The following is a 56,594-nucleotide window of genomic DNA, read 5'->3' on the forward strand; positions in this document are numbered from 1 at the left end:
TCCTTCTACCGCATCTTCAGTTCAACGTTCACATAGAGGCACTGGAAACGATGGAAGCTAACAATTCATTCCTTCCTTCTACCGCATCTTCAGTTCAACTGCGTAACTCCTGACTTCCTGAACAATTCTTAAGGGGATAAGCGCATCGCTCATTTGGGTCAGGGCTGAACGTCGGAAACTATGAGATGAGACACCTTCTAAGCCAACTCGTTTGCAGGCTTTTCTCAATGCCTTGTCTGCTGAATCTGGTTGGAAAGGTTCCCCGAACCGACCGGGAGACAAATAGGGCTGGCCCGTTGCTGGCTGGTAGTTGGTGAGAAGGATTCGTAGATCATCAATGACGGGGATGGTGCGAGTTGCCAGCTTTCCTTTGGTATTCCCCTTTCTAATGATTAGTTTGGGGCGCACTCTTCCTGATGCGTCGTAGACATCCACAGTTCTCAGGGTGCAAGCTTCCTGAATACGGCAGGCACAAAATAAGTAGATGCCGAATAAAGCGCGATCTCGTTCGGTTTGCAAACCCGAATTGAACAGCAACTGGACTTCTTCTACAGATAAAATTTTGGCTTTTCCGTGTCGGTCTATTTTCATGGGCATTACTGGGAAATGTCCATGATCTAAGGTTTAAGTTTGCCAAATACCACTGAGATAAATTAATTCCTAAACAAGGTGATTAAACTTTTATCAAAACCGCATAATTCTCCATTAATAGGGATTCATAATTTTGCAATAACTCACTTGTACAATAAACTTTTTCTTGTTGGGCAACATCAGTGATTTCAACAATTTCATATCCTTCGATAGAACTAATAAATTCAGCGTCGAACAAGTTATAAGTACGAGCTTCAAACCCAAATCGCTCGGCAAAATATTTCTCTAGCTTGAGAAATACGGGAGAGTTTACAATGTCGGGCTTCCAAAAATCGAAGGCAACTAAAGAACCTTTGACTTGAGAATCTCTAAATATTTCTAAAAGGTTTTTCAGGATCGGAATGTCTAGATAGTAAGTGATGCCCTCCATCAGGATATATGATGGCTGTTCGTAAATCCGATCGCCAACTGCTTTTCTCAAATCGCTTAGGTTAGAGGCGTTTTTTAGGTCAGTGGGGAAAAACTCTATTTCACGTTTAGGTAAAATACCTTCTTCCTGCCATTTTTTGAGTTGGCTGCTTTTAAAGTCAATAACGTGTGGATAATCTACTTCAATAGAAGGACATGGCGGTTCTATGAGGAAGGGATAAGAAGTAAATCCGGCAGCAATGTTAATAAAAATGGAATTGGCATTCTCTTTAACGAATGACTGAAGTTTCTCTAAAAAAAACCTACAGCGAAGAGCCAGTTCCAAATCATCGTGAGGATAAACATTTTCAGCGAAATCATCCCATAAGTGAATCGTTTCTGGACTAACCCACAATCCGGAATAACTATCTTTACTGACCTCAGCAGCTCTTGCGCGGGACTGGCTTGAAAGAAAAGCTGTGGCGGAGATATTATTTGGCACTTCCATTCGTTTACTCCTTACCAAGATGCGCTCACGTTTTAGTCTTTAGCCATATTAGGTTAGTTCAAGCCGTCTTACCATGCAATTAGTGTTTAGGGTTCGGTGCAGAAACTGAAAACTATTTCTGAAAATAGGGTCATTCAGAGTAATGACCCTATCTAAAAGGTTGCCCCCAGCGTTCCCAGTTCTCCATATATCTTTTTTAGCCTTTGACAAATAGCCTGAACTCTGCTTAGTTGATTAATTTCTCATAGTGCAACAATCTTTTCTCATACATTCGTTTTCAAACAACCGAGGAATAACTAGAATGACTCCTGCTACCGCTGAGAATGGGTGGATCAACACGCTTGATTCTGATAATCCAGAGGTTATTGCTAAAGCACATCGTATTATTTCCAGCATCCACTACTGCACCCTTTCCACCTGCTCTCCTGATGGCTTTCCCTGGGTATCCCCGATCTTCTTCGCCTATGACGACCATTGGAACATCTTCTGGTCTTCTGCGATCGCAGCCAAGCATTCGCAAAACTTATACTGCAATCAGGGGCGAGCGCTTATCGCCATCTATGATTCCACGAAAGCAGAGGGCAAAGGTGAAGGGCTGTATTTGGCTGGCTCTGCCACCCAAGTAGATCGCGATTCAGTCGCAGATGTCATGCAACGGCTGTTCAAGCGAGCTGGCAGTTCCCCGGATCGAACTCCTCAGGATTATCTCGATGCTTCCCCCCGCAGGATTTATTGCTTTCAACCGCAGGAAGTCTGGGTTACTGGAGAGCGTGTGGTCATCGGGAACCAATTGGTTGATACCAAAATCCCACTAAGTTTGAGCGCGATTCTCGCTCAAAAATAATGGTGGAAAGGTGCGAGCATAAGGGACAGAAACTTTTGGCCTTATTGGGGACTAAATCACTTGAAAGGTATGTCCCAAACCTTGATTCAACCGTAGGAGCAGATCCTTGTAGCCCTTCAAAAAGGTAGCGCTATGAAAGCGCTATGCGCCACAGCCACAACGAGTTTTGTAGTGTGCTTTTTAAACTCTGCCTAAATTAATTGTCTCTACCAGAGCCTTCGATTGGAGTTGAAAGAGGATTTTCTTTCAATCCGGAATACATACATTTCTCAACTGGTGATCGCACTGATGTCCGATCCGTTTCTACATCGTCATACATCCTTTTCCCGACTGTAACCTACTTTTGCCATCCCTCCTGCGGCTTTTCCATGAGGTCTATTGCTTCAAAGGCATAAGTCATCCCGCAGACCGCGCAGATTGCACCCTTTAAGCTTCGCTTCTACCTTGCGGCGTTGCTCTTGAAGCGAAGCGATCGCACTCCTCATCGCTGCCGGATCAGCCTTGAAAAGATAAGCTGCGATCGCTGCCAGCTCAATCTTTGTAATCCTTGTATAGTGTGTGCCGTGTATTCCACAGGATTAGATAGCGATCGCCCTCTCGACTTCCGGCTCCCTACCGGGTGAAGCTTGACTTCGGAGCGCTGAAGTCAAGAGGGCACGTTAGACCGTTGAACGCACTTACGCTTGGCTGCATTGGTGTCGTCGCTTCAATGTGGATTATGAGCGAATCCTTGCTTCTGAGGAAGCAAGGATTCGCTCATAATCCGACTGATGCTACGCAGGCTTGCTGAGACTTTTTGTACTCTCTGTGTATTTCCAAACATCCTCTAGCGTTGCAGAACCTTGATTTATCCCCCTAAATCCTCCTTAAAAAGGGGGACTATGAATTCCATTTCCCCGTTTTTTAAGAGGGTTGGGGAGATCGCACCCCGCTGGAGAGCTGGTGACAACGAAGTTGTGCAAGTAAGTTAATTGGATTTAAAGCTTCCCAAGCACATAGCGATCGCATTCAATCTCACCGACCAGGGTACTTACTTCTATTGCAGCTACGCCCAACAATAGCCAAGAAAAGTCGGAGCTGGAACAACGATCCAAACCCTCAAGCCTGGACCCTAGAATACTCACCATCGGTCAAGATAGCAGCCCCATTACTTATCCAGCATATCCAGCATCGCCATGAGCTGTTCTCGTTCCAGAGGACTTAACTTCTGCAACTGGGCAAGCAAACTTTCGGGCTGGGTGTTCGCTTCCTGCTTCAACTCAGGTGATGGCGGCTGCTTAAACAACAGCTCCTCAATCACCTCCTCAATCGGTCGGCGCTTCTCTTCCGGAGTACAGCGCTCATACAATTTCCGTAATGTCTCCACCTTATGTCCCATCGCATAAGCTAACGACCGAGTTTGGGCGTCATCAAGTCCGACTTGATACGCCCAAGTCGCCCAGAAATACCGCATCATATGGGGTGAAATCCGCTTACCAATAAAACGATGAGAGGTACTTTCAAACGAGCAACCAAACTCTGAAGCTGATGCTCCGATGCCAAGTCTGGGGAGGACAAACACATAGCCCCAAAGCCACTTGGGTGAATTGGCATCCGTTGACAGATAGAAGGTATCCAACGGATTGAATTCAGTTCGCCCACTTGTCACCCAGCGTCCCCGTTGCCCCTTTAACTCCGGCTGCCACCAATCGTAAACCTGTCGATTTTTATAACCATCACAGATCCAACTGCCGTACAAATAGCCTTCTAAGTAATCATAGAAGCAACTGCCGTCAGCTAACTGGCGGTTGGGAACTACTATGGATTGACCGCCGTGAGTCGAGCGGGTTTTGTACTGCTGAATGTCCAGCACCCAGACCCCTTGAGGATAAGGCTTTTTCTCGTGGACATAGGTAAAGTAAAGATAATTGTCCTTAATTGTGCCATCCCAATGTTTTTCACGCACTTGTGCAGGCGGCAGGGGCTGATACAAGCCGTCAGGTGGTACGGATTCTGGACGCTTAACAGGACAAATCAGCGCAATTCTTAAAGTACGGTATTCTTGTTGCCGCCTTGCAGGGATGTCAGCAAGCAGCGACCACTTTAAGTAATCTTGATAGCTTTTAGCAATGGCAAAGCCAGACCGAAATCGACCTCGGCTGTTTCTGGGTCGGCACTCCAGACGCAACGGTTCTACAATTTTGGTTCTAACAACTTCCAGCGCTGTCTCGCCTTCTGCCGTATCCGGCCACTTCTTCTCAAAATCTGAAACAGACTGCCGATTTTTCACCCACTCGCTGATGTCCTTTCTCACTGAACTTAAGTGGTTGTTGAGCGCTTTGAACAGAGGAATCTGCTTATAATCCGCCTCTTCCTCCACCTCACTGGTGTAGAGAAACTTAGCCAGTTCTAAAAGCGCCCCTAACTTATTGCGTTTGGTAGAAGGACTTTTCGAGTGGAGGACTTCTCTCAAGAAACGGAAATAACTGCACAGCCAAATTTCAAGGGTTTGCCTATGCTGTTTCCATAGTTTTGCCTGTTCTTTGCTATTGAGATGTTCTAAGTCTTCTTGCCTAAGCACAGAAATCAAATGTGACAAACGCAGTTGCTCTAACGCAATTGGCGGTGTGCGGTGGTAACAAAACCAGCCAAGCATTAGACGTATATTCTTGGTGTATTCTAATGCGGATAATTCGCTAATTGGGTCAATCACACGGAACGGGCACTCTGGGTCAGTTAAATATTGATAAAAGTCATCCAATTCTTTTTGTAAAGGAGCCGGCGTGTCTTGAGGCTTAAGCGTGTATTTCTGATGCACTGTCCTCCGCTCGGTCAAGGGAGTGTTGGAGGTATGGCCATAGGGATTTTTCATGGATGGACAGGATTGCTGTTTCACTCTCGCCCGCCGCGAACCTCTAGCTGGCCACCACTGTTGTTGTTCGCTCCAACTCAAAAATTGGTTAAATCGATTTCCGTAAGTGTTTTGGCTAGCAATAGACGCTTTTTGGCTCTGGAAAGCCTGCTGTATTGTTTGACGGGCGCTGAGCAGTACTTCAACTCTTAAGCTTTTTAAAAACTCCTTAGCTGCCTCGCTCTCGGCTTTTGTCATCTTTCGACCTGATGTTGCTCTAGTAAAGCCTAATTGTGATAACCAAAACCGTAGGGTAGCGCAACGAAATTCATTAATAACTCGTTTAGCTTTCGACTCTGGATATATCGCTCGAACTTGTTCTTCATACATCTCGAATACTGACCAGCAAGTGAGAGATTCCTGCATAATAAATGCCTCTGATGGTACACAAAAAAATTAAATTGCCATTGAGCTATTATTTAAAAGCTCTCGAATTACGGTGCCAATGATTTAGGTTTTGCTCATTTTTTCATTTCCAGCCTCCTTTACTCTCTTGTTTATTATAGATAGCACTACTCGCTATCGAAGGGAACGAATTCATCGGTGCCTGCGGCAATTAGCTAGATAAATGCTCAACCCTTTTGGAGGATTATTTCTAGCTTCAAAACCCTAGGATTTATTAATAAATAATTAGTGAATACCTAATAAATTTTAGGTATTAAATAAATCCTAATCCTCCGCCTTTCTAGGTTTATTAAAGGCTAAGGATTGAAGCAACCTTTTACTCATCTGGGGAGGGCGAGTCATTTAGCTCTTACTTAGTAGCTCCAGACCTGTAGTCCAAGTAGAAACGTAAGTTTCACTCGGTCTTCGTTGTCAGTTCGGAGATCGTCAGCAGACCCTGACCGATTCGCTCAACCAATTCACTGCGAGAAATATTTAAACAAGCACTGAATTCATTTAATCCTGTCAAAGCGGTTGGGGTAAGACTTAAAGAAACAATTTTTTTGAGTTCGTCATAGGTTTCAGGCTGACCTCGCATTGATTTCCTTCCTTTACAACTCGCCTTTTTCTCGTGTTTTAAGCGGGGTCTACCTTTTCTTTTGATTTTTTTTTGCTTGGACATGATTATCTGTAGACTTCAACAAGGTTTTAAAGAGCCAAAGAGCCAAAGTTTTCTACCCTATACCCAAATCAAGTGAGCTAGGAGCGAAAATCAATGAGTATCCCTGCAACTAGGTATTAAACTCTGCCGAACTTTGCCAGTCCAGTTGCGTTGAATTCCTAGTAGCGAGGCTTATTCGTGTGGCTTAAAAGCTAGGTATTGGCTCTTCTTTTTAGTTACTGGATCAGACTATCAGAGTATTTTTGGCTCGTGTTAGAAGCGTACAATTTTCGAGTTTTGTGTAAATTTACCGTTACAATATGAAGTTTAATGACAGAACCAGCATTCATTAAATTATTGGGTTCTTCATTACTTGGTCTGCCAAACTATTAGTTTAAAGGGCTGAAAAGTCTGGAATAGAAACCTTTGGGGCTTCTTAGCGCCTCTACCGCTAAAAATAATTGAAAATAATGCCCAAACTCTTGCTGTGCAGGAGTTTGGGGCATCGCCGGAGGCGGATTAGCATATCAGGTACGGAAGAGCCAATTATTTTGACGTCCCAAACCCTTTGTTTGAACGCTTGCCTTTTTCGCCTTTACGTGCGGCATTAGCTTGTGCTGTTCTGACCTTCAAATAGTCTTGGCATTGGGCTAGCCCGACTCCAGATTTCAGTAATTGGATGAGGGTAACGGAGAAGGCTTCGTCAAGAAATAAAAAATTTTCGTCTTCGTTGTTGGAGTAGCGCAAACTAGCTTTAATCCCTTCGGGTTCTCTAAGCTGCTTCAGGGTAGTCTGCTCCGCTTGATATAGCTGCAACCCATTTTTGGGGGTATGTTCGTTCCATTGGTTGAGTAGTAAGATAGCTTCCAAAGTCAACCAGGCTTGAGATGGGCAGTCGAAAGCCAATATCCATTTGCATAGTGAATTTTGGTTAATTTTTGCCTCTGCCCACATATCCTTGATAAGCTCATGAAGCTTCGCAGATATCTTGCCGGGTCTATACTGCCTTTCAGTTGGAGGTTTGAACCCTGAGTCGGTTACAATTCCTGAGCTTTCTAGGAGGTAATACTCAATCCATAGAGCTTGGGTTCTGTATATTTTCTTGAATTTGGCAAATCTCTCTTGTTGATCGGGACTAACCAGAATGTCGCCGTTCTTTCGTAGTAGGTCTGGTAGGTACTTGGCTGCTGTTATGTAGTTTTCCTCTTTCCTATCTTTGGGATTACCGTTGGAATTTTTCTCTTTGCATCCGACGCGATCTACGTTCTTGTTTGCGCTAGCGCGATCGCTATTCTTACTGTCGGAATTTCCCCTTTTGCACCATAGGCGATCAACACCGTTAACCTTCCTGTAACGAATAGGCAGGTGCCTCAGTTGATTTATTGACGCGAAAGCCTTCCTTGCTGACTCTGGGCAGGAAAAATGTTCGCGAACGCTGGTTTCAATCGTAATTCCGTTTTCATCAACTCTCATCCTTGAGTTGAGAAATTGAATCGCATCAAAGTGAGCTGGTTTCAGAAGCTTGTGAATGTCCTCTCCAAACTTCAACTCTTGCACCTTAATCTGTTTACCCTGCAAAGCTGTTAACCAGTCTAATGTTTCTTCAGGAACCGGAGTGCAGTCATCGATTAGGGTCTTGGAATCGTTAAAGTCTTTCTTCATGGTTAAGGTGGGGAATTGTTCTGGTTGGCAAGGTGATGAGTTAATTTCTGGTTCCCAATAAAGTTGGGTTCTTATTTCGAGTTTCTGGTTTCTTACGCTGGTCATGCTCTAGAGAAGCGTGGGATAGGTTGCTGCGGGAGCTGGGTCACTCGTTGTGCAATCCTAGCAACTCTCGCAGTTCTTCCTCGGATGCGATCTCTCTCCACCCCCCAGCGGCCTCGACATGTTGCAACATCGCTTCTATTGCTAGCGATACCAAGACTTCCTTGCGAATCTTACGCCCCATAGAACGGCGGGTCTGTTTCACGGCATCATCCAAGGCGTCGTTCAATGGCTCTGGTATCCTCACCGATAAGGGATACAGGGGAGGTGTCTTGGTATCTTCTGATTCTTGCTTCGATGTACCAGAATCCTGATTCCTGATTACTGATTCTTGATTATTTTTTCCAGATTCATGAATCTTGATTACTGAATCAGCTTTCTTGAATCCTGAATCTTCTTGAGGAGCTTCGTTGGATGGTTCAGTAGCAACGGCTTCTTTTTGGGAGTCGTTGAACAGTTGCAGTGGGTTACGCTGTCCCATGCGTTTTTTACTTCCTGCCACGTTTGTTTAACCCCCATTCCTTTATCACTTCACCAGCTAATGCTTTGAAGGCACTGGCACCTTTACTTTTGGAAGCATACTCAAATATAGATTGCCCGTGTCCAGCACTTTCTGCGATCGCCACGTTTTCTGGAATGGAGATTCGCAGTAGATTGAATCGGTTGTCGCTGACTAGCACGGAGTCCGCTTCCGCTGTCATGTTCAACGCTGGTTTATATCGGCTACGCAAAACATCAACGGGAACATCTGGATTAACATCTTTTAAAGTGTCCAGCACTTGAGCCAACCCTACCAGCACTAGGGGGTCTGCCAGTACCGGCACGAGAACTCTATCGGCTACTACGAGTGCGGCAACTGTAGCAGGGACGAGGGAAGGGGGACAATCTAGTAGCACTAAGTCGCAATCCAGTTTGCTAATGGCTTTACGTAAAATCTCTGGGGAATCCCATTCCACGTAAGCCGTATCCGTTCCGCCGGGAATTAAGGGCACAGCGGTATCGGTTCGGATAACATCTTCCCCCTCTAACCAGCGGTCAAACCCCGGTTGTTTTCCTGGCACTAATCCCAAAGCATAGGTAGCGGAGCCTTGGGCATCCATGTCTACCAGCACTACTTTGATTTTCTGCTGTTGTAATCCTGAACCTAAGTTGACACAGGTACAGGTTTTTCCCACGCCCCCTTTCTGGGACGCGATCGCGATTGTCAGCATTTTTAAATTCACCCTTCACAGGTTTAGCATAACTGACATTCAGGAATCTTAGAATAAAGAATCATGATTCTTTATTCTAGGATAAGAGCTAATATTTAAGAATTACTGAATCATGATTCGTAAAAATGTTAACCCATCTGTTGAATAACAGATTATTTGTCGTCATTAACACATCAGTGTCGCTCTATGGTAAAACTTCCGCAGCTCAGGCTATTTCAATGATTGCAAGCTCGTAGACACACAGCATAAGTATAGTCTTCCTATCGTTGTCCCAAGAGAACCTTTATCGCCACGACATAGGTAAGATGAGAATTACATCGATTTAAAAGTTTAACGATATTAATTTGATAACACGACAAATAATTTGTTATCCGACAGCAGTTTAGTAAATACTAAATGAAAATGTTAAGAAGCAGGCGCACTCAGATTAAAAACTCTGCTAAACAACTCCAGCAAGAAAGCGAGTTGCAATCTCCAGCTTTATTAGAACTAGCTAGAATTCTTTATGCTCGTTTAAACGAGCAAGGATTTGAATTTCCCAATGAAATCAAAAAAAGCTATCCAGAATTAGAAAAGTTTTTAACCACTAAGCTAGCAACATTCGCCGCCGAAGCCTTGCTGGAGCAGATTAATTTTAAAGACCTACCTGTAGAGGATATAACTGCTCTACTAGGAATTCAAAAACAACCGATACCCGTAACCGAACCCAAGCTGTCAACCTTAGAAGAGATTCCTTCCTCATCTCCCTTCAGAGTAGGAGTAGAATCTTGCTACCGAACTGATAAATGGAAAAATAGCCCTGACAACTGGGGAGTTTTTGAATCTCCTTGCAAAAATAAACCTAGCAATAGTGTAGAAGTTTATATATCAGGGGGGAATGATGGCGAAATATTAGCGCTTGAAGCCGCCTTGCAAATCATCGATCTAATTGGCATAGATGCAGCAAAACTTCAGTTAGTTTTTGCTTCGCATCTACTTAATCAGCCTAACCCTTGTCTTGCTAAGTTTTCTTTGAAAGGAAGCGAAGTCATCAAACAAATAGGCTGGGATAAAAAACATCGGTTAACCGTTTCTGAAAAGCTAGCTCAACTTGCCAGCATTTCCTTCCATTTAGGAAGAATGCTGATGAGCTGTACGTGGGTTGAAGGAAAGCCCAAAGGCAATAAAGTTAATGCCAGTGTTAGCGTCTCTCCTCTGTGGGTTGTTAAGACAGATGTGATAGGGCAAAAGAACTTACTCACAGGGAAAGTAGAGCAGCCTGATGAGATTTATATCACTGTCAGCCCTGGTCCTTGGGTTGATAGCTGGTTAAACCGTGTTGGAGCAAGAGCTGGTACGGCATTATGTCAGTTTGGCTGGCTAGCTACGAACATCTTAAAAATTGACCCCTACCACGATGAACTTGCTCTCAAGCTGGCAATTCACCTGACCATGTTAAGCCGGATCAAGGCTAGGGATATAAAACCCTACGAACATAAAGTAGGGGAGCTTTTAGAGGCGGTAGAACTGGAATCCCGAATTAATGCAGCTCGTCTTGACAAATACAAAGCCCGCGATTTAAAGAATGACTGGAATAATGCCCTGAGCCTGCTGAAGAGTTTGGGTTGGCGGGTCATGTTTGATGATGCCACCTACCCAGAATGGTTGAGACCTAATAGGGAAGCTGAAAAACCCTCGGGCTGGAAAGAGAAGAAAATCATTGATTGGTTGTGGAAAGCCAAGTTGACGATTAAACCACCAGAACCAATTCCAGCCCTGCTAGCAACCAAGAGTGAACCATTACAACTGAAGCCAGTTACATCCAAGTCAGAGCCTATCTTGACAGGGGCTGATATCCGCAAGCAAAGGGAAGCCAAAGGAGTAAGCCAAACAGCTCTGGCTGAGTGGGCGGGTAAAACCAAAGCTTGGCTGTGTATGGTGGAGAAGGGCAAACGAAAGATAGGCCCGAAAGAAGCAAAAGAGCTTTGGGCAGGTATTGACTTTTTGGCAAATAAGTTAGCCCAACCATGAATTTACTTTCACCCAATAGAATTTTGGATTTGGGATTGTAAAACCCAAACCCCAAAAGGATTTCGGATTTTAAATCAGGTAGGTCACGCCCCAAAAGGGTGTTAACACCCTTTTGGGTAAATGGTTAACAGCTTTGTTAACTAAAAAAACTTGCTAAAAACAGCGTAAAACCTTTGTATAGCAAGAGTTTCAGCGGTTAACAGAAAATGCCCCATCTCATCACCAAAACGCCCCATCTCATCACCAAAACGCCCCATCTCATCACCAAACTTTTTTGAAACTTTGGCGGTGTAAAGCTTTCAGCCTTTGTTAACATCCCGATCAGTCTGATAAGACTGATGGGAGTGCTAAGTGGTTTTAGCGGAAGGTGCGATAAAGGGTTATTCCACCATGCCGGAATGGCCATCGTGAAGATTTCTCTGTTACGCACAAGTGCATCCTTGGTACTCAGTCAGTCCCAACAAAGAATAAGAGCGCGATCGCTCCCCCTTTTTCTTTTTCCTCTCTTGCCTGCCATACCCGCACACAAGGGTGTGCCAGCAGTAAAGGGGTGAAGGTTGATGGCTGGAAAATACACCCCTACAAAGCGCAGCAATCCTTGTGAGATTTGTGGTAACACTTCAGGGAAGTGCCGCACATCAGAGATTGACTTTGGCGGGAAACCAGCGACTCTGCATCTGTGCATGGAGTACCCTGATGATGCTGGTTCTCCCAACTTCAAGTACCTGAATCAAACCAAGGACGGTCTGTGGGGCAAGTATGTCTCCGTAAATGACTGCGACCAGAAACCTAGTTCAGAGGAAGAGAGGGAACGCTGGCGACGGGAGAGGGAAATTCGCTCCCAACAACGCCTTGAACAGGAGAAGCGTAAGTGCGCTCAGTTACTTAGTGAGGTAGAGCGCGACAAGGAAATTCGTAAGATTTTAGGACAATTGTCGCTTAGTGATGCCCATAGAGCGCATCTCAAGAGCGATCGCAGTTTCACCGACTCTCAAATTCGCGCCGGAATGTACCGGAGCGTCGATAAATTTCAAAAATTACAGCAAGAGATTAATTACAGGCTAGCCGGGGTAAATGTTTCTGGCTGGTCACTAAACAACCCCGACTCAGGCATTATCTGCCCAATCTTCAACTCAATGGGGTTGATTGTAGGTTGGCAGCTCCGCTTAGATGGAGAGCATGAGGGGGGACGGTATCGCTGGCCTACAAGCGCCAGCAAGAAGCGTCCTCATGGTTCAACAGCCCATTTAGTCATCGAGGACAAATTAGAGCTGCCCATCGCCTTCTGGCGGCCTCTAGATGGCATGAAACGTGCCGACTCCATTGGGATTGCAGAAGGAACAGGATTTAAGCCTTTCCTAACTTCCCAACGGTTCGGTCAAATCGTCCTCGGCGCTGCTGGGGGTAATTTTGCCTCAAGCCCTGAACTATTCAAACGCGAGCTGGATGCCGCCTCAAAGGAGCTAGGAGGGGCCAATAAGGTCAGTTTGTATGTCGATGCTGGCGCGGTCGGTAAAGACCAGGTAATGAACCAGTATCGACGCACCTATGAGCTAGTTCAAAGCTGGGGGTATACATTGCAAGTGGCATGGTGGGGTCAGATTTCCTCAACCGCGCCAGATAGTGACGAACTTGAACCCACCCAAATCGAGGCTGTTAGGTACATTAGCTGGGAAGAGCTAAGAGCGATCGCCTCTAAATCCCAAACAGGCTCCAAACGAGAAAAACAACGCAGCAAGCACCAAAAAAGCTTTTTCAACTGGGTGGAATCGGGTGACGTTCTAACTGATACTCAACCAGATTCAGAACCAAATTCAGAACCAGATTCAGAACCAGATTCAGAACCAGATTCAGAACTATATGAAGCCTACAAAGAACAACAAGCAGAACAAAAATTAATCGCTGATGCCCAAGAAAAGGAACGAGAACGACAAAGTAAGGAAGATTACGAACGCCGAGTTGCAGATGCACAGCAAAGCTTAAATAATCTCACTTATCCTGTCAACATCTCGCTGCATACACAATACCTACCTGAAAACCTCATAGACCAAATCCCTGACTCCGGCATTATTAACCTAAAAGCCCGGAAAGGTGGGGGAAAGAGTACGTTAATTAAACGTCTCATTACCCTCTGGAAAAGCCAATCTCGCCCCGTGATTAGCATTACACCACGCATTGCTTTAGGACGAGAACAAGCTTTCAAATGGGACATCACATGGATTGATGAGTGTGGTGTTGTGGGACAATCTTCCTTAACCAATTCTATGCTGGGTGAAGAACCAGCTCTAGGTTTATGTTGGGATTCTTTCTGGAAGATTACTCATCGGGATTGGCACAAAGCGGTAATTATCATTGATGAAGCAGAATTAGGACTATCTCACCTAGCAACCAGCAGCACTTGCGAAGACAAACGGGCGTATATCTTTAATGGATTTGAGAGAAGCATTAAAGAAGTTCTCAATACCGGGGGATTGGTAATTTTAAGCGATGCGGATTTAACCGATATTCCCTGTAATTACATTAAAACGCTCGCCCCCGAAGCGTCCGCGTCCGTGTTTACCATCGTTAATACCCACAAGGGAGAACCTTGGGATATCGAATTTTACTTTAGTAAACGGGGAGATGTTGTCTCAAGAATCGAATCTAACTTGTTGATGGGAATTCGTACAGCAGTAGCAACTGATTCTCAAGCAGAAGCGGAAGCATTGGAATGCAAGCTTATACAATATCACCCAGGTGCCAAAATAGTCAGAATCGACAGCACCGTTACTGAAACCAAATTCGGTCAAGAATTTGTCAAAGACCCTAATAAGGGTATTTTGGATAGTAAGCCCGATATCCTTATTTATACGCCTTCAATGGGTGTCGGTGTGAGTATTGAGGTGGAATGGTTCCACGAAGTCGTGGGGCTGTTTTTTGGGGCGCTGGAGCCATCGCAGTGTCGTCAAATGTTGGCTCGCATTCGCTTCCCCATTCCCCGGATTATCTATTGTACCGATGCCCGCCACGACAATATTGGTTGCAAGTCGTTTCTGCCAGAAATAATCAAAAAGCAGATGCTACATTTCCACAAGGAAACTTCCTTGAACGTGCTGGATTTAGTACATTCTTTGGCATCAGAGATTGCAGCATCCAATAATGATGTCGATATGGTTCAAGCAATGAAAGATGCTCTAGATCGTCTCTGGGATAAAGAGAAACAAGAGTGGAATAGTCCTCACATCGACTTATATTGCAACATCCAAGCACGGCGCAATTTTGGGATGTTCCAGCTGGCGGTGCAATTGTATCAGGAGTTAATTGAGGAAGGACATAATCTCACTCGCTGTTCGGGAAAAAGCGATGCATTTAGTAAGGAATTGGCTGAACAAAAGATAGAAAATAAACAGCAATTAGCAGCTTCAATAGCTAATGCTGAACCTATCCCTATTGAACAGGCACGCGGAATTAAAAACAATCCCAATTCTACTCAAGAGGATAGACGTAAGGCAGAACGGGCTTTTCTCCTCGATGCACTACCTGGAGTGGAATTGAGTGCTGATTTTATCTATAAAGCATCTATTGAAAACCGAGGGCGCTGGTTATCTGCTGTACGGTTGTTTTGGAGAATGCAGAATCCAGATAAGGTTAAGGTGTTGGATGAGAAGACTTGGCGAAGTCACCTTTCTCAACTCATGGTCTACTTGCCCGATATCCGCACCTACAGTTTACAAGTGGAAGTGTTGAGAGAGTTGCTAGAACCCGAACTGCTTACTCCGGGTATTAAACTTTGTAATGACTCGCAACCTCTAAAACGCTTGATGCAGCGTGCTTTAGGAATCCGACGTCGGCTCAAGGTTGCTTTTGATTTGCATGTTCATAAAGATTCTGACCCTATAAAGCTATGGGGCAAATTGCTGGAGAAAGTCGGGATAGAGACGAAGTTTGTAGCCCGTCGTGATAACGTGCGGTACTACGGTATCTGCGAAGTATCTCTCAACGATGCTGACCGAGTTGCTGTGCTGGAGGCGTTAAATCGTAAGTATCGAGATTTGGAGATTAAAAAGCCTGAAACGGTTACTAAGTCTACTGTTGAAGCTTGCCAGATCCCGCCTGTAATTGTAAATAATAGGGTGGAAGTGGCAAGCCAAATAGAGGTTGATACAGCACTAGAAACGGTAAGTGGGGTTTGGGAACAGGGTGCTACTGATTCTTTAGCAACTCCTTCATGCGATGCTGCTACACCGCAACCCAAAGTAGAGCATCCAATTGTGCGCTACCTGGGCAAGCTGTACCGATTTTTACGGCGAAATGGAAACACAGCCCTGCTTTTAAATATAGGAGGCAGCACACCCGTTGATTGGTTCCGGAAGCGATTCGGCTGCGATGCGATGGTGCAGTTTGATGATTTGATTTGGGATGGTTGAGGGATTCGGCTGCTTGAGTAGCTGATTTCAATCCCTGATAATGGGACTTAGACATTTTATAGCCCCCAAAAGGGCTGAAAACCTTTCTTAGCAAGGAAAAGAGGTTGGTAGACCAAAAATGCCTGAAACCCTTGTGAATACTAGATTTATGCTTATTAAAGCTAAAAGTCTTTCTCAATCTAGGTTTAAAGCCATTTTTGTATAAATTTTTGTCTAAACCCCACTAACTTTTGTCTGCAATCATAACTGCATAAGTCCAATGAGTCTAGAGCTATGAACTTATGTCAATCAAAGCCACTTAGCTCTCCTGACTTTTTGGTGATAAACAAACCTTATGTTTTTGTCATGCTGCAACGAAAGGAACCGCAACGCTATCGCTCAAGGGGAAACTCTCTTCGCATCTCGGAGATTCTGCAAACTGAGCATTGCAGCTGCTGGAGCAGCTGCAATGCTAACGCCTCACGGAGCCTGCCTTTAAGCGAAGGGTTCCGCTCAGAATGACAAAGAATGTAGTGTTTAATACATTTTTACTCTAATCCTAGGAGAGCCAACCACCATTATTAATTGCACTATTTCCGGAGGAATGTAATTAATGATTGCCGTTATGAAATCCAGCACTCTTAAGACCGACGCCAAAAATTCGTGCGTGGGCGCACCGAGCGTTTTTAGAGATGAAAGAGTACCCCTAGGGGTATTAGCTCTAGCAATGCAGCCCTGTCAAGGTGAGAAATCATTAATCCAGATTACTTGTTAAGAATTGAAACAGAAAAGTGGCACTTTGCGTAAAACTACCGATATGGAACTGAGTAGTAAATAGATGCTGCTACTTTACACCTCCAGATTGTCCATAGACCAGTATTTCCATAGAAGAGGAGACTGTGAAAAAAATTCTGGTGATTGAAGATAGAGCAGAAACCCTAAATCTTTTTCTAAAATGTCTTAAAGCTGAAGGTTTCTACACTATAGGTGCTGAAAACGGCCTTATCGGTGTCCAACAGGCAGAACAAGAGTTACCCGATTTGATAATAAGCGACATTACCATGCCGGAACTCGATGGTTATGGCGTAGCTCTAGCAATGCAGCCCTGTCAAGGTGAGAAATCATTAATCCAGATTACTTGTTAAGAATTGAAACAGAAAAGTGGCACTTTGCGTAAAACTACCGATATGGAACTGAGTAGTAAATAGATGCTGCTACTTTACACCTCCAGATTGTCCATAGACCAGTATTTGCATGGAAGAGGAGACTGTGAAAAAAATTCTGGTGATTGAAGATAGAGCAGAAACCCTAAATCTTTTTCTAAAATGTCTTAAAGCTGAAGGTTTCTACACTATAGGTGCTGAAAACGGCCTTATCGGTGTCCAACAGGCAGAACAAGAGTTACCCGATTTGATAATAAGCGACATTACCATGCCGGAACTCGATGGTTATGGCGTCCTAACAACACTGCGCCAAAACCCTGCCACAGCAATTATCCCCTTGATTTTTCTCACTGCCAAAGCAAATCGAGCCGACATCCGCAAAGGCATGGAGTTGGGAGCGGATGACTATCTTACTAAGCCCTGTACGGTAAATGAATTAGTAAAGGCGATCACAGCCTGCTTGGAAAAACGAACCACCCTCCAGCAGTGTTATACCGCACAATCCCAGCTGGTCCTAGAAGCACCATCTGCTGACAGTGTAAGTTCGGCTGGCTCTCAGCCGACTTTTCCGTCCGACTCTCAGTTGAGTGAGGTCTTCCGCTTCATTGAGGCAAATTATCACCAGCCAATTACCCTCAGCGACGTGGCTCAGGCAGTTGGTTACTCCCCAGGTTACCTTACTAAACTGGTGCGACGCCAAACGGGACAAACCGTGCAAAGCTGGATTATCAAGCGCCGGATGATAGCAGCATGCTACTTGCTACTGGAGACCTCAGAGAAAGTGGAGGAGATTGCTGCTAAGGTGGGCTATCAATGTGCAGTTCATTTCTTCCGCCAGTTTCGCCAACATCAGGGAACAACTCCCCAAGCCTGGAGAAAGGAACGTTGCAGCTATAGCAATCCGACTTGAATTGTGAAACTTTAGTATTTTTTAACAATTTAGCCAGAAAACAACTAGAGAAATTTTTCAATTACTCTCGTTCACGAATGGCTGAGGATTGCTATACATCCAGCATAAAAAAGTGGCTGTCCTGGCTTTTGGGTGATTAGCAAACTTTATGTTTTATGTCATCCTGAGCAAAACGCTCCTAGAGTGAAGCATCTCGGAGATTCTTCGCTTTACTAAGTTTCGCTCAGAATGACACAATTTGTATTGTATGTACCATTTATATCTTAAATCTAAGAGAGTCAAAAAAGTTAGTTAAATCACCAAATTGTTTATTGCAACTATATTTTATATTTTCTAAGCTAAGGACATAAAGAAAGTGTTGATTAGAGGTTGAGTTTTATCTTGAAACCTTGTGCGTTGCTCCTTCTATCTATTAGACAAGTAAATTCTCGCTTTTCCAAGTTATTCGATTTTGCTCACACTAGCCAAATTAGAGACTCACTATTTGCATTATATGGCTGTTAAAAAACCTTTCTTCTTAGTCTAAGGGTTGTGGTTATGACATCTGGCTATCCCAAGGTCAAACCCAAAAATTCGGCGTGGGCAGACCGAGCCTTTTCAGATATTAAAGAGTACCCCTAAGGGTACTTGCCCTGTCAAATCAGCCTTGCCAAAGTTAGAAATTATTCATTCAAATTGATGAATAATCGGCGACGAAAAGAAGTAACAACTAAAAAAAAGTTGCGAACGTAGATTGAGTAATAACTCAAGCGTGTAAACGTTAATTATCGCAACTAGATTATCTAATCCACATGACGCTCAAAAGCAGCCTTGTTTGTCAAGTTTCAGGAGAGTTTTAATTAATGATTATTGTCATGAAATCCGGCAGCCCATCAGCAGAAATTGAGCGAGTTAGCCAAGAACTCCGGAGTTGGGACATCACACCAGAAAAATGTGTAGGCCAGCATAAAGTGGTAATTGGTTTGGTTGGTGATACGGCAGAGATCGATACTCGACAAATCCAAAACTTAAGCCCTTTTATTGAGCAGGTTATACGGGTGAAGCAGCCCTTTAAACGGGCTTCAAAAGAATTTCGCTATAGAGAACCAAGTGAAGTCGTTGTACCAACACCCAATGGGCCTGTAACCTTTGGTCAAAACCACCCTTTAGTTATAGTAGCTGGACCTTGTTCCGTAGAAAACGAAGAGATGATCGTAGAAACAGCGCGGGGAGTAAGAGCAGCAGGAGCGCAGTTTCTACGCGGGGGTGCTTATAAACCCCGTTCCTCTCCTTATGCTTTCCAGGGTCATGGCGAGAGTGCCTTAGGCTTGTTAGGAAAAGCTCGCGAAGCTACAGGTTTAGGGATTATCACGGAAGTAATGGATACAGCCGACCTAGAGAAGGTGGCTGCCGTTGCAGATGTGGTACAAATTGGTGCCCGCAATATGCAGAATTTTTCCCTACTGAAGAAAGTAGGTGCAACTCTTAAGCCAGTTCTCCTGAAACGGGGACTGTCAGCCACCATTGAAGAATGGCTGATGGCAGCTGAGTACATCCTGGCCTCTGGCAACCCTAATGTAATTCTGTGCGAACGGGGAATTCGCACCTTTGACCGGCAGTATACCCGCAATACTCTGGATTTATCTGTAGTGCCGGTGTTGCGATCGCTTACTCACCTGCCTATCATGATCGATCCCAGCCACGCCACTGGCTTCTCAGAATACGTGCCATCAATGGCAATGGCAGCGATCGCTGCTGGTGCAGATTCTTTAATGATTGAGGTTCACCCCAACCCAGCTAAAGCACTCTCAGATGGGCCTCAGTCTCTCACACTCGAAGGATTTGAGCAATTAATGCTCGAGTTGGCTCCCTTGGGCAAATTCTTTGGTCGTTGGGCTAAACCACCGTTCGCAACTGCAACGCCAAAGTTTGCTTCAATCTCCTCCACTGCAAGCATTTGAACAAGTTAATCAAAAGAAGTGCAATTAGCTGCCACCAAGTAGAAGTAAACCTGCAATGAATACAGCATCCTTAGGCAAGAAGACAACCTCTGGTTTTTCACTACCCTGGTCTGGGTATTCCGACAAAACCGTAGTTGTGGGCAACCACAACCTGACAATAGACGAAGTGGTTAGTGTAGCACGTCATGGTGTCCAGGTACGCATAACCGATAATCATGAAGTTTTGCGGGGTGTTTTGGCATCGTGCGACTACATTCGCAATGCTGTGGAATCTGGGCAGCCAATTTACGGCGTCACCAGTGGCTTCGGCGGCATGGCAAATGTCGTGATTTCCCGTGAATGTACCGCTCTGCTGCAAAACAACCTGATTTGGTATCACAAAACCGGAGCCGGACAAAGATTACCGCTAGCTGATGTCCGCGCTGCCATGCTCTTGCGTGCCAACTCTCACTTGCATGGTGCATCTGGCATCCGCCTTGAACTCATCCGGCGCATGGAGACGTTCCTAAATGCAGGTGTCACACCGTATGTATATGAATTTGGCTCAATTGGTGCAAGTGGGGATTTGGTGCCATTGTCCTACATTACTGGGGCACTGATTGGTCTAGACCGTTGTTATACCGTTGACTTTAATGGTGAAGAAATGAACGCACCAGCAGCGCTTGAGAAGCTGGGTTTAGAGCCATTGCAACTACTTCCTAAAGAAGGGTTGGCAATGATGAATGGCACCTCAGTCATGACAGGCATCGCTGCTAATTGCGTGTACGACACCAAAGTTTTATTAGCACTCTCCGTGGGTGCTCACGCCCTGGCTATTCAAGGTTTGAATGGCACCAATCAATCATTCCACCCATTTATCCACCAGCTGAAACCTCATTCAGGGCAAAAATGGGCTGCTGCTCAAATGCTGAACTTGCTAGCAGGTTCGCGTTTAGTCCGCGAAGAGTTAGATGGTTCTCACAACTATCGCGGTGAACATCCAATTCAAGACCGTTATTCGCTACGCTGCCTGCCACAGTACATGGGACCGATTGTCGATGGCATCGAGCAGATTCAAAGACAAATTGAGGTAGAAATTAACTCTGTCACCGACAACCCATTAATCGATGTTGAGAATCAAACCAGTTATCATGGCGGCAATTTCTTGGGACAGTACATCGGCGTGGGAATGGATCAGCTGCGCTACTACATCGGGTTGTTGGCTAAACATTTGGATGTGCAAATAGCCTACCTTGTAGCGCCGGAATTTAACAATGGACTGCCACCGTCTTTAGTTGGTAACCGAGAGCGTATTGTCAACATGGGGCTGAAGGGTTTGCAAATAGCGGGAAACTCTATAATGCCGCTGCTGACCTTCTATGGAAATTCCATAGCTGACAGATTTCCTACCCATGCCGAACAATATAACCAAAATATCAACAGCCAAGGTTTTGCTTCTGCAAATCTAGCGCGTCGTTCGGTAGAAATCTTTCAACAATATATGGCGATCGCCTTAATGTTTGGGGTGCAAGCGGTTGATTTACGTACCTATCTCGTTGCCGACCATTACGACGCCCGTGCGGGACTATCGCCCGCCACTAGAGATTTATATATGGCAGTACGTGATGTAGTGGGACAACCACCTTCACCAGACCGCCCCTACATTTGGAACGACCACGAACAACCCCTAGATGAACACATTGCCCGCATCACAGCTGATATCGCAACTGGCGGTCAGATTGTTGCAGCAATTAACAATATTTTGACTGAGTAGTTGTAGTCATGAACATCGCACATCATGTAGAGCGCGGTCATCTGTTATTTTCTGACAAAATCGCTCTGATTTTTGAGGAGAAATCTTTTACCTACAAACAGCTAGACGAGCTAGCAGGGCGAGTGGCAAATGGGTTACGAGGATTAGGAATAAACAGAGGCGATCGCGTAGCCTTATTTTTGCCAAACATTCCAGAATTTGTCATTTCTTATCTTGGCATTCTTAAAATCGGAGCGGTTGTCGTCTCGGTCAACGTGATGCTCAAAAGTGCTGAAGTTAGCTACATTCTCAACGATTGTGCTGCCAAAGCGATAATTACAACAGAGTCACTAACTGAGAATGTGCCCTCGTCAGATTTACCTGAACTGCAACACATTTTGATTGCAGAAGGTGAAGCCAACAAGAGAATTAGTTTGGCACAACTGATAGAAAACGCTTCGCCAGAGGCGTGTGCTGTCGAAATGGATCGCCATGCTCCTGCTAGCATCGTCTACACATCAGGAACAACAGGTTTTCCCAAAGGAGCTACCCTTTCTCACGGCAACGTAATTTCTAATATGTATTCCCACAACCGTTGTTGTGGAATGCGACAAGATGACCGATTGCTGCTTTACCTGCCGCTATTTCATTGCTTTGGTCAAAATGCTATTCTCAATGCCGGACTTAACGTTTGTGCAACCATCATTTTGCAACGCAGGTTTGACCTTGAGCAAGCAGTTAATACCATCGCCACTCATAAAGTAACAATGTTCTTTGGGGTACCGACAATATTCATAAAACTGCTGAATACGGAAACCTTTGGCTACAACCTTGAAAGCGTGCGTTATTACTTCTCAGCAGCGGCTCCCATGCCAATTGAGGTAGCACAGACTTGGCAGGATAAGTATGGAAAAGTTATTCATGAAGGCTATGGTTTAACTGAAACATCACCATGTGCCTGTTATAACCACGACTTGAAATACAAACTCGGTTCAATTGGCGCTCCAATTGAAAACGTGGAAATGAAAATTGTTGATGCTGACGGTAATCAAGTACTACCTGGAGAGTTGGGTGAAATAGTTATTCGAGGACCAAACGTCATGCTTGGTTATTGGAATCGCCCATTTGAAACGCAAGAAGTGATTAAAAACGGTTGGTTCCACACAGGGGATATTGGTCAAATGGATGAAGACGGCTTTTTCTATATTGTTGACCGCTTAAAAGACATGGTCAATGTTTCTGGATTCAAAGTGTATCCAACTGAAGTAGAGAATGTTATTTATCAACATCCAGCAGTTGCTGAGGTAGCTATCTATGGCCTTCCCGATGCGCTAAAAGGTGAAATAGTCAAAGCCAATATCGTACTGAAGGCTGGTCACGCAATTACAGAAGAACAAATCATTGAATTTTGTTCGGAAAGAATGGCAGCCTACAAAATTCCACGAGTTGTCAAGTTTGTTGATTCAATTCCGAAAAATCCGACAGGCAAAGTGCTGAAGCGGCTTCTACGCGAGGAGGAAATGTCTCCTTCGCCTCTGTAATAGAATTGGGCGTTTTCAAATTTATCAAATGCTGAAACTTAAAGCCTTTTTCGAGATATGCACAGACAAATCGTCCAACCAGAAGTGATATCACTTGTCTTAAAAGGTTCATCTAAGGTTTCTTCCATTAGAGACAAAGTCCATCCTTCTGTAACAAGCAAAACCAAGCGCTTGATTGACATTTTGGGAGCTTTAGTGGGAATAGCTATCACTATTGTCATTGCTATTCCAGTGGCGATTGCTATACAGCTTGATACCCCAGGCCCTATTCTATACAGCCAATTTCGCTGTGGTTTGAAGGGAAAACTTTTCCGGATCTGGAAATTCCGCTCAATGATTGTGGAAGCAGACAAGCTTAATCACCAAGTCAACAATCAAGCGAAAGGGCATATCTTTAAAAATCACAATGACCCTCGCATTACCCGTGTAGGTAGGTTTCTACGTCGCACTAGCTTAGATGAATTACCCCAGTTTTGGAACGTTCTGAGGGGAGAAATGAGTTTAGTGGGAACCCGCCCACCAACAAGGTATGAAGTCATTCACTATCAAAAACACCATTGGAAGCGCCTGAACGTTAAGCCTGGGATAACTGGTGAGTGGCAAGTGAATGGTCGTTCTACAATCAAGGATTTTGAAAAAATTGTGCAAATGGATCTGCGGTATCAGCGTAAGTGGTCAGTTATCTACGACCTTACTATTATGGTCAAGACAATTTGGGTAGTTCTGAATAAGAGTGGTGCTTGCTAACTACCAATCGCAAATTATTGGCGAATGGATAGCAACCTAAAAGATTCCGATAAGTGAAAAGTTTGTTTATTCAGTCACCAAAAGTGTCTCCTCAGTTAATTACTTTGTTGTAGGAATTAAAAGTTGACGAGCATGAGCATTGAATCTATTCCCAAAACTGCAAATAAAACTGAGCAGTTGCAAAAAAACACTGATGTCAAATCTAATCACATCTCAGTTGAACATTCAGCTGGCTCTTCTATCTTCTCGCCACCCACAGCCTCCGCACTGTCCTCGCTTAATGGAAAGCCCAGCCAGTCGGAATCAACCCAACCGACTGTTGCAGCAGCTGTGGTCAAGATGCTGGAAGATTTGGGAGTGCGCCGTGCATTTGGTGTCTCCGGGGGAGCGATCGCCTCGCTCTGGGCTAGCTTAGAAAACAGTGCCATTGAGGTGCTTCACTTCCGCCACGAAGCTGGAGCAGTTTTTGCCGCAGTTGAGTCCTACTTTGTTGATGAACGCCCTGTCGTTGTTTTTACCACAACGGGTCCAGGCATTACCAACGCGCTGACTGGACTTATGGCTGCACGCTGGGAGGGTGCGAAAGTGATTTTTTTATCGGCTGCTACCTCGGCACCGCAGCGCGGACGGTGGGCTTTTCAGGAAACCAGCACCTACACAATGCCCAGTGACATTTTTTGTACCTCTGGCTCGCTGTTTCATTATGCTACCAGCATTGAGTTTGGTGATGAACTGTCAGAGATTGCTCGCAGACTCGCTGTTGGTATGGCAAAACCGGATGGATTTGTTGCTCATCTGAGTGTCCCCACAACCACCCAATCAAGTTTGCTCAAGGCATCATTGCCTTCCGTAACTTTCTCACAAACTCTGGCAACTGCTGGGGAAGATGCGATCGCTAAATCTGTACAGTTACTCTCTGAAGAACCGTTTGCTATCTGGGTCGGCTTTGGTGCTAGAGGTGCGGCAGAGGAAATCCGCCAACTCGCTGAGAGAACTGGAGCTGCGGTAATGTCTTCGCCGCGCGGCAAGGGCATCTTTCCCGAAAATCATCCTCAGTATATAGGTGTGACAGGCTTTGGTGGGCATACCTCAGTTCTGAAATACATGCAGGAGCAACGTCCTGGGCGCGTGCTGGTTTTGGGAACCCGACTGGGTGAATTCACCTCCTTCTGGAGTCCGGCGCTAGTGCCCTCACGAGGGTTTGTGCATGTGGACATTGACCCGCAAGTGCCGGGAACCGCCTATCCATCTGTAGAAACTTTCTCCATCCAGTCTGATGTACAAGTTTTCGTCAAGGCGCTACTCAAGTACTTTCCCGAACGTCCCGGTCAGTGCCCTGTACTGCCTCATCCCCATCGTGCCATAACCAATCCTTGTGCAGAAGGTCTGGTACGGCCCGATGTACTGATGGATACCATTCAACGGGTGTTTGTCGAGGGTAGCGATGCCTTTGTGATGACCGAAGCGGGAAACTCCTTTGCTTGGGGAACTCACACACTGCGATTTACCAAACCAGGTCGCTACCGGGTCAGCACCGGGTTTGGCTCAATGGGACATGCCGGTACGGGTGTCTTAGGTGCCGCCATAGCACGAAATGGTAAAGCCATCGCCATTCTTGGAGATGGTGCCATGCTGATGAACAGCGAAATCAACACTGCCGTAAAATACCAGATTCCTGCTGTCTGGATTGTCCTCAATGACGCACGCTACAACATGTGTGCTCAAGGTATGGCGTTGTTGGGATTCAAGGGCGTAGACACGCAGATGTCACCAGCGGATTTTGTGGTGATCGCCCGTGGCATGGGAGCGGACGGCATCCGTGTTGAGAGTGAAAGCAACCTTTTGGCTGCATTAGAGAAAGCACTTACTTCTAACATGCCGTTTGTTGTTGACGTAATCATCGATCCAACCCAAATTGCACCTTTTGGAAACCGTATTCAGAGTCTGATTGAACAAGGCGCTACAGAAACAAAAGGAGATTTATCATAATGACCCAAGCAATAGGAATTCGTTCAATTGCAGTTACCTTTCCCAGCATTCTCCGTACAAACGATTATTGGCGAAATAAGTACCCGCACTCAGTTACTCAAGCTGAGCAAAAGGCATTAGCCAAGCTGTTTTCTGCCTCCGACTCCAACGCCAAAACCTGCGAATTTGACCAAGAGATGATACCTTATTTGTCAGACCCCTTTCGTGGTGCCGTCGAACGGCGGGTACTGGCACCAGATGAATCCTCTATGACCTTGGAGAAGCGCGTGGCATTTGATGCCATTGCAGCCGCAGAGATGGCGTCTGAGGATGTCGATTTGATGATTGTCACCTCCCTGTTCCCCGAACGAATTGCACCGGGCAATGCTTCTTTTCTAGTTGGTGAAATGGGCTTGCGTTGCCCCGCCTGGAATCTTGAGTCAACCTGTTCCAGTGCTTTGGTTGCCCTCCAGACTGCCAATGCCTTGGTGCAAGCGGGAGCGTACCGTAATGTATTGGTGGTCATCTCTTGCATCTACTCCCGCTTTGTTGACGACGACGATACCCTATCTTGGTTTATGGGCGATGGTGCCGGAGCCTTTATTGTTGGTAACCTCAAGTCGAACCAAGGAGTTCTGGGAACTAAAATCATTCATACCGCTGCAACCTGCGGAGCCTTCTTTAACGAACTCACAACAGACGCCCAAGGCAACCCACGGATGCGTATCCAGAATGGAAAAAACGCCAGCCAGCAGATCCGAGGCACCGGTGTGGAGTTCGTCCGTGCATGTAGTCAGGGTGCTGTAGAAGCCGCTGGTGTGACTCTCGATGACATCAAATACTTTGCTTTCAACACACCCACTGCCTGGTATGCAAACTTGTGCGTGCGGGCATTAGGTATCGATCCGGAGCGCACAATCAATCTCTATCCGCAGTTTGCAAACATTGGCCCGGTACTACCCATCGTCAATCTGTACTACGGTGCACAATTGGGCAAAGTCCAGGAAAACGACCTGGTGCTTGTCTATACCATCGGTTCGGCATCTACTGCCGCTGCAACCGTGATGCGTTGGGGCGATGTCAAGCTGGGACCCCTCCCTGCTCCCGCAGTGAGTCTGAATGAGCAGGAAAAGAGGATTCCTGCTGCTGTCTAGAAGCTAATTTGAAGCGGACATCATCCTGCTATACATCCGAATCACTGGGAGGAAATTGTGAATAGTATCAAATTTGTGAATGAAGACAAAGAAGTCATCGTCATGGATGGCACAAACCTGCGCCTCAAAGCTATTGAGAGTAGTGTAGATATCTACAAAGGGATGACAAAACTGCTGAATTGCCGGGGCAATGGTAAATGTGGCAATTGCATGGTGGAAGTCGTGGCAGGCTCAGAAAATCTGTCTCCACGGACTCCGGTAGAAGAACAGAAGCTGAAGAAGAAGCCTGCTAACTATCGTTTAGCTTGCCAGAGTTTGGTGAATGGAAATGTTGCTGTGAAGACAAAACCCTAAGGATTGGCAGATATGAATCTGAGCAATAGCTAATGAATTCTGATGGAGTATTCCACGTAGATCTTTTGCTAAAGGAACACCTATCTATGGTTACTGTGAAAAAGTTATCGATGGTTATTACTGGAGCAGCGCTTTCCTCTTTATGTGTGGGGTTGGAAGTTACACAGGCACATCCAGGACACTCGCCTTTCGTACCCCATGAGATTTCCTCGCCTTTAACAGCAGGAGGTCAGGATGTACTAATAGTGCCACCGGATGCATCAGGTCGTCCAGTGTACTCTGTGTTTACTGGATTGAGTACCTTTTTAGCAGTGGGTCAAGAAACTGGCGGACAGTTCTCGCTATTCGATTTAACCGTTACTCCGCAGAACGGACCTCCACCACACAGGCACTTTGACCAAGACGAGGCGTTTTACGTTCTGGATGGAGAGTTGAGGTTTTTATTGGGAAACGAAGCTATCGTTGCCACTCCCGGAACCTTTGCCTACATCCCCAGAGGCAGACGGCATCAATTTTTTAACCCCAGTACAACGCCTGCAAGGTTGTTGGCGCTCACTGTTCCGTCCGGGTTTGAGGGATTTTTCGCAGAAGAGGGTCGTCTTGTCACAGACCCGTCTAATCCGCCACCACCACGTACAGACTTTACAGAAATCGCACCAATCGCCGCAAGGTATGACACAGCACTTGCGTTGGAACCGGAACCGTCCGACATCCCTCAAGGACTCCGGGATTTCATCCTAGTGCCACCGGGCGCACCAAATCGTCCGTCGTTCAATGAGGCGGGTAGTTTGTTTACTTCTCTAGCAAGCAGTGAAGAAACCGATGGGCTGTTCTCGCTATTTAATGTTTTGCTGACACCGCAAGCTGAACCCAAACAACTACAGCGCAGCGATCGGAAAAGTCAGTCATTCTACATCCTAGATGGTGAGGTGACGTTCCAAATTGGGGACAAAACTACAGTAGGGACACCTGGAACTTTTGTCTACCTTCCCGAAGGAACATCTTACACCTATCAAAATCTTGGAACGACACCTGCAAGAACACTGTTACTCAGTACCCCAGCCTCAGTCCCTGAACCTGCTTCTGCATTAGGTCTGTTGGGTTTAGGTGCTTTCGGGACAGTTTCTCTACGAAAACGCAGAGAGAAACAGGAAAACCTGTCGTAACTCTCGCGTAATTGCCTACAACCAACAGTAGAGCTTGTTGACAGGTGACTTTCAAGCTCAGTGACATTAATTGTGCAACCCCATGAGGTGAAACAGCGAACTATAAAGGGGACTAGCTCTCTGCTGAAGCAAGTCAAGAGCATCTCTTGTCCTAAATCCCCTCTCTCTGACATCACCTAAACCTGGATGAACGAAAACCTATTAAACGGAGAAAACGCTAATGTTTGTTCTACCTAAATCTACACAAGTGCTTGTTGTCGGCGGTGGACCTGCCGGATCTACTGCTGCCACTCTCTTAGCGCGTGAAGGTTTTGATGTGACTCTATTAGAGAAGACAGTTGGACCACGCTACCACATCGGCGAATCGCTTCTGCCTGCTGCTCTAGAAGTTTTTGACCTACTAGGTATCCGAGAAAAGGTTGACTCTTATGGATTCTACCGGAAGTCAGGAGCGTTCTTTGAGTGGGGATCTTTGAAGTGGGAACTCGATTTCGAGCAAGTACTTGGTACGTACAGCTACCAAGTTCGTCGCGCTGAATTTGACAAACTGCTTTTAGATCATGCTAAAAGCCAAGGCGTTAAAGTCTTTGAAGGGGTTGAAGTTCGCAAGCTATTTTTCGATGGAGAACGACCTACTAACGCTATCTGGGCTGAGGCAATCAAGGATAGTAATTCTGGAGAGTTGTCTTTCGACTACCTAATTGACGCATCAGGTCGTGCTGGTTTGATGTCCACACGCTACTTGCAGAACCGACAGTACCATAAAGAGTTTCAAAACTTAGGGATTTGGGGCTACTGGAAGAATGCAGACATAGCGAAAATCCGTCCGGCTGGTAGCACTGTGAGCGCTTCTCTCAATGATGGATCTGGCTGGATTTGGGCAATTCCCCTGCATGATGGCACGATAAGCGTAGGTCTGGTCATTAATCAGATGATGTATAAGGAGATGCGAGCTACTGCGGATCTGGAGGAAATTTACTTCAATGCCATTAATAAAAAGTGCCCGTGTGTAGCAGAGCTTCTTGCTCCAGCCGAATTAGTATCCCCTGTGAAGGTAGAGCAAGACTATTCTTACACAGCTGAGAGGTTCTGTGGATCGGGCTACTTCCTATTAGGAGACGCTGCATGTTTCTTAGATCCCTTGCTTTCGACTGGAGTACACCTTGCCACTCTTAGCGGGACATTGGCAGCAGCAAGTTTAGCAAGTGTGCTACGAAATGATGTGACAGAAAACCAGGCATACTCTTATTACGATAGAGGTCTTCGACATACTTACCTACGCCTGTTGGTAATTGTTTCGTCTTTGTACGATCTAATGCGTAAGAAGGAATTTACTTCCGAGGAGAAGCAGCAGCTTCCTAAACCTGATGACATCAGCTTTGAACCGAAGGATCAGCCTCCGAACTTTTTGCCTGGTATGGAGGATCTGTCAAAAGCTGAGGCGGGTCTTCGTCATCAGGTTACTGAAGAAATGGTGGAAATACTTGCAACCAGCTCTGCTGTTTTGGAACACGTCGAATCAACCTCGAATATGGGGGAAACTCACGCGATATCAATGGATAATGTCTTCAGTTCGTTGTGGCAACAGCTATTCTCATGGTCGTTACCCAAAGAAAACGGTTTGCAGGTCATAACGAAACCACGACTAGGATTAATCCCTGCGAGCGAATATAGCACTACTGTAGTGGGAATGAATAGTGAAAATTCGACTCTAGAAGAGAATACCCAAGGAGTAGTGCAGACGGAGTTGGATGCCGCTCTCGCTGAGGTTTAGAGGGTGTTCCTAAATCCTTTTACTCCTTTCCCAACAGAAGAATACCTATTTAACGAACCGCGTTAGCGCGGCGATTCGCGATAGCGAATTAGACGTGAAGAGCGCGAAGTAAGAAAGAAAAAATAGGTAATTTTACAGCGGGAAGGGAGTAAAAGAGGACGCTAGTTGAACTATCAATCTTCTGTGAAGAAAGCACTCTATGACTACTCTAAAAAACTTACCGATGGTTTCCGTAGGCACAGTATTGATTGCTTTAGGAACCTCGAATGCAGTGCAAGCCGCTCAATTTTTTGGCTCTCCACAGCCTTTAGGAGAGAACTTTGTCCGTTCCTTCGTCATCTTGGATGATGATGAAAAACCCTTAGAGGTTGGCGTAATACTCACCCAAGGGGCGCTATCTTTACCCACCAGCGATACTGCGCCTAATATTTCGACTGTACTTTCTTTGCCCTCTGAGGCTTCAGATGTAGCCGTCAACCACTTTGAGTTGACCTATCGCCCACATGGTTTTCCAGGACTCCCAGAAGTCTTGGGTGTACCCCGGTTCACCATTGATTCTTTCCTGATCAGTCCCCAGGAACGTGCTTTAATTTGCCCCTATCCGGACACAACTGGCTCAGTAGCGACATGCACGCCTGATGAGCTGGCACAGGTTCTCACGCCACCTCAACCAGGAGTTGTTCCGCCGGGGTTGCAGCCCACTGGAATTGTAAGTCCTGGCATCGGAGCGCGTTATTTTGACCCTGATGTACTCCTTCCTATACTCACGCAGCAACAGCCATTTACCACGCTCTATGATTATGCTTTCTTTAATGGTCAAGCGAGCGTGATAGGTTTTGGAGCCACAAAAGCTTTTCTTGAGACGCAATCAAATGTCACCAAACCTATTAAAGTACCAAGTTCTTACACAAAGAGTGGATATTATCCAACCGAATATAGCGTTACCTTTGATCCAACTTCTCAAGAATACAAGATGGTGCTAGGTGGGTTGACATATCGTTCTGTTCCGGAAATTTCCCCTAGATTGGGTTTAGTTATGCTTGGGTTATTGGGTGTAGTTTTTGAATGTAAAAAGCGATTAGCAAAAATTTAATAGCCGAATCAAGATAGAGAATGAAAAATTATTTTTTGGCTACGTAAGCTTCAGTAAAAAACATCAACATGATTAAGGATAAAGTGTTATGACAAATCAACGTATTGCAAGATTCAAAAGCCAAGGAATCATCATAGCTACAATGATGGCACTCGGCTCGACAATGGCAATGGCATCAGCCACGACAGCAGCCACATTAAAGGTCTCCGTCGAGAACCTAAGCCCTACAAAAGGCTCTATCCTGAGTGCAGTCTGGGTTGCCTTTCACGATGGCAGTTTTGACACTTTTGACTTAGGTGCCCCCGCTTCATCAGGGATTGAACATGTGGCAGAGGATGGTACTCCAGGTCTTGAAAACACTATTCCAGGTTTTATCGAGGCTCTTAAAGCTCTAGGTGTTGATATTACCAACTCCCCCATTCCTGCCAATGAAACCATTGCCAGTTTGTTCGCCAGCAGTTCAGCGGGTATGAACGGTGGTATCCAAAGCCTAGTCTTCCCCGACATTTTGTTATCGCCACCTTCTCCAGTGATTTTCCCAGGTCAGATTGCCACGAAGATGATCTCGCTCAACGGTAGTGTCACCAGCCACCGCTACTTCAGCTACACCACATTTGTCTTTCCTAGCAACGATGCTTTCATCGGCAATGATGACCCCATCGAAATCTTTGACGCTGACGGTAAGTTCATCGGGGCTGACTTCATTGTTCTTGGCAATCAAGTCTTGGATGCTGGTACCGAAGTGAACGACGAGGATCTGTCCAACGTCACGTTTGATCTCAGTAAAGTCGGCAAGGGCGTTGACGAAAACGGAACAATCCAGCTCCACCCAGGTTTAAAATCACTAGGAACCGGAGGTGTCCTAGATTATGAATTCCCTGGGGGGGACAGACTGTTTGCCAACGCTGATTTTAAGGCTCCAGGCTACCAGGTGGCGCGAATCACAATTACACAAGTGCCAGAGCCTGTGCCGGAGCCAGCCACCACCACAGGACTGTTCGCCCTCGGCGGATTGTTTATATTGCGTCGTCGAGTTCGTCAGGGTAGGTGAGATTTTTGTTCGATACATATTTCATGTTAATGTTTTTCGAAGCTATGACTAGTGTGAAAAAGTTATCAATTGTACTCGCAGGAGTAGCGTTTTCTACTCTCTCTTTAGGACTCAAAACAGCACAGGCACATGGAGGACACTTACATCCAGATTCAGGGCACTTACCCTCAGATTCAGGACAATCACCTTCATCAATAGACCCTCGCATAGAATCAAATTCAATCTTCTATGGGGAAGCGCGGCCTCTCGGAAATGGATTGGTTCGTACTTGGGTAAGACTTAATGATAATGAGAATCCCACAGATATTGGTGTTTCATTTACTGACTCAGCACTGTTCGGGTTGCCCGGAGAATCTGATGATGTCGGAGAATATCCCCTAAAGTTACCGCTGTTAGATGGTATCGATCATTCGACATTCGAGTATGAACTTCTGTTTCCAAAAGAAGCTGAGGCTACGCCATTCACCCACTTAGCACTGAATTGGAATCCTAGCGGTCATGCACCGGAGGGAGTCACCACCGTACCCCATTTCGACTTCCATTTTAATTTGTTTACCCCAGAGGAACGTCACACAATCACAGCTGACAATTTAGAAGATTTCTTGACGAAAGCGTACAAAGCGCCACCTGTGGAATTCCTTCCTCCGGGTTATATTGCCCCACCTATGGCTGCTGAACCCCGCATGGGAGTCCATTATATTGACCCTACATCACCGGAATTTCAAAGACCTTTTGATAGGGTATTTATCTATGGGTCTTACGACGGCAAGATGGCTTTTTGGGAGCCAATGGTTGCCAATTCGTTTCTTTTAACCAAGCCCAATACTACTGACTTAATCAAACTACCATCTGCTTATCCGAAGAGTGGTTATTATCCCACCGCGTACAGCGTCAATTATGCCAATGGGGAATACTCAGTGTCTTTGAATGGATTGAAATATCGTTCCGTTCCTGAACCGAGCTTGACACTAGGTACTTTAGCTTTTGGTGCTTTCAGTGCCGTTTCTTTCCTGAACAAAAAGCGGAAACAAACTGCTTAGGTTAATAATTTTGTAGCACTAGGAAAGGATAATTTGCATGTTTGCAAATCCAACACAAACCACTACGGCAGCCGAAGCCGCTTCGACTGCCTACCCTACGGAGCTATCGGACACAGCCCACAACATTCTTTCCGTGCAGCAAACAACCTGCTGTATCGTTGGGGGTGGACCAGCAGGAGCTATTCTATCGCTGCTCTTGGCACGTCAGGGTATTCCTGTAATGCTCCTGGAAGCTCATAAGGATTTCAATCGCTACTTCCGGGGTGACACACTTCACTCCTCAGTCCTGGAAATGATGGACGAACTGGGTCTAACCGATCGCTTACTGCAAATTCGCCATACTAAGACCTATAAATATATCACCCAAACCGCCGACGGTCCTGTGACGTTTGCCGACTTCAGTCGCTTAAAAAGCAAGTACCCGTTCATGATGATCATGGAACAAGTACGCTTTCTAGATTTCATCGTCGCTGAAGCACAACGTTATCCAAACTTTCAGCTAGTGATGGGTGCAAATGTACAGGAGTTGATTGAGGAGGATGGCATTATTCGCGGCGTCCGCTACCGAGGACAAGGTGGCTGGCACGAAGTCCAAGCTGATTTGACAGTCGGTGCCGATGGGCGCTTCTCCCGTACCCGCCAGTTAGCAGGTCTGAAGCTTATCGAGCATGAGACACCCATTGATGTTCTTTGGTTTCGCTTACCTCGCAGACCCGATGAACCAGAGGAAGAACTCGGAGAATTTGGTCGCGGTTGCCTTTTAGTTCTCACTAATCGTTTTGAGTATTGGCAAATTGGCTACATCATTCCTAAAGGTCACTATCAGCAGCTTCATACATCTGGACTGGAGGTACTGCGTCGGTCTGTCGCTGAAACGATGCCAATGCTGGCAGACCGAGTAGATCATCTCAAGGAGTGGAAGCAAGTAGCGCTCCTCCCGGTCAAGACGGGTCGTCTCAAACGTTGGTATCGTCCTGGCTTGCTGCTAATTGGTGATGCAGCCCATATCATGTCACCTATTGGTGGTGTAGGCATCAACTACGCGATTCAGGATGCGGTTGTAGCAGCCAATGTACTCAGCCGTCCGCTAAAAGCTAGAAATGTACGGCTGCGCCATCTAGCAGCAGTGCAGTTTCAGCGCGAATGGCCGACGCGAATCATCCAGTGGTTTCAGTCTTTATCCCACGAGCAAATTATCGTCAAAACCTTCAAATCTGGTAAGCCGTTCAAGCCGCCGAAAATCATGCTCCTGCCCGTCATGCGTGACCTCCCCGCCAAGCTGATGGGCTATGGGGTTTGGCCTGTTCATGTAAAAAGTTAGTTTTTAAGGATTGGTATCAAATGAGCGAACAAGAGAATATACAGATAGTGCAGCAAATGTGTACAGCTTTTGAGCAGGGTGATATCGCCACTTTACTCAATTTATTAGCAGAAGATGTGGAGTGGTTTGTAGCTGGATCGCCAGAACATGCGCCGCTTGCAGGTACATATTATGGTCGCGATCGGGTAGCCCAAATTTTTAGTACCGTGGGTGAATACTTAGAGTTACAACAGTTTCAGGCACAAGATTTTATTGCTCAGGGAAATCAAGTTGCAGTATTTGGGCACGCTCTAGGTCATGTCAAGCCCACTAATTGCCCACTCGAATACGATTGGGTGCATGTGTATACTTTGCAAGGCGGTAAGACCGTAAAGTTTCGTGAATACCTGGATACGGCTGCGATCGCAGCCGCTTTTCGCGGTACTGAAACTCTTTCTGTGCCTGAGGTTGCCTCGCGTTCCGAAGCATCTGTAGCAGCATATAAGTAGCACACAAGGGTAATAGGGAAGAAATGCAGCCCTAAGTAACTGGGTGCAAATAAAGGTAACTGGTGAGTGCTGCTAATAGCTAATTGCTTTTTTACCATTAGCTATTAGCAACTTCACAGTGATAATGTGGCGTGTTAAAGGCTTGATTTCTCAATCATTTCATTGAACTGCAACGTCCTCTAAAAAGTCAAGGTGCTAGTAAATGGAGTAGGAGTATATAGCGTGCCACCTTTGCCTAGTTTAGTAACCGTTCTAGCTCTCATCCTTTACTTCGTTGTCAGTATAAATGTGGGTAGAGCTAGAAATAAATACAAGATTGCTGCTCCGCAAATGTCGGGAAACCCTAACTTCGAGCGAGTGCTGCGAGTGCAGCAAAATACCTTAGAGCAACTAATACTCTTCCTGCCTGCCCTGTGGTTGTTCTCCCAATTCGTAAATCCAGTCTGGGGAGCTGGAATTGGTGCAGTCTGGGTAATTGGTCGTGTTTTATATGCTTGGGGCTATTATCAAGCTGCTGAAAAACGGGCACTAGGCTTTGGAATTAGTATGCTGGCAAACGTAGTGCTGCTTTTAGGTTCTCTAGCAGGAATAGTTGTAACTCTGTTTAAAACTGCATTGTAGACAGTTGTCAGTTGGCCAACCCTTGCGTTTTCTTGATGGTTTTATAGAGGGTGTAATCGCATCGATAAACGGTATAATTTCAAACCTTTAGGGGTGCGAACGCTCTTGTTTTAGAATGCTGGAAAGCCAGACATAGAGAGGTTTTGTAAATTTCTGGATATGTCTATTGTAGTTTTCTAGCTTTCGATAAATGATTTGCAAAGTGTCAAGTTAAACGTGATAGAGTTTCAGGGTTGAGACCAAGCTTAAACCCGCCGTTGCCTTGTCCGTCTTTGGTGTCGGTCGTACCTGTCCATCACACTGCTAGGTGCATCGCGGACGAGTGCTTAGTTCGGGATCGTCCGCCCCGAAAGATATCCCCTGAGTTCTTGTCCCTTTATCGGTCTTGACCCTAATCCTTGTAGATAAACGAGGATTACGCCCACTGTAAGGTACATTAAGTAAATCAATTGCCCGCCTCTTCGCCGCTTCCCCTCGTCTATCATACCTGGATGTCACGCTAGGAGAAGAATGACTCGCCAGTTGAGATACAGTCACAATATCAGCTGCCACATCTAAGAGGTTACTAATAAAGGTTCTTCTGAGATTGTGAGGAGAAAAGGGCGCTATATCCGCTTGCTCACCTCTTCTTTGTAAAGCAGATGTTATCCCCTGCTCACTCATCCGTCTAGGGATAATGCGTTTAGCTTTGCTCAAAGGATATAAAAGAGGTCTTGATGCCCTTCCTGGGGAAAAGTAGCCTCGCTGCACTGAGCAGCAATGCAATGGCTGAAACGCTTTCCAGGTAGCCATTACAGAAAAATTTCTAGCTGATTTTTCTGTTACTGTTCAAGCTGCAATCGTTCGTTCATATCTAGCCGAAAGATGCCGTAGGGATTAATATAGCCCCAAATGAGTGGCGTCAGCGCTCTTAGGTCTTCTGTCTGCATCCGCTCAAACCATTGCTTGCATCTACCCATACAAAGGTCTCCGGGGTTGTGCGTAGAAGCGCACATCCAGAAATTGTAGAACTTTTTTATTTAATTGTTTGACTTTTTTATTTGTTTACAGCTTGAATGCACCGCATGACGGACAATTGGGAGTAATATCGAGAAGCTTACTTCTGATAAATTTATGCCCCGGATTGTCTCTTGGGACACCTCTGAGTTGATACTGACCGAGCCGCTGCCTCTGACGCTTCACCCAGCAGCGGTGTACCTTTCTCTTTTGTCTCCCGGCTCTCGACTGACGATGCGCCAGTCCTTGGATGCGATCGCGTCTCTGCTCACTCAAGGTCAGTGTGACGCGATGACGCTCAATTGGGCGGCGTTGCGGTATCAGCACACGGCAGCGGTGCAGGGAGCGTTACTGGCCTCGCGAAAGCCGGAGACGGTCAGAAAGATGATGTGTGCCTTGAGACGGGTACTTAAAGAAGCGCTGCGGCTGGATTTGATGGATGCGACTGCTTATGCCAAGGCAATTGATTTACCTCAGATTCGGAGCAATCCGGAACTCAGGGGCCGTGCCTTAAGCGAGGATGAAATTGCGGCGTTATTTGAGGCGTGCCACAATGACTTGACGCCTGCGGGTGTTAGAGATGCGGCTTTGATTGCGATTCTTCGGGTGGGGTTGCGTCGGGCTGAGGTGGTGTTTTTAGAGTTGAAAGATTTTAAGGCGAGTACGGGGGAAGTGAAGGTACGGGGTGGTAAAGGCGGGAAAAACCGCACGGTGTACCTTCCAAGCGATGCTATTGCACTGGTGGAAGATTGGTTGAAGGTCAGGGGACGTTCTCCAGGTGCGCTGTTGTGTCCTACTTGGAAACGGGGTCGAATCCATATTAGACCTCTAACGCCCCAAGCGGTGCTGATGATTCTTCGCAAACGGGCACTGGAAGCTGAGGTCGATCTGTTTTCTCCTCACGATTTTCGGCGGACATTTTGCTCGGATTTACTGGATGCAGGGGTTGATATTGTGACGGTGGCTTCTTTAGCGGGACACTCTTCGCCGGAGGTGGTGGCTAAATATGACCGTCGGGGAGAGGAAACTAAACGAAAAGCTGTGGAGAAGTTATCAATTCCTAGCAAAGGTCGAACTACCAAATAGCGCAGTACTATGGCAGGCTCCCACGCTTTACGAGGCGTATGTCGGGAGTTACTCACCCGCTGCGAGAATGCATTTGTTCGAGATACATCAGTTATCAGATGCGTCATCATCGTCATCTAGCATGAGGACATAATCAGCCATCTGTTTAGCGTAATGAAGGACTCTAGGCACTTCCAAGAAGTCTTCATATTGCAAAACTCCATGACGGGATTCGTGAGCGATCGCAGCTAAATCTAGTAAGTTATCCTTGTCATCCTCTTGATAGTAGCCTATGGCAATCTCCACAAGAGAAGGATGCACCCAAGGTTTCCCAGGTTGCTCTATCCTAGATAAATCTTTGAGAATGTCACTCATCGTTGAAGGCTTCTTACCAATACTAAAAAATACACGATCATTGTCTAGATTTTTGAATAGACCAGTAATAAATCCAGATACTTTTTCCCCATCCATCCCAAACCACTCGGATGTTTCATCCCCAGAGCGCAGTCGGATAACACGCAGTCCAGCGAATTCCTCAAAAACGGGTTTGTCTCGCTCGGCAAACGATAATCCCTTGACGGAAATTTGTGTATCCTGTAGCCACGTCCATTGTTGACGGATATTCTGAGCTAGACAGTACAGTAATGTCGGCTTGCCTCTTAACTCTTTCTTGTTGAGAGTCTCCTGAATAAATGTACGGATTTTAGCTTTACCTTTATCGTCATTGGTAAAGCCTTCTCCCTCCTTGTTTATGCGGGTCAAGGCTTCATCATAGGGTATCCATGATTCTAGACCGGGGAAAATAGCACTAATTTCAGCAGTCAAAGAAGACATTTTGACAATGACGGGAATTGTTTGCGGTTTCCCATCACCGCTAGTTTCGGAAGTTCGATTGACTAGCCATAATCCTACTTCATTGATAGGGGTATCTTTGTTTACCTTGGGAAGTGTTATGTGAGACGGAGCCATCCGAACTCCTAAAGAGCGCAACAGGTCGATAAAGCTACAGATAGCTTTCTGACAATAATTTTTTTGTTCTGGAGTAATAAATTTGCTGATAAGTCCCTCATCAGCAAAACCAAGACGAATAGAACTTTTAGGGTCTCCCCAAGGTGCTAGCAAAGATTTTTTTTCATTTTCTTTACCCTCTTTATCTTTTTCTACAAATTTCCAATAATTTTTCTCGTAAAGTTCAAACCAAACTCCCACTTTTCCAGCTAGTTTAGATTTAACAGGCTGCACAAGAGCAGCTATCTCATCCCTTCGCTTCTTTATAGCTTTTTCTCGCTCTGTACTGTTCGGTTTGGATTCCGGAGATAAATCTAGGCGCTGTGCTAAGCCAGCAACTTCATGTAGGCAGATAGCCACTGTTAAACCTTCCGGAAAGGAGTAACTTCCCGGTGCTGCCTCTGGCAACCCTAAGCAGTATTTTATAGCTTTGAGACGTTCTACCAGATTCTCTTCATTGATGTACCAAATCCAAATTGTTAAATGTTCGCCAACGGATGAACGAATTGCACGCCGTAACGTTGCTTGTTCGCTACTACGTTCTTCATAAAACTGCTCCAGTCTCAACTGAAAAGCTTTTTCCGTTTCTTCTAGATTTGGTTGCCAGCTAAGATGCTCTAACTCCTGTTTTTTCAAGAGTCCTTCGCGACGCAACTGGTAATCTGATTCTGACTCTCTTTTTTTCTTAACACATTTCTTCAGTTCTGTTTCCTGTTTGCGTAACAGTCTTTTTTTTCTGGCTGCAAATTGCTTATCGGTTTCGGCTTTTTTCCTGAGAATAGGCTCGTCAAAATTTTTTTCTGGTTTTTTCAAGTCAAAGAACTGACTTGACTGCTTGTTTGTCTTATAATCTTTACGTTGGCAATCTATTGGTTGCCAATAATACTTTAATACATCAGCTATTTGGCTTAAGAGTTCGTGAGTATTAACTGTAGGTAATCCTTTAGCTACTTTATGCTTGGGTTTCATCCCTTCTTTATAGGTAATGCCAATGTTAGGATTACCTATTAAAGCTTCCGAATAATTAGCCAATATTTGTTGCGGAGTCACCGAAAGAATGTCTAATTTTTTCAGCAATATAGCTAAGTTTTCATCCCAGTTGGCTACACCGTTCTTTAATACCATCCGGCAAGGGAGTAAATATTCTGTCAACTCATCAGGATTTAGTGCTTGTCCCCAATTCAGTTTGGCACGGATGTAAGCGTTACTGCCGTGACTCTTTGACAATTGAGAATCCTTGATACTGAGCCAGCGCCTAATGCTTGGCTTAACATCTAGTCGGGGGTAATGTAAGTTAGGCTCCAGCACCATTCTCAATTTTAAAACGATTGAATAATAGTAAATTTGTCCGTCTTCTGTATAATTTAATGGGTGCCAAGAGATTAACTCTGCTCCTTTTCCACTTGATGGTATAGTTCGGTAAAATTGAAGTTTTTCGCCATCCACTTCAAACTCTAGTCCTGGTTTGGTTAGTTCTGTCGCTAAAATGTGAGGCAACAAAATAAAGTCATTGCTAGACAGGTTAGCCGTTCCATTTGGATGAGTCAAAAAATGATTTGTATAGGATACCTCTCTCTTTTCCCAAACCAATTTGTCAGCAGACAGATAACTCATTGCCAATTGTCGTTCCTGAGCAGTGATGCCAACTTTCCCTCTCTTGCATGGTTCGTCGGGATATTCTATATCTATCCAATAAGACAAGATTGCCGACAACTTTTTTGTGTCTAATGGGTGAGAACTGTATAACCAAAACTCCTCGGATTTAGGTGATACATTGCCAAGGTGAATTAAACCAGGAACTAGTCTTAATCCTTTATAAAGGGACTTGACAGGAAGAGCTGTTTTATCAATTGATGTTTTATCCCTTTTTGCTGTAATCCGTCTGATGACTTCCTTTGCTTCTTCAGGGAAATTCATCACATAAAATTCTTGCGTTGGCAAGTCAGACTTTAATCTGAAAGCGCATAAACGGATTGTTGGGTATGCCATGAGGGATAACCTATAAGTAATTAGAGATTGACTTGGGGTAAACCAGAAAGGTTTTTAGTTTTTGCGATCGCATGATAAAAAGGACGGTAGAGAGATTGCACTACCAAGCGATCGGGTAGGGGAATTTGCGGGTCATTTTCAAAATAAGGACGCAGTAAATTTACAATCCCCACAATGACACTGCTGGCAGCAATATCTTCTTTACCATCTTGGTTTCTAGCGGTATTTATCCCAAACTTGGCGTCACACCAAAAAACTTGTGCATTGGCATTGCCACGAATCAGACGCCCTATTACCTGCCAAAGAGAAACAAGAATATCCCAATGCACAGCCTTTCGATCCTCTTCGGGTAGAGTCCTTAATTTCAGCGAGAGGTGCAGCAGGTGAAGCCATTGACGATACGCAGCGTCGCGAAACTCCTTACCTAGTTTCTTTAATGTTTCCCCTGTTGCCGTTTTATAATTGTCGATCGCCCAACGGTTGATGGAGTGAATCGCATAAGATAAATCGTCAGGAACAGGGTGAGGTAAAACTAGAAAGTAAGCCGCTCCAATTACCGCGATTCCATTCTCATCAACAATATTATGCCCTCGCTCAAATGCTTTGATTGGACTAATCAGAATTGGTTCAGGCCTTGTAGCAAAATCCGGCGAACGCCCCCGTTGCAACAACTTATAATTCTCTGGGTTGTCGTCCCAAATTTCCGAGTCTTCATCATCCGGAGAAAGAGCTACGATATTATCTTCCCATCCTAAATTTTTTAGGCAATCATAAACCCACCTAACTTGTTTATAGCTATTAACCATTAATGATATTTTTCTACCCTTCAATTCTTTGATATTGTCATTTAGATAGTCTTCTTTTACTAAATTGGTAACAATTTGTTCTAGGTTACGACGCTTATTATCTCCAGCTCCAGACACAGAGATAGGGTTTTGATGCTTATCAGAAAATTTTAAAAACTTTGAGGTTATGACTATTTCCTCTGATGTATCTGGTACAAGCACTCCAAAAACAGGTATATCAACATGGTATGCAGGGGATTTTCCCGCCCAACTTGTTCCCGACATTAGCAATAGGTGCGGACTGGCAATATTATCTCCTTTGAATAATTCATCAAAATGCAGTAACAACCAACGTCCAACGCCCGTGCAGCGGAAAAACTGTAAGCTGCCTAATGACTCTCTGTAGGATTTGTGGTACTGAAACGCCAATTGATTCCCCATTGGCATTGCTGGAATAACCGCATTAAAGTCTGGTGGGGGAGCATCAAACCACATTGAATCTGATGTATCCAGATTGAGGATTCCTTGCACCTGTCGCCATTTGCTCATCATAAAGGAGAGCTTGCTTTGCAGAACACAAACTAGCAAGGCAAACTCTAGTTTGACGGCAATTTCCTTGATTTTTTCCGGGGACAAGGCAACAGTTGCAGTTTGCTGAACCCATTGCTGAATAGCTGCACGTTTTTTGTCTTTTTTAGCTAACGGAAATAAGGGATTATGCTCGTTGTCTAAATTTCTGATGTATGGCTCAAACGTACCCTTCATTAAGGCATCGCATTGTTGAGATTGTTCTGCATTATCCGGGTCTGTTATTGTTAGTAACGTAGCGACCTCTCGCAACAATAGCCAGTCCGTAAAATAATGCTTGGAGTCTCGCCATTTAGCTAAGTCATTTTCATTGCTCAATAGGTGGTATATTTTATCAGCTGTTCCGTTGGCTATACGACAAGCGTCCCACCAATCTGAGACAATCTCATTCTCAAGAAGTATTGACTTTTCATGCTTCAATTTGGCTTCAACATAATCGTGAAGCTTGTTCAACCAAGCATCTCTAGCAGGTCTGCACAATGTCTTATCAGGGCTAGATGCTTTATCCAGATAGGCTTGGTGTTGGTCAACTTCATCCACGATGACCAAATCGCTGCGCCTACAAACCAATTCAAAATACAGGATGCTCTCTCGGTTTATTGCTCGTGGAACCCTGCTATAAACTAAGCTTCCTGGTGTGGCAATCCATATAGAAGCGTTAACTGGATCGCAGTCTTTTTTATGAGAGGGACATACACCGTAAGCTGGACAAGCTTTGTTCTTGGATGATGGCTCTGATTCTTCTTCATTGTTTGTCTCTATAGGTTCCAAGTTAAAACATGGCTGCGTACCAATTTCAAATGATGTAGTCATCTCAGGCTTAACTGAAGGTGTCAATAGGCAAGTATTACTCAGCCATTGGAACCCCGGATGGTCTTGGTTAAAAGCTTCATTTGGATTAGAGTTGTAAACGGCTTTGTGTAATCTATTTAAGTGGCTAGCTTTGTTGGAACTCCCCAAAATAGGAGCCACGTCAGTAATTCCAACTTCGGCAAACATCTTAGTCAACTCAAAGATTTGTAGCACATCCGCTACTACCAGCGTGACGTGCAATTTTTTACGCCACGCATAGACTGCTAAAACTTTCATTAAGTTGGACTTGCCGGATGACACCATCCCTACTAAATGCAGTATTCTATTGATGGTTAAAGTCTCAGCATCAACTAATTCTTGGGTGTCATTAAATACTTGTAGCTTGATTTTTCTGACAAGGCTTACCCACTTGGGCTTTAGTCCCCTATTACGCCTTTGCTCATCCATCCATTCGGCTGTTTCCCTAAGTTCAGCCCAAGATACTTGCAGCGGATTCCTCAACCGCACACCAGCTATATTATGATTTGGTGGACGTTGGAAATTGGCAATCAAGGACGATATCGCAACGGTTTCCTTTTTACCTTTTACTTCGCACTTATAATTTCCAGCTTTTGCCCAGGCAAGCGCCTTTCTTTGTGATAACTCTACTGGCTTATTTAAGGCATCGTTATAAATCTGGAATCGGTGATTGGCAACTGTAATATTGGTTCGCCTTAGATATTCCCAAGATTCCCCTACTTCATACCCACGAATATCAGACGGAAAGTCTCGATAACGCTGTAGGGCTTCTTTCCAGATAAATGGACTATCGAAGTGTGGCAAGAGATGACGAGCGATCGCCAACATTCGATACTGATTTTCCGTCCAATTTTGGCATTCTGGATGCGAGGAAGGATAACCAGTCAGTAGAACCCACAGACTGTCAGCATTAGCGTCAGGAACCAAGACGCTCAACAAGTACAGCCCTAACTCGACCTCACATAAATCTTTATCTAAATCATCTTTAAGAGATGCATACCATTGAGCAGTATTTCTCATTTTTAAATTCCTAGTTTTTTGATAACTTTCTGTACAAATGAGCCTTCAAACATTACCTGAGATTTCTTGAGCGGCACGTTACAGTAACCCCTGAATTCTTGAATGTACTCCTGACCATAACTTTTCAGTTCATCAGGAAAGACAAAAAAGGATTCATCGTAGGGCTGATGCTTGAGTTTACGAATAGGCTGATTGACTTTTTTTGCTAAGTTATATGCAGATTCCCAAAACTTTACGTCAACTGCCCAGACTGTTCCATCTGGAAAAACTAAATGTAAGTCATATTGGTCGAGTTCTGGATATAACTTAACTTCTAGTAGGTTTAACTGTTTCAATCTCTCTTCTAGCCTGAGTTCTGCTTTACCAGGACGATGAATAAAATATCGCAAATCCTTCTTAAGCCAGAAGATTTCATCATACTGATTATCGGCTAAAGGGACAGGATTCTTTTTTTCCTTAGCGCAATGTTTATTTTCACACTTTAATTCATCATCTTTGGTCAAATACATTAGACCACCACAATGACCGCAACAGTAAAATTTTTCACCTAACTTGTAAGACTCTGGAACTTTTTCATAGCTATTGAGCAGAAGGTCTTGCACTGGCTTAAAATCTACTGCACTATCAACAAAAATTTGTCCCTTTGTTACCACAGGGGTTTCAATAAGATACTTCCTAAACCTCGTATATAGTTCAGGGTTTTGTGCAGCTTTAGTCATTACCTCATTAATCACTTTCTTTTGGAAATTCCCCCAGTCATCGAAGTATTCCCCTGCTGTTTCAATACAAAACCCACTCGGCTTTTGGTCTTCTATTAGTTGCTTATCAAGCCATTCTTCAGGGCAATCAATTTCTATATCCCAATCTTTTAAGGGGAGCTGTGCCCATCTGGAAACAAAATCAGGAACTCCTTGTATCGGTTGACGCACTCCCGCTATTAAACAAGCAAGTGCCAGCTTCTCTACCCCTAATTGCAAGGCAGCCGGATATGCCCAGAGGCTTTTGGGGATTTGCTGTTCATACTCACATAAGCCCTTGGCTATCTGTTGCAGGGTATCCTCTCCTAGCAGACTCCCCTTTTCAAGCGTTTGGACTTCCTCGCTACCCGTAACTAATGAAGTCATGTCGTACCTTCTGTGTCCTGTTGGCGTCCTCATGGCCTTAATCTTTCCCGCCGCCTCCCAACGCCTGAGAGTATCCACGCTAACCCCAAGGCGCTCCGATGCTTCTTTCGGACTAACAAACTCTGAAATGGGCTTTTCCTCAATTCCGTTCCTATATTATATTTGCATATCTAGATTTGCATAGGTATTTATCCGAAAATTTGTTAAGTAGTTTGGCGGCATTGGGTGTTGTCCACCTAGACGGCTCTCTTCTAGAAACGTGACCCCCAGGACGAATGCCAGCGCGATCGCCTCTTCCATCAACCCCAACCAGCGAAGCACTCACACTTTATAAACAGCCTAAGCTGTCACCCAAGACAAGCACATAGCAGCGACTCTAGCCTCTGAATGGGCAATAGTGACTCAAATGAGGCGAGAATCAAGGGTTGTCTCACTCAGGTCATACAGAGGAACGCAGTGCCAGTAAATGCCGACAAACCCCACTTGTGGAAGCCAGATATCGCCCAGTCGGTAGACTTCTACAACCGTTGGTTCATGCAGTTCGCTCCCACCGCATACCGCGATACTCGCATTGCCACCACTATCTCTGTCGAATCCGCCTTAGCCCGGACAGCTAATCTAACGAACATCACACCCGCTGTATTGCGGCAACATCCAGAAGTTCTGCCTATACTCCGCATGGCGACAGCACCGCCTATCGCCCGCGATCGCTTGATTGGTCTAGCGGGAGTTTCGCCCAACCTTGTCAAAAACATGGAAGAGAAACAGCGAATTTCACCCCGGATGAGCAGTACATTAGTTGATGCTGAACTTCAGAAAATCAGTCAAATCATTGCACGACTGACCGACAAAGACATCTTTCCCTGGCTGGAGAACGGGCTGGAACCGACCGATACACAAGTTCACCGAGCAGCGACAATTGTTGCAGATCGTCTATGTGGTGCGCTTGCTGACCCGATTGTTCGCAATGCCCAAGAGCGCAGACAGCTGGCTACAATTAGGCAGTGGCTGGAACAGCGTGGCTATTCATACATTAGGGGAGGAGCCGGGTTAAGCTTTCAAACGATGCAGCCTGGTACTTTCTCGTTTCGGCTCAATATTCCGGTGAGCTTACAGGGAGGCATTAAACAGGTTAATATCCCGATTGACACTGTAATTAAGCCGCTTCAGTCCAGCCCTAGTGACTTACCGTTACTGATTGAAGCAAAATCCGCTGGGGACTATACCAATCCCAACAAGCGACGCAAAGAAGAAGCTATTAAAGTCGCTCAATTAAGACTCAACTACGGCAATAATATTCGTTTTATTCTGTTCCTTTGCGGTTACTTTGATAGTGGCTATTTGGGCTATGAAGCAGCCGAAGGCATTGATTGGGTATGGGAACATCGCATCGATGACTTAGCGTTGTTTGGAGTGTAAAACATAAGCGGAATGTCAGCGACTGAATTAACACGAGCATTGCTAAATAAGCAACTTGATTCTGCCAAAACCCAAACTGAGCGAAATCAGCTTGGTCAGTTTGCCACATCAACGGCACTGGCAACAGACATTCTGGAATATGCCAGAGGGCTATTACCATCAAACTTCAAGATTCGTTTTCTTGACCCGGCTTTTGGGACTGGTTCTTTCTACTCCGCATTATTGCAGCGATTTCCTCTATCACAAATTGTTTCGGCAGTAGGTTACGAAATTGACCCCCATTACGGGAATGAAGCGATTAAGCTTTGGGGTGACACGCCGCTACAACTCTCTATCGCTGACTTCACCCAAGCTAAACCTCCCAACTCTGACGAAGCTCTAGCTAACTTGCTCATTTGCAACCCGCCGTATGTCCGACATCATCATTTGACCAGGCTTGAGAAGCTGCGGCTCAAAAGGACAACGGAGCAGACATCCGGTATAAAGCTGAGCGGGTTAGCCGGACTCTACTGCCACTTCCTCTGTATTTCAGATGCCTGGATGGCTTCTGATGCTCTGGCTGGGTGGCTTATCCCCAGTGGGTTTATGGACGTGAATTATGGACAGCAAGTAAAGGAGTACCTACTGAATCAAGTTACCTTGCTGCGCGTTCATCGTTTTTATCCTGATGATGTGCAGTTTGAAGATGCACTGGTGTCTAGTGCAGTTGTTTGGTTCAGGAAGGCTTTGCCACCAGTAAATCATGCTGTTGAGTTCACTTATGGCGGGAGTCTGACAGCACCAAAAGTGAGAGAGTTGGTTTCAGTGGAGGTGCTACGCCATACGGTCAAGTGGACTAAGTTTGGGCTGGGGTATAGTAACAGGAATTCCAATAGTCAGCAGTTGAAGCTTAAGGACACCGCCTCTACCTCGCGAATGCCGCTTTCCTCTGAGGGCAGAAATTCCGAATTTCTGCCGTTGAAATTGTCAGACTTATTCACGATTAAACGGGGTTTGGCGACTGGAGCTAACCATTTCTTCGTGCTGACACCAGAGCAAGTTTCTACTCACCAACTGCCTCTTGAGTTCTTAAAGCCGATTCTGCCTAGTCCCCGGTTTTTATCAGTTGATGAGATTGAAGCTGATAGTGTTGGTAATCCAATTTTGGAAAGCAAGCTATTCCTACTGACGTGCAACTTGCCTTTATACGAGGTGAAAGCCAAGTATCCGTCGCTTTGGAAATATCTCCAGATGGGAGTAGAGAATGGAATTAGCGATCGCTATCTGTGCAAGCATCGCTCCCCCTGGTATTCACAGGAAAAGCGTCCTCCTTCCCCTTTCCTCTGCACCTATATGGGGCGTCAGAACACCAGTAGAGGTAGACCCTTCCGATTTATCCTGAATCACTCAATGGCGACGGCAACCAATGTCTACTTGATGTTGTATCCGAAACCAGCTTTGGAGAAGGCACTCTTGAAGAAGCCTGAGTTGCTACGGTTGGTGTGGCAGGCTCTCAATCAGATGGATGATGAGACACTGATGGGTGAGGGTCGAGTATATGGGGGTGGACTGCATAAGCTAGAGCCGAAGGAACTGGGTAACGCGATCGCAGAGAAATTTCTTGAGATTTTACCAAGTTTAAGCTATGTGGCAAATTCACTGTCGGAGTCGTTACTATAGTTGGAATTCATTCATCGTCTTTTTCCTCCCTACTGAGTCGCTCCAGTTGCTTCACATACTCCTCCAGAAGTAGTTCAGGAATCAGCCTGATGACGTTTTCCCCATCTCAGAATTTCCAGGCCTTGCGGATACCGATGCCTACTCGAACAGAAGGGTTGATTTCTGTCCCTCTCGTAAGTTGTGGCACGGGCGTCGTATTCCACCGAGAACAGAAAGTTATTGATCTCACAGCTTTCTCGCGAGAGCCATGACCAGAGTTCCGCGGCTACTAGGTTGGTCCGTAACGGGATACCAAACTCCAAGGTATACCACCTCAAAGCTTTCCCCGTCCGTGGTGCGGCAACGTTAGGGTTCTATGGTTGTCCATTGTTGGAGTTGGAATCTCAGATTGGATTCGCTCATGTGCGCTCTTTATTTAGAGCTTTTCAAGCCTAATTATCTAAGTCATAGAACAAATGTACTATAAATTTTATTCATTAGGGGACGCGGGTTGTGCGTTTTTTGTTTGATTCTAAACTCCTAATCCCTTACTGCCAAACTTCAGTTCCAACCTGAATTCAAGCTTAAATATGTACTCGCATAGCTGGTCAGTACCTATTTAATAGGTATCGTACATATTTCTTCCGATGACGAGCATCCGAACCTTGACCTAGACATTCAAGCGCCCACCCGATGGAACCAACCCAACAATCAGGCTCTCAATCAAACATTCCACGTGGGGCGTAATCAGAATATGGATGTTGGGTATTCTGAACTTGAGAGGCAATGACTTACTCTCAAGCACGACGCAGAGACACCCAAGTAAAAGCAGAGAGACAGTGGAAGTGAAAATTGAAGTGATTGACGATCGATCCCCCCATTTGCCAGATGTCATAAAACTGGGGGATGCCAATAAAAGAACTCTTGGCTTTCTTGCTCATACTGCTTTTGTTGACCACGCCAGAGACGGAAATATATTTGTAGCTATTGAGCCTCAAGTGGGGTGCATCGGCTATGTGTTATATGAGTATACCCGAAGACATAATCGCCATCGCCTAGTTCATCTATGCGTAGCTTCAGAACATCGCGGTAAAGGGGTACCCAAATTCCTTATCGATTACCTCAAACAAATAACTAAACAATCTAGTGGAATTGGGTTGCATTGCCGTGAGGATTTTGGATTAGAAAAAACGTGGTCTAGGCTAGGTTTTGTTGCAAAACATGATAAGCCCGGAAAAAATAAAGAGGGGAAGTTACTCATATATTGGTGGTTCGACCACGGTCATGCAGAATTATTTGATGCTGCTCCTACACAGAAACTTGAATCGAGACTATGTGTAGTTATTGATACGCAAATTTTTGAAGAAATTTATACGGATAAAGAAACTGATTTTGCTGAATCAAAATCTCTATTCGCTGATTGGCTACAGACTGAATTAGAGTTGTGTATAACCGATGAAATATTTAATAAAATAACTTTACTGAATGATAGCAAAGAAAGGAATAATCAACGGTGCTTTGCTCAACAAAAATTTACCCGCTTACGCAGCCAACAAAATTTTGATTCTGTTGTTCATTCCTTAAGTAGTTTTTTGTCTGATAAAGGGGCAGTGATTGATGAACTTGAGGTGCGTCACTTAGCTAGAACCATTGCCTCTGATTCTCAAGTTTTTGTCACCCTAGATAGTAAATTGTTAGAGTTAAGTAGTGAAATTTATGAAACTTTCAAATTGTCAATCATTCGCCCTAACGACTTAGTTACTCAGCTAGAAGAACTTCGCAGAAAACTTGACTATCAACCTGTACGTTTAGCCGGAACTACGCAGCTAGAACAAATACCAGTTCAAAAGGGACAAGAAGATTTCTTAACTAACTATTTTCAGTGCGAAGAACAGGGAGAAACTAAGGCAGAATTCCAGCAGCAGCTACGTAGGTTTCTGGCTGAATCAGATAAATTTGAGTGTTGGGTTGTTAGAGAAGGAGAAAATCAACCACTAGCTTTGGTTGTGTATGGCAGGCAGAAAAAACATGAGCTAGAGATTCCAATGCTGCGGGTTGTAAATAATCCTCTATCAGGGACGCTTGTACGCCACTTAATTTTTAAATCTATATTACATTCTGCTCGCGAACAGCGACAGTTTACAAGAATTACTGATTTGTATTTAGCGGAAACCGTTATGGCATCCATTCAGGAGAATGCTCGCTTCCGAGGTGTTAAAAATGGGTGGCTGAAGATAAACTTAGCATTAGCTAAAACTGCATCTGAGTTATCAGAGCGTCTGATTACTCTAGGCTCTACTTTCGGACAGGAATATCAGATTTGTCTTCAATTTGCAGAGAGTCTTAATACAGAAAACATTATTACAGATGTACAAGCATCAGTAGACATTGAACGCTTCCTGTTTCCGGCTAAAATTATTGACGCTGAGATTCCTACGTTTATCATTCCAATTCAACCTAGATGGGCAGCAGATTTATTCGATGAGAAGCTAGCTAATCAAGCTATTTTAGGAAGAAAACCTGAACTGGCATTTAACTGTGAAGCTGTCTACTATCGCTCTGTGAAGAACTCAAGAGGATTACAAGCTCCCTGTCGAATTCTCTGGTATGTGAGTGGAACCCAGAAGAAAGTAGGTAAAGGTAAAGGATACTACGAACTACAATCTGTTCGAGCCTGCTCTTACGTAGATGAAGTTGTCGTTGGCAAACCCAAGGAGCTTTATCAACGTTTCCAACGATTAGGGGTATATAAGTTGAGCGATATTGATCAGGTCAATCAAGACAAGCATGGTAATATAATGGCAATTTGCTTTAGTGATATAGAGTTATTTGACATTCCTATTACATCAGAACAACTTCGGCAATTCTCCGAAAAAAACTTATCGTTTCTTTGTCCTGAAAAAATTTCGCCTGAATGCTTTATCAAAGTGTATAATTTAGCAATTCAGGCTTCACACTGAAGTTGAACTGCCATGCCTAATACTATCCTTTTACTGTCAATAAAACCTGGATACGCCAAGAAAATATTCAAAGACCAAACGAAGAAAGTTGAACTACGTAGAGTTCGCACTCGTTTAACTGAGGGAGACATTGTTCTAGTTTATGTTTCATCTCCTGAAAAGGTTTTTGTAGGCTCATTTGAGGTGGATGGGGTGATTGAAAGTAAAGCATCGCGTCAAGAGCTTAGAAAGTTTTGGAATCAGTTCCAAGACCATGTTGGCATTAGCAAACAAGAATTTAACAGCTATTATAAAGGAGCATCATTAATCGTTGGTATCCTTATAAAAAATATCAGGCATTTTGAAAGACCTGTTGAATTAGAACGCTTGCAAGAAGAGTTGTCTTACTTGCGTCCTCCCCAAAGTTATCGTTACCTGAAAGATAGTGAATATGAGTTTATTAAAGCTCTCGGAGAAGATAAAAAAGCAATAATAACTGACCAATAATAACCAGACTAATTGATTAAACTATTAAATCATCTCCAAAAATACGAATGCTTCATGGTAGTGGAAAAGAAAGCTGAATTTGTCAGACTGTTTCAAGAATTTGTCACCTCATATCCCTACACACCCGCTGGGCTGCGTCACACAGCCGCATATAATGAGCAGCGTCAGCAGGGGAAGAGGAATTTTGAGGCGATCGCCTCGGCATCGGATGCTGGAGAAGACGTAACAGAAGCCGTCCTGCTACAGCTATTACCTTACGGGAAAAGCGCTAACAATCTTCAAAGAGGAGCCTGGATACATCAGGCTCCAGCTATCACAAAAGACATAAAAGAATGGTTTGAGGGGGCGAAGTGGACAAAGCCAGAAAATTGGCAGAAAGTAGCAGTATCGATTTTTAATTTTATCCGTCGCTGCCATAAAGAGCCTACTCAATTATCAGCAGCTTGTCAGGAGTTTTCGGCATTGCCCTATTCTAGGGGTTTCCAGACAGGAATGCTTACCCCTATCGTGAACGCACTCCGACCTGATGATTTTTTGTTAATTAATAACAAATCGCGCCCAGTTCTCAATTATTTCGCTAATACATCTTATAGTCAAAAGCTGACAGATTATCCAGCCATAAACATTACCGGACGTAAGCTGATTGAGGAATTGGCTCAAGATATGCACATACCTGGCGTACCAGCTTTGCGAGACGATGACTTATTCGATATGTTTTGTCATTGGCTGGTTGGTGTTAAGAAGTATGATTTTCCTGGTAAAGAATTACCACAAGTAGATGAAGTTATTGAGCCTTCCTTTAATATCGAAGAAATGAATTTGCAACCAGAATATACTTTAGCCCAATGTGCAGAAGATACTGGAGTTGAGAAAGAAACATTAAAGTTTTGGTTAGAGGCGCTTGAGCGCACTAAGCAGGCAATTTTTTATGGGCCGCCTGGCACAGGTAAGACTTATATTGCTAAGAAGTTAGCTAAACATTTAATTGGTGGTGGTGACGGTTTTATGGATGTTGTCCAGTTCCACCCCGCTTATGCTTATGAGGACTTTGTGCAAGGTATCCGTCCGCAGAGAAAAAATGGAGAATTAGACTACCCGTTGGTTGATGGGCGGTTTCTAAAATTTTGCCAGAAAGCACGTAACTGTGAGAATATTTGTGTTTTAATTATTGATGAAATTAACCGCGCTAATGTCGCCCGTGTTTTTGGCGAATTGATGTATTTATTGGAGTACCGCAATGAAGAAGTTTCTTTAGCATCTGGTGAAGTTTTCAGCATTCCAGATAATGTGCGGATTATCGGCACGATGAATACAGCAGACCGCTCAATTGCGTTAGTAGACCATGCACTGCGCCGTCGCTTTACCTTTATTTCTCTCTACCCAAACTACGAAATTTTACGTCGTTATCATTCTTCAAGTGGTTTTCCGGTGGAGGGATTAATTCAAGTTTTAAAGCAGCTAAATCAACAAGTTGGGAATCCCCATTATGAAATAGGTATTAGCTTCTTTCTGCGACCCGGCATAACCGAGCAGATTGAGAGTATTTGGAAACTAGAAATTGAGCCATATTTGGAGGAATATTTCTTTGACCAACCAAGTAAGGTAAATCAGTTTCGTTGGGATAAGGTGAAGCAGCAAGTTGGTCTATGAGTGCAGTATCTCCACGAATAATTGAGTTAGTTGAATATGTTCCGGTGTTCTTGGCGCAGTCGGAAATTCCCGATGCGGTGGGGGAAACTTTGTGGCGCAATTATGAGAAACAGGTAGCTGTAAATTTCCCTTCTCCTAAGACTGGGTACCGATGGCGACTGACTGCACGAGGATGGGTGGGACACATCCCGTTAACGCCTGATTTCCACTTGGCTTTGCGTCCAAAAGTGCAATTGGGTAATCTCCTGGGGATGTTGGAATATGCTTATGACCTGAAGAGTTTTCGCTTTTTAGAAGGGCTGTTTGATTGTCAAAGTTTGTCGGATTTTTATGAGCGATTGGCTGAGATTTTAGCTGGTAGAATTCTTAACCGAGGTCGTCAAGGATTTTATTGTGCTTATCTGCCTAAAACAGAGGATTTGCCTTATGTAAGAGGACGCATTAATGTGCGGCAGGTTATTAGTAAACCTTGGGATGTTAAGGTGCAATGTGATTATGAGGAACACACGGCTGATGTAGAAGAGAATCAGATTTTAGCTTGGACTGTTTGGTGTATTGCTCGGAGTGGTTTGTGTACGGAACGGGTGTTACCGACTGTGCGCCGAGCTTATCATTTGTTACAGGGATTGGTGACGTTGCAGCCAAAGAGTCCGCAAGTTTGTGTGGGGCGACAGTATAATCGTTTGAATGAAGATTATCGATTATTACACGCGCTTTGTCGGTTCTTTTTGGAGCAAAGTGGGCCGAGTTTTGAGATGGGGGAACGCTCAATGTTACCGTTTTTGGTTGACATGGCGCGACTCTACGAACGGTTTGTGGCGGAGTGGTTAAAAGCACATCGGGAAACTGTTCTATTGCCACAGGGTTTAGATATTAAATCTCAAGAAAGATTGTATGTGGGGGAAGGGAAGGAGATATATTTTGACATTGATTTGGTGTTGCAAGATGTGGCAACGGGGGTTGCTAAATATGTGTTGGATACTAAGTACAAAGTTCCTACTGCACCCGCATCGAGTGACATTGCTCAGGTGGTAGCTTATGCAGAGGCGAAGGGGTGTCAGGAGGCGATTTTGGTGTATCCGATGCCTTTAGTTGAGCCGTTGGATATTAGGGTTGGTAGGATTAGAATTCGGAGTTTGACTTTTTCTTTGGCGGGGGATTTGGAGCAGGCGGGTTATAGATTTTTGCAGGATGTGCTTTATACAGACACTCTGGGAAAGAATGTGCCGTAGCTGAAAAAAACGCATTAAACGCTGGAATTCAACCTCTAGAATTCCTGTTCTCAATTTCAGCTATTGGTAACAATAAAGTTTCTTCTATATGCGTTCGCGCCTCACTGCTCAGACAACAAGTGCTATTGATGCAATCCGCAAGCAACTCATTGGCGCTGTAATACTGGTGAAACAATTTCTTCTGTTCTTCGTTAAACTGCCAGTTATGACCAATATTGCGATGCTTAATAATCAAACTTCTGAATTTTTCCGTCCAAGCTTGAAGATTTTCTGTTTGCCACTTATCAAATAGAAGATGAGCGTTCCAATCTGGCATTTCCTCTTCAAGTTTTTGTAATGATTGCCACAGGTTAAAATCAAACTCGAAGTCAGGGGTAACAAAATCAGGATCTATACCGCCGTTAATGGCATGAGCGAGAGTGGCAGACAGACAGAAATCGAGTTTTAAATCAACGGGACTGAGGTCAAAGTCGTCGTGAAATATAAAATTAGAATCAAATTTAAAAGCAAGGTTTAGAGAGCAATCAAGATCGGGCGAATGATTGGAGGCAGGAGCCACAGCCAGATCGAAGTAAAATGCTCGGACTGCTGTTCTTTTAAACGGAACTTGAACTGAACACGATTTTTGATTGACCCAACATAAGAACTGCTGCAACTTTTCATCAGTCGCTAAAAGCGCATCAATCTGCTGCTTTATTAAAGACAACAGACAGTCCGCACTCGGTAACATCTCAACCACTAACAAAAATACTTCCCGCCAGCGTTTCTCTGTAATTTTACCAATCAGAATTTGCCAATCCTGCTGCTCTGATACGTATGGATTACAACTAATTACAATTTTTCTGGCTGTGAAATACTCTTGAAAGGTTAGATGAGAAAACGAGTAAATTTTCTGCGCTCTTTCCACTAATAACCCATGCTGCGCTTCAATTGATTTCAGCAGTGCCCTACTATCCAGTTGCAACACTTCCGGGTCGTTTTGGGCATCAGGTAGATTGCCAATGTAATCAGAAATATACTGCTCTAGTTCTTTCTGTTTAAAGAAATAGTCTCCCCGCTCAAATGTCGTTAGGGCAATTTGACTGAGTAAATCTTTCTGGCGCTGCAATGATAGATTTTTATAAACCTGCTCTCGCTCAATCTCTCGCGTTTCATCCCACTTTTTTAGTAGGATATCCACTCCTTCTTCATAAAGTTCTGAACGATTAACCGGGAATTTGGCTAATTTTTCAAACACTAAACATAACAGCGTCAGTAGTAGCGGGTTGGTTGCCAGTTCTCCAATCGGGTCATTTTTCCGAAGTTGTTGAATAAATTCCTCTGCTTTGGCTGGTTGATTAGTTGTAAACCACTTATGGGCAAAGGTGTTAATCTGCTTGTCATCAAAATCCGCGACTTCAACCTCTGTAAACTTTTCAAAATGGACTTCACTTAATAGCCCGATTCGATGGGAGCGCTCACTCTTGCTTCACGCACTTATTGTACTACCTCTGTCTCCAAGTGTGCGCGGCGTGTGATCGCCCTTCAGCAGGCTTCAACGTCTTTACATAGAGGAGTTGGTTCGCCGAATAGGTAAACCCTCTATTCGCAAACCACATCCAAGTGAAAAGTCTGATACCACACATTCACAAAAGTAGTGGGTTTGGAAACAAGTCAACCATCTTCTTGCAAACGACCGTTTATAAGACAAATTTCTTGAGCCAACGCAACGCGCCTCAAACCCAGAGATATCGTGTCTCATAACTCATCTTTTTATCTATGTCTCACGAGATAATTAATGAATGAGTTATGAGACATTTTTAATAAAAATTGGATATTGCAGAGTTTCATTCAATGGCCAAATGTCGAATAACAGATTATTTGTCGTTGAGCGTTTCTATCGCTACCAAAGCCTAGATATATTTGAATGAAGAAAAGCTGGAGTTAAGACAATTATGGCTTTAAAGAGGAATCTATACCAAAGTGTTACTTAGAGGATGTTTTAAAAGTCGGTTAGATAGCAAAAAAGCTCACTCAGTGTAAGCTGCGAATATGTAGTACACAGCACTGAGAGAGCGTTATGAGTAAAGCTTACCCCAGTAATT

The 56,594-nt window shown here is 44.7% G+C and carries 41 protein-coding genes; 27 read left to right on the forward strand and 14 right to left on the reverse strand.

Annotated elements, in window-relative coordinates:
• Nucleotides 1-78: 78 nt before the first annotated feature.
• Both H6F66_RS00550 and H6F66_RS00555 read right to left on the reverse strand, forming a co-directional pair.
• Nucleotides 79-591, reverse strand: coding sequence for a site-specific integrase (locus H6F66_RS00550; protein ID WP_190417195.1), 513 nt, complete (start codon nt 589-591; stop codon nt 79-81).
• 82 nt (nt 592-673) lie between these two features.
• The gene (locus H6F66_RS00555; protein WP_190417197.1) at nt 674-1,507 is read right to left on the reverse strand and encodes a class I SAM-dependent methyltransferase; all 834 of its coding nucleotides are present in this window, start codon (nt 1,505-1,507) and stop codon (nt 674-676) included.
• 301 nt (nt 1,508-1,808) lie between these two features.
• Here H6F66_RS00555 and H6F66_RS00560 point away from each other — a divergent pair, with 301 nt between their 5' ends.
• Nucleotides 1,809-2,351 (forward strand): pyridoxamine 5'-phosphate oxidase family protein, encoded by a 543-nt coding sequence (locus tag H6F66_RS00560; protein WP_190417199.1) that lies wholly within the window; start codon nt 1,809-1,811, stop codon nt 2,349-2,351.
• A 1,147-nt stretch (nt 2,352-3,498) separates the two neighbouring features.
• Here the strand turns inward: H6F66_RS00560 and H6F66_RS00565 are convergent.
• The 5 genes from H6F66_RS00565 to H6F66_RS00585 all read right to left on the reverse strand — a co-directional run bounded on the left by H6F66_RS00565 (nt 3,499) and on the right by H6F66_RS00585 (nt 9,273).
• A complete protein-coding gene (locus tag H6F66_RS00565) occupies nt 3,499-5,607 on the reverse strand; it encodes a site-specific integrase (RefSeq protein ID WP_190417201.1) in 2,109 nt (702 codons plus the stop codon).
• A 433-nt stretch (nt 5,608-6,040) separates the two neighbouring features.
• Nucleotides 6,041-6,223 (reverse strand): hypothetical protein, encoded by a 183-nt coding sequence (locus tag H6F66_RS00570; protein ID WP_190417204.1) that lies wholly within the window; start codon nt 6,221-6,223, stop codon nt 6,041-6,043.
• Nucleotides 6,224-6,832: 609 nt separating this feature from the next.
• A complete protein-coding gene (locus H6F66_RS00575; RefSeq protein WP_190417206.1) occupies nt 6,833-8,053 on the reverse strand; it encodes a hypothetical protein in 1,221 nt (406 codons plus the stop codon).
• Between the two features lie 40 nt (nt 8,054-8,093).
• Complete coding sequence (locus H6F66_RS00580) at nt 8,094-8,531, reverse strand: hypothetical protein (protein WP_190417208.1); 438 nt, start codon at nt 8,529-8,531, stop codon at nt 8,094-8,096.
• A gap of 7 nt (nt 8,532-8,538) precedes the next feature.
• Complete coding sequence (locus H6F66_RS00585; RefSeq protein WP_190417210.1) at nt 8,539-9,273, reverse strand: ParA family protein; 735 nt, start codon at nt 9,271-9,273, stop codon at nt 8,539-8,541.
• 384 nt (nt 9,274-9,657) lie between these two features.
• Here H6F66_RS00585 and H6F66_RS00590 point away from each other — a divergent pair, with 384 nt between their 5' ends.
• The 19 genes from H6F66_RS00590 (at nt 9,658) to H6F66_RS00680 (ending at nt 35,719) form a co-directional block, all read left to right on the forward strand.
• Nucleotides 9,658-11,271, forward strand: a complete 1,614-nt coding sequence (locus H6F66_RS00590; protein WP_190447307.1) for a helix-turn-helix transcriptional regulator — start codon at nt 9,658-9,660, stop codon at nt 11,269-11,271.
• Between the two features lie 560 nt (nt 11,272-11,831).
• Nucleotides 11,832-15,677, forward strand: coding sequence for a plasmid replication protein, CyRepA1 family (locus H6F66_RS00595; protein ID WP_190417214.1), 3,846 nt, complete (start codon nt 11,832-11,834; stop codon nt 15,675-15,677).
• Nucleotides 15,678-16,555: 878 nt separating this feature from the next.
• Nucleotides 16,556-16,801: a response regulator gene (locus H6F66_RS00600; RefSeq protein WP_347269312.1), complete on the forward strand. Its 246-nt coding sequence runs from the start codon at nt 16,556-16,558 to the stop codon at nt 16,799-16,801.
• Between the two features lie 109 nt (nt 16,802-16,910).
• Nucleotides 16,911-17,729 carry a DNA-binding response regulator gene (locus tag H6F66_RS00605; RefSeq protein WP_190417216.1) on the forward strand — a complete coding sequence of 273 codons (819 nt, stop codon included), beginning with the start codon at nt 16,911-16,913 and terminating at the stop codon, nt 17,727-17,729.
• An 842-nt stretch (nt 17,730-18,571) separates the two neighbouring features.
• Complete coding sequence (gene aroF / locus H6F66_RS00610; RefSeq protein WP_190417218.1) at nt 18,572-19,669, forward strand: 3-deoxy-7-phosphoheptulonate synthase; 1,098 nt, start codon at nt 18,572-18,574, stop codon at nt 19,667-19,669.
• A gap of 55 nt (nt 19,670-19,724) precedes the next feature.
• Nucleotides 19,725-21,422, forward strand: coding sequence for an aromatic amino acid ammonia-lyase (locus H6F66_RS00615; protein WP_190417220.1), 1,698 nt, complete (start codon nt 19,725-19,727; stop codon nt 21,420-21,422).
• Nucleotides 21,423-21,430: 8 nt separating this feature from the next.
• Complete coding sequence (locus H6F66_RS00620) at nt 21,431-22,942, forward strand: long-chain fatty acid--CoA ligase (RefSeq protein ID WP_190417222.1); 1,512 nt, start codon at nt 21,431-21,433, stop codon at nt 22,940-22,942.
• Nucleotides 22,943-22,999: 57 nt separating this feature from the next.
• Nucleotides 23,000-23,689 carry a sugar transferase gene (locus H6F66_RS00625; RefSeq protein WP_190417224.1) on the forward strand — a complete coding sequence of 230 codons (690 nt, stop codon included), beginning with the start codon at nt 23,000-23,002 and terminating at the stop codon, nt 23,687-23,689.
• 132 nt (nt 23,690-23,821) lie between these two features.
• Nucleotides 23,822-25,678 carry a ScyA-related TPP-binding enzyme gene (locus H6F66_RS00630; protein ID WP_190417226.1) on the forward strand — a complete coding sequence of 619 codons (1,857 nt, stop codon included), beginning with the start codon at nt 23,822-23,824 and terminating at the stop codon, nt 25,676-25,678.
• Nucleotides 25,678-26,811 (forward strand): 3-oxoacyl-ACP synthase III family protein, encoded by a 1,134-nt coding sequence (locus tag H6F66_RS00635; RefSeq protein WP_190417228.1) that lies wholly within the window; start codon nt 25,678-25,680, stop codon nt 26,809-26,811. The genes H6F66_RS00630 and H6F66_RS00635 overlap by 1 nt, the downstream gene beginning before the upstream one ends.
• A 57-nt stretch (nt 26,812-26,868) precedes the next feature.
• A complete protein-coding gene (locus H6F66_RS00640) occupies nt 26,869-27,165 on the forward strand; it encodes a 2Fe-2S iron-sulfur cluster-binding protein (protein ID WP_190417230.1) in 297 nt (98 codons plus the stop codon).
• Between the two features lie 86 nt (nt 27,166-27,251).
• Nucleotides 27,252-28,331 (forward strand): cupin domain-containing protein, encoded by a 1,080-nt coding sequence (locus H6F66_RS00645; RefSeq protein WP_190417232.1) that lies wholly within the window; start codon nt 27,252-27,254, stop codon nt 28,329-28,331.
• A gap of 220 nt (nt 28,332-28,551) precedes the next feature.
• Nucleotides 28,552-30,105, forward strand: a complete 1,554-nt coding sequence (locus H6F66_RS00650) for an NAD(P)/FAD-dependent oxidoreductase (RefSeq protein WP_190417234.1) — start codon at nt 28,552-28,554, stop codon at nt 30,103-30,105.
• 199 nt (nt 30,106-30,304) lie between these two features.
• Entirely contained in the window at nt 30,305-31,198 is an 894-nt protein-coding gene (locus H6F66_RS00655) for a DUF5602 domain-containing protein (protein ID WP_190417236.1), read from the forward strand.
• A gap of 169 nt (nt 31,199-31,367) precedes the next feature.
• On the forward strand, nt 31,368-32,249 hold the full coding sequence (locus tag H6F66_RS00660) for a spondin domain-containing protein (RefSeq protein ID WP_190417238.1): 882 nt from the start codon (nt 31,368-31,370) through the stop codon (nt 32,247-32,249).
• A 44-nt stretch (nt 32,250-32,293) separates the two neighbouring features.
• Nucleotides 32,294-33,289, forward strand: coding sequence for a DUF5602 domain-containing protein (locus tag H6F66_RS00665; protein WP_190417240.1), 996 nt, complete (start codon nt 32,294-32,296; stop codon nt 33,287-33,289).
• A gap of 37 nt (nt 33,290-33,326) precedes the next feature.
• Nucleotides 33,327-34,610, forward strand: coding sequence for an FAD-dependent oxidoreductase (locus H6F66_RS00670; protein ID WP_190417242.1), 1,284 nt, complete (start codon nt 33,327-33,329; stop codon nt 34,608-34,610).
• Nucleotides 34,611-34,630: 20 nt separating this feature from the next.
• Nucleotides 34,631-35,098: a nuclear transport factor 2 family protein gene (locus H6F66_RS00675; RefSeq protein ID WP_190417244.1), complete on the forward strand. Its 468-nt coding sequence runs from the start codon at nt 34,631-34,633 to the stop codon at nt 35,096-35,098.
• Nucleotides 35,099-35,320: 222 nt separating this feature from the next.
• Nucleotides 35,321-35,719, forward strand: coding sequence for an MAPEG family protein (locus H6F66_RS00680; RefSeq protein WP_190417246.1), 399 nt, complete (start codon nt 35,321-35,323; stop codon nt 35,717-35,719).
• Nucleotides 35,720-36,022: 303 nt separating this feature from the next.
• Here H6F66_RS00680 and H6F66_RS00685 read toward each other — a convergent pair whose 3' ends face one another.
• Together H6F66_RS00685 and H6F66_RS00690 are read right to left on the reverse strand one after the other, a co-directional pair.
• Nucleotides 36,023-36,511, reverse strand: a complete 489-nt coding sequence (locus H6F66_RS00685) for a site-specific integrase (protein ID WP_190417248.1) — start codon at nt 36,509-36,511, stop codon at nt 36,023-36,025.
• 29 nt (nt 36,512-36,540) lie between these two features.
• On the reverse strand, nt 36,541-36,678 hold the full coding sequence (locus H6F66_RS00690) for a hypothetical protein (protein WP_190417250.1): 138 nt from the start codon (nt 36,676-36,678) through the stop codon (nt 36,541-36,543).
• Nucleotides 36,679-36,832: 154 nt separating this feature from the next.
• Between H6F66_RS00690 and H6F66_RS00695 the strand changes: the two genes are divergently transcribed.
• The gene (locus H6F66_RS00695) at nt 36,833-37,801 is read left to right on the forward strand and encodes a site-specific integrase (protein WP_190417252.1); all 969 of its coding nucleotides are present in this window, start codon (nt 36,833-36,835) and stop codon (nt 37,799-37,801) included.
• Between the two features lie 87 nt (nt 37,802-37,888).
• On the opposite strand, the gene H6F66_RS00700 is transcribed toward H6F66_RS00695, so the two are convergent.
• Genes H6F66_RS00700 through H6F66_RS00715 form a run of 4 tightly spaced genes read right to left on the reverse strand, consistent with a single transcriptional unit; the run spans nt 37,889 to nt 45,446 of the window.
• Nucleotides 37,889-40,777, reverse strand: coding sequence for a DUF3962 domain-containing protein (locus tag H6F66_RS00700; RefSeq protein WP_190417255.1), 2,889 nt, complete (start codon nt 40,775-40,777; stop codon nt 37,889-37,891).
• 20 nt (nt 40,778-40,797) lie between these two features.
• Nucleotides 40,798-44,001, reverse strand: coding sequence for a hypothetical protein (locus H6F66_RS00705; RefSeq protein WP_190417257.1), 3,204 nt, complete (start codon nt 43,999-44,001; stop codon nt 40,798-40,800).
• Nucleotides 44,002-44,003: 2 nt separating this feature from the next.
• Nucleotides 44,004-45,269, reverse strand: coding sequence for a MerR family DNA-binding transcriptional regulator (locus H6F66_RS00710; protein WP_347269313.1), 1,266 nt, complete (start codon nt 45,267-45,269; stop codon nt 44,004-44,006).
• A 12-nt stretch (nt 45,270-45,281) separates the two neighbouring features.
• Nucleotides 45,282-45,446, reverse strand: coding sequence for a hypothetical protein (locus tag H6F66_RS00715; RefSeq protein ID WP_190417261.1), 165 nt, complete (start codon nt 45,444-45,446; stop codon nt 45,282-45,284).
• Between the two features lie 135 nt (nt 45,447-45,581).
• On the opposite strand from H6F66_RS00715, the gene H6F66_RS00720 reads away from it, so the two are divergent.
• The 6 genes from H6F66_RS00720 (at nt 45,582) to H6F66_RS00745 (ending at nt 54,510) form a co-directional block, all read left to right on the forward strand.
• Entirely contained in the window at nt 45,582-46,544 is a 963-nt protein-coding gene (locus tag H6F66_RS00720) for a XamI family restriction endonuclease (protein WP_190417263.1), read from the forward strand.
• A 12-nt stretch (nt 46,545-46,556) separates the two neighbouring features.
• A complete protein-coding gene (locus H6F66_RS00725; protein WP_190417264.1) occupies nt 46,557-48,203 on the forward strand; it encodes an SAM-dependent DNA methyltransferase in 1,647 nt (548 codons plus the stop codon).
• Nucleotides 48,204-49,021: 818 nt separating this feature from the next.
• A complete protein-coding gene (locus H6F66_RS00730) occupies nt 49,022-51,142 on the forward strand; it encodes a GNAT family N-acetyltransferase (protein WP_190417265.1) in 2,121 nt (706 codons plus the stop codon).
• Nucleotides 51,143-51,154: 12 nt separating this feature from the next.
• Nucleotides 51,155-51,628: a hypothetical protein gene (locus tag H6F66_RS00735; RefSeq protein ID WP_190417266.1), complete on the forward strand. Its 474-nt coding sequence runs from the start codon at nt 51,155-51,157 to the stop codon at nt 51,626-51,628.
• 54 nt (nt 51,629-51,682) lie between these two features.
• On the forward strand, nt 51,683-53,278 hold the full coding sequence (locus H6F66_RS00740; protein WP_190417267.1) for an AAA family ATPase: 1,596 nt from the start codon (nt 51,683-51,685) through the stop codon (nt 53,276-53,278).
• On the forward strand, nt 53,275-54,510 hold the full coding sequence (locus H6F66_RS00745) for a restriction endonuclease (protein ID WP_190417268.1): 1,236 nt from the start codon (nt 53,275-53,277) through the stop codon (nt 54,508-54,510). Before H6F66_RS00740 ends, H6F66_RS00745 begins: the two co-directional genes overlap by 4 nt.
• Nucleotides 54,511-54,538: 28 nt before the next feature.
• On the opposite strand, the gene H6F66_RS00750 is transcribed toward H6F66_RS00745, so the two are convergent.
• Nucleotides 54,539-55,747: a hypothetical protein gene (locus tag H6F66_RS00750; protein ID WP_190417270.1), complete on the reverse strand. Its 1,209-nt coding sequence runs from the start codon at nt 55,745-55,747 to the stop codon at nt 54,539-54,541.
• Nucleotides 55,748-56,594 lie beyond the last annotated feature (847 nt).

This window comes from Trichocoleus sp. FACHB-6, assembly GCF_014695815.1.
GTDB lineage: Bacteria > Cyanobacteriota > Cyanobacteriia > Cyanobacteriales > FACHB-T130 > Funiculus > Funiculus sociatus.

What these genes read in the sequence shown, in the direction of transcription:
- H6F66_RS00550 (WP_190417195.1), bottom strand. Translation starts at nt 591, where the DNA reads ATGAAAATAGACCGACACGGAAAAGCCAAAATTTTATCTGTAGAAGAA.
- H6F66_RS00555 (WP_190417197.1), bottom strand. Translation starts at nt 1,507, where the DNA reads ATGGAAGTGCCAAATAATATCTCCGCCACAGCTTTTCTTTCAAGCCAG.
- H6F66_RS00560 (WP_190417199.1), top strand. Translation starts at nt 1,809, where the DNA reads ATGACTCCTGCTACCGCTGAGAATGGGTGGATCAACACGCTTGATTCT.
- H6F66_RS00565 (WP_190417201.1), bottom strand. Translation starts at nt 5,607, where the DNA reads ATGCAGGAATCTCTCACTTGCTGGTCAGTATTCGAGATGTATGAAGAA.
- H6F66_RS00570 (WP_190417204.1), bottom strand. Translation starts at nt 6,223, where the DNA reads ATGCGAGGTCAGCCTGAAACCTATGACGAACTCAAAAAAATTGTTTCT.
- H6F66_RS00575 (WP_190417206.1), bottom strand. Translation starts at nt 8,053, where the DNA reads ATGACCAGCGTAAGAAACCAGAAACTCGAAATAAGAACCCAACTTTAT.
- H6F66_RS00580 (WP_190417208.1), bottom strand. Translation starts at nt 8,531, where the DNA reads ATGGGACAGCGTAACCCACTGCAACTGTTCAACGACTCCCAAAAAGAA.
- H6F66_RS00590 (WP_190447307.1), top strand. Translation starts at nt 9,658, where the DNA reads ATGAAAATGTTAAGAAGCAGGCGCACTCAGATTAAAAACTCTGCTAAA.
- H6F66_RS00595 (WP_190417214.1), top strand. Translation starts at nt 11,832, where the DNA reads ATGGCTGGAAAATACACCCCTACAAAGCGCAGCAATCCTTGTGAGATT.
- H6F66_RS00605 (WP_190417216.1), top strand. Translation starts at nt 16,911, where the DNA reads ATGGAAGAGGAGACTGTGAAAAAAATTCTGGTGATTGAAGATAGAGCA.
- aroF (WP_190417218.1), top strand. Translation starts at nt 18,572, where the DNA reads ATGATTATTGTCATGAAATCCGGCAGCCCATCAGCAGAAATTGAGCGA.
- H6F66_RS00615 (WP_190417220.1), top strand. Translation starts at nt 19,725, where the DNA reads ATGAATACAGCATCCTTAGGCAAGAAGACAACCTCTGGTTTTTCACTA.
- H6F66_RS00620 (WP_190417222.1), top strand. Translation starts at nt 21,431, where the DNA reads ATGAACATCGCACATCATGTAGAGCGCGGTCATCTGTTATTTTCTGAC.
- H6F66_RS00625 (WP_190417224.1), top strand. Translation starts at nt 23,000, where the DNA reads ATGCACAGACAAATCGTCCAACCAGAAGTGATATCACTTGTCTTAAAA.
- H6F66_RS00630 (WP_190417226.1), top strand. Translation starts at nt 23,822, where the DNA reads ATGAGCATTGAATCTATTCCCAAAACTGCAAATAAAACTGAGCAGTTG.
- H6F66_RS00635 (WP_190417228.1), top strand. Translation starts at nt 25,678, where the DNA reads ATGACCCAAGCAATAGGAATTCGTTCAATTGCAGTTACCTTTCCCAGC.
- H6F66_RS00645 (WP_190417232.1), top strand. Translation starts at nt 27,252, where the DNA reads ATGGTTACTGTGAAAAAGTTATCGATGGTTATTACTGGAGCAGCGCTT.
- H6F66_RS00650 (WP_190417234.1), top strand. Translation starts at nt 28,552, where the DNA reads ATGTTTGTTCTACCTAAATCTACACAAGTGCTTGTTGTCGGCGGTGGA.
- H6F66_RS00655 (WP_190417236.1), top strand. Translation starts at nt 30,305, where the DNA reads ATGACTACTCTAAAAAACTTACCGATGGTTTCCGTAGGCACAGTATTG.
- H6F66_RS00660 (WP_190417238.1), top strand. Translation starts at nt 31,368, where the DNA reads ATGGCATCAGCCACGACAGCAGCCACATTAAAGGTCTCCGTCGAGAAC.
- H6F66_RS00665 (WP_190417240.1), top strand. Translation starts at nt 32,294, where the DNA reads ATGACTAGTGTGAAAAAGTTATCAATTGTACTCGCAGGAGTAGCGTTT.
- H6F66_RS00670 (WP_190417242.1), top strand. Translation starts at nt 33,327, where the DNA reads ATGTTTGCAAATCCAACACAAACCACTACGGCAGCCGAAGCCGCTTCG.
- H6F66_RS00675 (WP_190417244.1), top strand. Translation starts at nt 34,631, where the DNA reads ATGAGCGAACAAGAGAATATACAGATAGTGCAGCAAATGTGTACAGCT.
- H6F66_RS00685 (WP_190417248.1), bottom strand. Translation starts at nt 36,511, where the DNA reads ATGGCTACCTGGAAAGCGTTTCAGCCATTGCATTGCTGCTCAGTGCAG.
- H6F66_RS00690 (WP_190417250.1), bottom strand. Translation starts at nt 36,678, where the DNA reads ATGGGTAGATGCAAGCAATGGTTTGAGCGGATGCAGACAGAAGACCTA.
- H6F66_RS00695 (WP_190417252.1), top strand. Translation starts at nt 36,833, where the DNA reads ATGCCCCGGATTGTCTCTTGGGACACCTCTGAGTTGATACTGACCGAG.
- H6F66_RS00700 (WP_190417255.1), bottom strand. Translation starts at nt 40,777, where the DNA reads ATGGCATACCCAACAATCCGTTTATGCGCTTTCAGATTAAAGTCTGAC.
- H6F66_RS00705 (WP_190417257.1), bottom strand. Translation starts at nt 44,001, where the DNA reads ATGAGAAATACTGCTCAATGGTATGCATCTCTTAAAGATGATTTAGAT.
- H6F66_RS00725 (WP_190417264.1), top strand. Translation starts at nt 46,557, where the DNA reads ATGTCAGCGACTGAATTAACACGAGCATTGCTAAATAAGCAACTTGAT.
- H6F66_RS00735 (WP_190417266.1), top strand. Translation starts at nt 51,155, where the DNA reads ATGCCTAATACTATCCTTTTACTGTCAATAAAACCTGGATACGCCAAG.
- H6F66_RS00740 (WP_190417267.1), top strand. Translation starts at nt 51,683, where the DNA reads ATGGTAGTGGAAAAGAAAGCTGAATTTGTCAGACTGTTTCAAGAATTT.
- H6F66_RS00745 (WP_190417268.1), top strand. Translation starts at nt 53,275, where the DNA reads ATGAGTGCAGTATCTCCACGAATAATTGAGTTAGTTGAATATGTTCCG.